This window comes from Shinella zoogloeoides (genome assembly GCF_003574625.1).
Taxonomy (GTDB): Bacteria; Pseudomonadota; Alphaproteobacteria; order Rhizobiales; family Rhizobiaceae; genus Shinella; species Shinella zoogloeoides_A.
Genome location: NZ_QNUJ01000002.1, coordinates 450,692 through 506,324 on the forward strand (window position 1 = coordinate 450,692; position 55,633 = coordinate 506,324).

Annotated in this window: 56 protein-coding genes (2 of these 56 cut by a window edge); 20 read left to right on the forward strand and 36 right to left on the reverse strand. The window is 66.4% G+C overall.

What is annotated here, in order from left to right; all coding sequences use genetic code 11:
• The 10 genes from DSD28_RS05575 to DSD28_RS05620 form a co-directional block, all read right to left on the reverse strand.
• A protein-coding gene (locus tag DSD28_RS05575; protein ID WP_119255349.1) for a BMP family lipoprotein crosses the window boundary here: on the reverse strand, positions 1-93 show its beginning. 897 nt of this gene lie to the left of the window's left edge; 93 of the gene's 990 nt are visible here — the first part of the coding sequence; the start codon lies at positions 91-93; the stop codon falls past the left edge of the window.
• Positions 94-376: 283 nt separating this feature from the next.
• Complete coding sequence (locus tag DSD28_RS05580; protein ID WP_119255350.1) at positions 377-1,372, reverse strand: LacI family DNA-binding transcriptional regulator; 996 nt, start codon at positions 1,370-1,372, stop codon at positions 377-379.
• A 160-nt stretch (positions 1,373-1,532) separates the two neighbouring features.
• The gene (locus DSD28_RS05585) at positions 1,533-3,020 is read right to left on the reverse strand and encodes a sugar ABC transporter ATP-binding protein (protein ID WP_119255351.1); all 1,488 of its coding nucleotides are present in this window, start codon (positions 3,018-3,020) and stop codon (positions 1,533-1,535) included.
• Positions 3,017-4,087: a hypothetical protein gene (locus DSD28_RS05590; protein WP_119255352.1), complete on the reverse strand. Its 1,071-nt coding sequence runs from the start codon at positions 4,085-4,087 to the stop codon at positions 3,017-3,019. Before DSD28_RS05590 ends, DSD28_RS05585 begins: the two co-directional genes overlap by 4 nt.
• Entirely contained in the window at positions 4,084-6,207 is a 2,124-nt protein-coding gene (locus DSD28_RS05595) for an ABC transporter permease (protein ID WP_119255353.1), read from the reverse strand. The genes DSD28_RS05590 and DSD28_RS05595 overlap by 4 nt, the downstream gene beginning before the upstream one ends.
• Positions 6,208-6,268: 61 nt before the next feature.
• Positions 6,269-7,297 carry a sugar ABC transporter substrate-binding protein gene (locus DSD28_RS05600; protein ID WP_119255354.1) on the reverse strand — a complete coding sequence of 343 codons (1,029 nt, stop codon included), beginning with the start codon at positions 7,295-7,297 and terminating at the stop codon, positions 6,269-6,271.
• A gap of 141 nt (positions 7,298-7,438) precedes the next feature.
• Positions 7,439-8,425, reverse strand: coding sequence for an ABC transporter permease (locus DSD28_RS05605; protein WP_348627901.1), 987 nt, complete (start codon positions 8,423-8,425; stop codon positions 7,439-7,441).
• A 136-nt stretch (positions 8,426-8,561) separates the two neighbouring features.
• The gene (locus tag DSD28_RS05610) at positions 8,562-9,560 is read right to left on the reverse strand and encodes a quinone oxidoreductase family protein (RefSeq protein WP_119255356.1); all 999 of its coding nucleotides are present in this window, start codon (positions 9,558-9,560) and stop codon (positions 8,562-8,564) included.
• Positions 9,561-9,563: 3 nt separating this feature from the next.
• Complete coding sequence (locus DSD28_RS05615; protein ID WP_119255357.1) at positions 9,564-9,974, reverse strand: carboxymuconolactone decarboxylase family protein; 411 nt, start codon at positions 9,972-9,974, stop codon at positions 9,564-9,566.
• Positions 9,975-9,994: 20 nt separating this feature from the next.
• Positions 9,995-10,849, reverse strand: a complete 855-nt coding sequence (locus tag DSD28_RS05620) for a branched-chain amino acid aminotransferase (RefSeq protein WP_119255358.1) — start codon at positions 10,847-10,849, stop codon at positions 9,995-9,997.
• A 130-nt stretch (positions 10,850-10,979) separates the two neighbouring features.
• Between DSD28_RS05620 and DSD28_RS05625 the strand changes: the two genes are divergently transcribed.
• The 8 genes from DSD28_RS05625 to DSD28_RS05660 all read left to right on the forward strand — a co-directional run bounded on the left by DSD28_RS05625 (position 10,980) and on the right by DSD28_RS05660 (position 18,790).
• Complete coding sequence (locus tag DSD28_RS05625; RefSeq protein WP_162911264.1) at positions 10,980-11,858, forward strand: LysR family transcriptional regulator; 879 nt, start codon at positions 10,980-10,982, stop codon at positions 11,856-11,858.
• 131 nt (positions 11,859-11,989) lie between these two features.
• Entirely contained in the window at positions 11,990-13,006 is a 1,017-nt protein-coding gene (locus DSD28_RS05630) for a BMP family protein (protein WP_119255360.1), read from the forward strand.
• Positions 13,007-13,092: 86 nt separating this feature from the next.
• Positions 13,093-14,622: an ABC transporter ATP-binding protein gene (locus DSD28_RS05635; RefSeq protein ID WP_119255361.1), complete on the forward strand. Its 1,530-nt coding sequence runs from the start codon at positions 13,093-13,095 to the stop codon at positions 14,620-14,622.
• Entirely contained in the window at positions 14,612-15,661 is a 1,050-nt protein-coding gene (locus DSD28_RS05640) for an ABC transporter permease (protein WP_119255362.1), read from the forward strand. Before DSD28_RS05635 ends, DSD28_RS05640 begins: the two co-directional genes overlap by 11 nt.
• A 1-nt stretch (position 15,662) precedes the next feature.
• On the forward strand, positions 15,663-16,604 hold the full coding sequence (locus DSD28_RS05645) for an ABC transporter permease (protein ID WP_119255363.1): 942 nt from the start codon (positions 15,663-15,665) through the stop codon (positions 16,602-16,604).
• Positions 16,601-17,893: an amidohydrolase family protein gene (locus DSD28_RS05650; protein ID WP_119255364.1), complete on the forward strand. Its 1,293-nt coding sequence runs from the start codon at positions 16,601-16,603 to the stop codon at positions 17,891-17,893. Before DSD28_RS05645 ends, DSD28_RS05650 begins: the two co-directional genes overlap by 4 nt.
• Positions 17,894-18,030: 137 nt before the next feature.
• Positions 18,031-18,471 carry an Rrf2 family transcriptional regulator gene (locus DSD28_RS05655; RefSeq protein WP_348627903.1) on the forward strand — a complete coding sequence of 147 codons (441 nt, stop codon included), beginning with the start codon at positions 18,031-18,033 and terminating at the stop codon, positions 18,469-18,471.
• Positions 18,472-18,502: 31 nt separating this feature from the next.
• Positions 18,503-18,790 (forward strand): DUF6522 family protein, encoded by a 288-nt coding sequence (locus DSD28_RS05660; protein WP_245424755.1) that lies wholly within the window; start codon positions 18,503-18,505, stop codon positions 18,788-18,790.
• Positions 18,791-18,830: 40 nt separating this feature from the next.
• On the opposite strand, the gene DSD28_RS25780 is transcribed toward DSD28_RS05660, so the two are convergent.
• From DSD28_RS25780 to nirK, 11 genes are all read right to left on the reverse strand, one after another.
• Positions 18,831-18,980, reverse strand: a complete 150-nt coding sequence (locus DSD28_RS25780; RefSeq protein ID WP_162911265.1) for a hypothetical protein — start codon at positions 18,978-18,980, stop codon at positions 18,831-18,833.
• Between the two features lie 314 nt (positions 18,981-19,294).
• Positions 19,295-20,239, reverse strand: a complete 945-nt coding sequence (locus DSD28_RS05665; RefSeq protein ID WP_119255479.1) for an MYG1 family protein — start codon at positions 20,237-20,239, stop codon at positions 19,295-19,297.
• A gap of 161 nt (positions 20,240-20,400) precedes the next feature.
• Complete coding sequence (locus DSD28_RS05670; protein ID WP_119255366.1) at positions 20,401-21,105, reverse strand: cytochrome c3 family protein; 705 nt, start codon at positions 21,103-21,105, stop codon at positions 20,401-20,403.
• Between the two features lie 2 nt (positions 21,106-21,107).
• Entirely contained in the window at positions 21,108-21,599 is a 492-nt protein-coding gene (locus DSD28_RS05675) for a nitrate reductase cytochrome c-type subunit (RefSeq protein WP_119255367.1), read from the reverse strand.
• Positions 21,569-24,073 carry a periplasmic nitrate reductase subunit alpha gene (napA, locus tag DSD28_RS05680; protein WP_119255368.1) on the reverse strand — a complete coding sequence of 835 codons (2,505 nt, stop codon included), beginning with the start codon at positions 24,071-24,073 and terminating at the stop codon, positions 21,569-21,571. Before napA ends, DSD28_RS05675 begins: the two co-directional genes overlap by 31 nt.
• The gene (locus DSD28_RS05685) at positions 24,048-24,332 is read right to left on the reverse strand and encodes a chaperone NapD (protein WP_119255369.1); all 285 of its coding nucleotides are present in this window, start codon (positions 24,330-24,332) and stop codon (positions 24,048-24,050) included. The genes napA and DSD28_RS05685 overlap by 26 nt, the downstream gene beginning before the upstream one ends.
• Complete coding sequence (gene napF, locus DSD28_RS05690; RefSeq protein ID WP_119255370.1) at positions 24,325-24,825, reverse strand: ferredoxin-type protein NapF; 501 nt, start codon at positions 24,823-24,825, stop codon at positions 24,325-24,327. Before napF ends, DSD28_RS05685 begins: the two co-directional genes overlap by 8 nt.
• A gap of 11 nt (positions 24,826-24,836) precedes the next feature.
• Positions 24,837-25,004 carry a periplasmic nitrate reductase, NapE protein gene (gene napE / locus DSD28_RS05695; protein WP_119255480.1) on the reverse strand — a complete coding sequence of 56 codons (168 nt, stop codon included), beginning with the start codon at positions 25,002-25,004 and terminating at the stop codon, positions 24,837-24,839.
• A gap of 257 nt (positions 25,005-25,261) precedes the next feature.
• Complete coding sequence (locus tag DSD28_RS05700) at positions 25,262-25,957, reverse strand: Crp/Fnr family transcriptional regulator (RefSeq protein WP_119255371.1); 696 nt, start codon at positions 25,955-25,957, stop codon at positions 25,262-25,264.
• A 76-nt stretch (positions 25,958-26,033) separates the two neighbouring features.
• Positions 26,034-26,942 carry an SUMF1/EgtB/PvdO family nonheme iron enzyme gene (locus DSD28_RS05705; protein WP_119255372.1) on the reverse strand — a complete coding sequence of 303 codons (909 nt, stop codon included), beginning with the start codon at positions 26,940-26,942 and terminating at the stop codon, positions 26,034-26,036.
• 124 nt (positions 26,943-27,066) lie between these two features.
• Positions 27,067-28,206 (reverse strand): copper-containing nitrite reductase, encoded by a 1,140-nt coding sequence (nirK, locus tag DSD28_RS05710; protein ID WP_119255373.1) that lies wholly within the window; start codon positions 28,204-28,206, stop codon positions 27,067-27,069.
• 213 nt (positions 28,207-28,419) lie between these two features.
• Between nirK and DSD28_RS05715 the strand changes: the two genes are divergently transcribed.
• Positions 28,420-29,634 (forward strand): NnrS family protein, encoded by a 1,215-nt coding sequence (locus DSD28_RS05715; RefSeq protein WP_119255374.1) that lies wholly within the window; start codon positions 28,420-28,422, stop codon positions 29,632-29,634.
• Positions 29,635-29,673: 39 nt separating this feature from the next.
• Here DSD28_RS05715 and DSD28_RS05720 read toward each other — a convergent pair whose 3' ends face one another.
• From DSD28_RS05720 to DSD28_RS05735, 4 genes are read right to left on the reverse strand one after another with little or no spacing between them, the layout of a single operon-like run.
• Positions 29,674-29,967 (reverse strand): metal-sulfur cluster assembly factor, encoded by a 294-nt coding sequence (locus tag DSD28_RS05720; protein WP_119255375.1) that lies wholly within the window; start codon positions 29,965-29,967, stop codon positions 29,674-29,676.
• A 5-nt stretch (positions 29,968-29,972) separates the two neighbouring features.
• Positions 29,973-30,503: a DUF2249 domain-containing protein gene (locus DSD28_RS05725; protein ID WP_119255376.1), complete on the reverse strand. Its 531-nt coding sequence runs from the start codon at positions 30,501-30,503 to the stop codon at positions 29,973-29,975.
• A gap of 3 nt (positions 30,504-30,506) precedes the next feature.
• The gene (locus DSD28_RS05730; RefSeq protein WP_119255377.1) at positions 30,507-31,859 is read right to left on the reverse strand and encodes a hypothetical protein; all 1,353 of its coding nucleotides are present in this window, start codon (positions 31,857-31,859) and stop codon (positions 30,507-30,509) included.
• 26 nt (positions 31,860-31,885) lie between these two features.
• Positions 31,886-32,164, reverse strand: coding sequence for a DUF2249 domain-containing protein (locus DSD28_RS05735; RefSeq protein WP_119255378.1), 279 nt, complete (start codon positions 32,162-32,164; stop codon positions 31,886-31,888).
• Between the two features lie 228 nt (positions 32,165-32,392).
• Here DSD28_RS05735 and hemN point away from each other — a divergent pair, with 228 nt between their 5' ends.
• The gene (hemN, locus tag DSD28_RS05740; protein WP_119255379.1) at positions 32,393-33,745 is read left to right on the forward strand and encodes an oxygen-independent coproporphyrinogen III oxidase; all 1,353 of its coding nucleotides are present in this window, start codon (positions 32,393-32,395) and stop codon (positions 33,743-33,745) included.
• A 60-nt stretch (positions 33,746-33,805) separates the two neighbouring features.
• On the opposite strand, the gene DSD28_RS05745 is transcribed toward hemN, so the two are convergent.
• The 6 genes from DSD28_RS05745 to DSD28_RS05770 form a co-directional block, all read right to left on the reverse strand.
• Complete coding sequence (locus DSD28_RS05745; RefSeq protein ID WP_119255380.1) at positions 33,806-35,704, reverse strand: nitric oxide reductase activation protein NorD; 1,899 nt, start codon at positions 35,702-35,704, stop codon at positions 33,806-33,808.
• Between the two features lie 7 nt (positions 35,705-35,711).
• Complete coding sequence (locus DSD28_RS05750) at positions 35,712-36,515, reverse strand: CbbQ/NirQ/NorQ/GpvN family protein (RefSeq protein ID WP_119255381.1); 804 nt, start codon at positions 36,513-36,515, stop codon at positions 35,712-35,714.
• A gap of 64 nt (positions 36,516-36,579) precedes the next feature.
• Positions 36,580-37,926 (reverse strand): nitric-oxide reductase large subunit, encoded by a 1,347-nt coding sequence (locus DSD28_RS05755; RefSeq protein WP_119255382.1) that lies wholly within the window; start codon positions 37,924-37,926, stop codon positions 36,580-36,582.
• A gap of 24 nt (positions 37,927-37,950) precedes the next feature.
• Positions 37,951-38,403, reverse strand: coding sequence for a c-type cytochrome (locus tag DSD28_RS05760; protein ID WP_119255383.1), 453 nt, complete (start codon positions 38,401-38,403; stop codon positions 37,951-37,953).
• Between the two features lie 155 nt (positions 38,404-38,558).
• Positions 38,559-38,834 (reverse strand): cytochrome C oxidase subunit IV family protein, encoded by a 276-nt coding sequence (locus DSD28_RS05765; RefSeq protein ID WP_119255384.1) that lies wholly within the window; start codon positions 38,832-38,834, stop codon positions 38,559-38,561.
• Between the two features lie 10 nt (positions 38,835-38,844).
• Entirely contained in the window at positions 38,845-39,405 is a 561-nt protein-coding gene (locus tag DSD28_RS05770) for a cytochrome c oxidase subunit 3 (protein WP_119255385.1), read from the reverse strand.
• 99 nt (positions 39,406-39,504) lie between these two features.
• On the opposite strand from DSD28_RS05770, the gene DSD28_RS25785 reads away from it, so the two are divergent.
• Positions 39,505-39,660, forward strand: a complete 156-nt coding sequence (locus DSD28_RS25785; RefSeq protein WP_162911266.1) for a hypothetical protein — start codon at positions 39,505-39,507, stop codon at positions 39,658-39,660.
• A gap of 34 nt (positions 39,661-39,694) precedes the next feature.
• On the opposite strand, the gene DSD28_RS05775 is transcribed toward DSD28_RS25785, so the two are convergent.
• From DSD28_RS05775 to DSD28_RS05785, 3 genes are all read right to left on the reverse strand, one after another.
• The gene (locus DSD28_RS05775) at positions 39,695-42,970 is read right to left on the reverse strand and encodes a TonB-dependent receptor domain-containing protein (protein ID WP_119255386.1); all 3,276 of its coding nucleotides are present in this window, start codon (positions 42,968-42,970) and stop codon (positions 39,695-39,697) included.
• A 107-nt stretch (positions 42,971-43,077) separates the two neighbouring features.
• A complete protein-coding gene (locus DSD28_RS05780) occupies positions 43,078-44,085 on the reverse strand; it encodes a FecR family protein (protein ID WP_119255387.1) in 1,008 nt (335 codons plus the stop codon).
• 141 nt (positions 44,086-44,226) lie between these two features.
• A complete protein-coding gene (locus DSD28_RS05785; protein ID WP_119255388.1) occupies positions 44,227-44,742 on the reverse strand; it encodes an RNA polymerase sigma factor in 516 nt (171 codons plus the stop codon).
• 221 nt (positions 44,743-44,963) lie between these two features.
• On the opposite strand from DSD28_RS05785, the gene DSD28_RS05790 reads away from it, so the two are divergent.
• From DSD28_RS05790 to DSD28_RS05805, 4 genes are read left to right on the forward strand one after another with little or no spacing between them, the layout of a single operon-like run.
• Positions 44,964-46,007: an ABC transporter substrate-binding protein gene (locus DSD28_RS05790; protein WP_119255389.1), complete on the forward strand. Its 1,044-nt coding sequence runs from the start codon at positions 44,964-44,966 to the stop codon at positions 46,005-46,007.
• 11 nt (positions 46,008-46,018) lie between these two features.
• A complete protein-coding gene (locus DSD28_RS05795; RefSeq protein WP_119255390.1) occupies positions 46,019-47,155 on the forward strand; it encodes an ABC transporter ATP-binding protein in 1,137 nt (378 codons plus the stop codon).
• Positions 47,156-47,157: 2 nt separating this feature from the next.
• Entirely contained in the window at positions 47,158-48,405 is a 1,248-nt protein-coding gene (locus DSD28_RS05800; protein ID WP_119255391.1) for an ABC transporter permease, read from the forward strand.
• Positions 48,406-48,410: 5 nt separating this feature from the next.
• Positions 48,411-49,220: an ABC transporter permease gene (locus DSD28_RS05805; protein WP_119255392.1), complete on the forward strand. Its 810-nt coding sequence runs from the start codon at positions 48,411-48,413 to the stop codon at positions 49,218-49,220.
• A gap of 18 nt (positions 49,221-49,238) precedes the next feature.
• Here the strand turns inward: DSD28_RS05805 and DSD28_RS05810 are convergent, their stop codons facing one another.
• Both DSD28_RS05810 and DSD28_RS05815 read right to left on the reverse strand, forming a co-directional pair.
• Positions 49,239-50,114 carry a LysR family transcriptional regulator gene (locus DSD28_RS05810; protein WP_119255393.1) on the reverse strand — a complete coding sequence of 292 codons (876 nt, stop codon included), beginning with the start codon at positions 50,112-50,114 and terminating at the stop codon, positions 49,239-49,241.
• Between the two features lie 68 nt (positions 50,115-50,182).
• Positions 50,183-51,397, reverse strand: coding sequence for a M24 family metallopeptidase (locus tag DSD28_RS05815; RefSeq protein WP_119255481.1), 1,215 nt, complete (start codon positions 51,395-51,397; stop codon positions 50,183-50,185).
• A gap of 294 nt (positions 51,398-51,691) precedes the next feature.
• Between DSD28_RS05815 and DSD28_RS05820 the strand changes: the two genes are divergently transcribed.
• The 5 genes in view from DSD28_RS05820 to DSD28_RS05840 are tightly spaced (at most 29 nt apart) and all read left to right on the forward strand, a layout consistent with a single transcriptional unit that may run on beyond the window.
• Positions 51,692-52,861 (forward strand): transporter substrate-binding domain-containing protein, encoded by a 1,170-nt coding sequence (locus tag DSD28_RS05820; protein WP_119255394.1) that lies wholly within the window; start codon positions 51,692-51,694, stop codon positions 52,859-52,861.
• Positions 52,858-53,481 (forward strand): ANTAR domain-containing response regulator, encoded by a 624-nt coding sequence (locus DSD28_RS05825; RefSeq protein ID WP_119255395.1) that lies wholly within the window; start codon positions 52,858-52,860, stop codon positions 53,479-53,481. Before DSD28_RS05820 ends, DSD28_RS05825 begins: the two co-directional genes overlap by 4 nt.
• Positions 53,468-54,361, forward strand: coding sequence for an ABC transporter permease (locus tag DSD28_RS05830; RefSeq protein WP_162911267.1), 894 nt, complete (start codon positions 53,468-53,470; stop codon positions 54,359-54,361). Before DSD28_RS05825 ends, DSD28_RS05830 begins: the two co-directional genes overlap by 14 nt.
• Positions 54,361-55,281, forward strand: a complete 921-nt coding sequence (locus tag DSD28_RS05835; RefSeq protein ID WP_119255396.1) for an ABC transporter permease — start codon at positions 54,361-54,363, stop codon at positions 55,279-55,281. Before DSD28_RS05830 ends, DSD28_RS05835 begins: the two co-directional genes overlap by 1 nt.
• Positions 55,282-55,310: 29 nt before the next feature.
• Positions 55,311-55,633 carry the start of an ABC transporter substrate-binding protein gene (locus tag DSD28_RS05840; protein WP_119255397.1) on the forward strand. 1,303 nt of this gene lie beyond the right edge of the window, so 323 of the gene's 1,626 nt are visible here — the first part of the coding sequence; its start codon is at positions 55,311-55,313; its stop codon lies beyond the right edge, outside the window.

Below are 55,633 nucleotides of genomic sequence, written 5' to 3' on the forward strand. Positions count from 1 at the left end.
CGTTCCGTAGACGATCGCCGGGTTGAAATCGGCCGCCGCCGCGCCCGCCGTCATCGCCGCCAAGGCGACCGTCACCATCAGATGTTTCAGCATTGTCATTCCCCTCCCTGGATGCCGGGGCATGCAGCGCCGGCGAGACCGATCCTAATGTCTATACATATGACGGTCGGGCTGTTCGCTGTCAACAGAAAACCGACCGTTTCCGCGTTAGTTAAACGTGTACCTAAGCGCAGGTAAACGTGTACTTTGGCGAAAGCCGCCCCGTCAAGGCCTCTCGTAGCGCGGGCTAAATAACGGTGCCTGAATGTGGATGTGAGACAATTTCATAGGTGCCATGACACGGGCACTTGAACGCCATCGGAAGCATCCTGTTCCGTCAGGTCGTGGTGCGGCTGACGACCGTGGGCATGATGGTGATGGCCTCGCCCTTGCGGTCCGGATCCTCGAGGAAATCGATGAGGGCGTTCGTCGCGACGCGGCCGGAATGGGCGATGCGCCGGTCCACGGTCGAGAGCGGATGCTCCAGCAGCGGGGAGAGGTAGATGTTGTCGAAGCCGATCACCGCGCAATCCTCCGGCACGCGCCGGCCGCGCTCGCGCAAGGCCACCATCGCACCGATGGCCAGCATGTCGTTCATGCAGCAGATCGCCGTGAAATCGGTGCTGTCGATAAGGTCCAGCGTCGCCTGATGGCCGAACCGGTGCTGGAACTCCTTGCAGCGCACCAGTTCGGGGTCGAAGGGAATGCCGGCTTCGGCGAGCGCGTCCCTGTATCCCGAAAGGCGGATCTGCGTATTCGAGCGGTGCGGCGCACCACTGAGGAAGGCGATGCGGGTATGGCCCTTTTCGATCAGATGGCGCGTCGCCTGGAAGGCGCCGCTGCGATAGTCGGTATCGACCGTCGCGACGAGCTGCGCCACCGGGCCGATCTCCCGGTCCATACAGACGACGGGGATGCGCAGGGCATCGAGAAGATCCGTGTCGGGAATGACGTCGCTGGCGGCGAGCAGCACGCCATCCACGCGGTGCCCCCCGAAGGAGGTGAGGTGCGCCGTCTCGATCTCCGCTATGCCCTCGGAATTGCAGACGAGGGTCGTATAGCCGCGCAGGCGCGCGGCGTCGTCGCAGGCACGCACCAGTTCCGTGAAATAGGGATTGAGGATATCGGGAACGATGATGCCGATGACATGCGACTTGCGCGTGACGAGCGAGCGCGCTAGCGAATTCGGCGTGTAGTTCAGTTCACGGGCGAGCGACAGGACCTTCTGTCGCGTCTCGTCCCCGATCACCGAATCCTTCCGGTTCAGGACCTTCGACACCGTCGCGGTCGAGACCCCGGCCTGTCTCGCAATATCCTTGATCGTAACCGCCACGAAACCCCACCATTGCCTGCCCGATGCTCCTGTTATCGGCGCATTGGTTCGTGTCGTCTAGCTTGCCGCCGACACGAATGTCCATAGCGGGCTCGCCATGCGGCCGGGCCAGCGGCGAGATGGCGGGAAGGACGCGATGCCCTGAGGCGCGTCGCGCCGTTCAGTGCACCGCGGCGTACATGATGCTCTCGCTCGACGCGTCGATGGGCGAGAACTCCTCCACCACCCGGCCCTGCCTTGCGACGAGGATACGGTCGGAGAGGGAGAGGATTTCCGGCAGGTAGGAGGAAATCACCACCACGGCCAGCCCCTCGTCGGCCAGCCGCTGGATGAGTGCGTGGATCTCGGCGACCGCGCCGACATCCACGCCCCGCGTCGGCTCGTCGAAGATGATGAGCCGCGGCTTCTGGATCAGCGCCTTGCCGATCACCACCTTCTGCTGGTTGCCGCCGGAAAGCTCGACGACGCGCGCCTCCCCGCCGATGGAGCGGATAGCGAGCCTGTCCGTCCATTCCTCCGCCAGCGCCTTCATCTCCGCCATCGAGACGAAGGGGAAGCGGTTCTGCCCGGCCGTCAGCAGCCCGGCATAGAGGTTTTCGGCGATCGACATGTTCTCGAAGAAGCCTTCGAGCTTGCGGTCCTCGGTGACATAGACGATGCCGTCGGCGACCGCCGGGCCGGGCGTCGCATAGCGCACGGGACGGCCTTCGTATTCGATGGCGCCGCCGCGCAGGAAATCGCGCTTGAAGACGCCGGCGACGATCTTGGCCGTCTCGGTGCGGCCGGAGCCGACGAGGCCGAAAAGGCCCGTCACCTGCCCGGCGAAGACCGAGAAGGACGTGTTGCGGACGAGCGCTCCCATCGAGACGTCCTCGACCGAAAGCACGCGCTGTCCGGCCGGCCGCGTGTGGGTGCGCGGCGCGAATTCGGTGGCGAGCTCGCGGCCGACCATCGCCTGCACGATGCGCGCCTGCGTCAGGTCGCCGGCCTTTTCCGTCAGCACCTTCCTGCCGTCGCGCATGACGGTGATGCGGTCGGACATCTGCAACGCCTCTTCCAGCGCGTGGGTGATGAAGATGATCGCGACGCCCCGGGCGCGCAGGCGGTCGATCAGCGAGAAGAAATGCCGGCGCTCCTCGGGCGTCAGCGTCGCCGTCGGCTCGTCGAATATAATGACCTTGGCATTCAGCCGCACCGCGCGGGCGATCTCGACCATCTGCCGCTTGGCAGCGCCGAGGCTGGAGACCAGCGCCGTCGGATCCACGGTGAAATTCAAGGATTGCAGGAACTGCTGCGCCGCGATGGTGATGCCGCGCAGGCGGTTGAACGCCTTTTCATGGCCGAGGAACAGGTTCTGCGCCACGGTCATCGAGGGCACGAGGCTGGTTTCCTGATAGACCATGGCGATGCCGCGGCGCAGTGCCTCCGCCGGCCCTTCGGCCCGCAGCGGCTCTCCCTGATAGAGAATCTCGCCGCCCTCAGGCGGATAGACGCCAGCCAGAAGCTTGCTGAAGGTGGACTTGCCCGCCCCGTTCTCGCCGAGCAGGGCATGGACCTCGCCCGCCTCGAGCGTGAAATCCACGGCATCCACCGCGACATTGCCGTGGAAGGCCTTGGTCAGCGCGCGCGCCTCGAGGATTGCTGTCATGGCTGGGCCTCCCGGCTCGGGATATCGACGATCTCGCCCGCCCCTTTCAGCGCGACCAGCCGCGCCTGCGGCAGGTCCAGCACCGAGACCGCGCCGTGGCGCTGGCCATCCGCGCGCGAATGCAGGCTGGCGAGCGGGCGGAACGCCGCGTCCAGCCGGGCGACGAGGCCATAGGACCGCGCCGGCGCCCAGGGCTTGCGCACGCCCATCGTGCGCACCCCGCCGCGCTGCAGGGGCTCCAGGAAACTCTCGCCCGAGCGCAGCGCGGGGGCGATCCAGTAATCCTGCGGCACGGTTGCGATCATGTCGGCGCGGAAGCGGTCCTCGCGCAGCACGAGCTCGATCAGCCGGTTGCGCGGGGCGAAGACCGGCAGCCACCAGCCGCCGCCCTGCGCCGGCGAAAGCCGGCCCGGATAGCCGGGGATGCGGTCGAGGACCGTACGTGGCCGCTCGCCGCCGAGGGCGACGAGGCGATGGGCGAAGGCTTCGGCTACCACCGGCGCACCAGCTTCATCGAGCGCCAGCCCGGTCGGGAAGGCGAGCCCGCCCGCGATCCGCTCCGCCTTGCCGCTGGCAAGGTCGAGCCGCCAGACGGCGCCGTCACGGCGCTTGCGCATCAGCGCCGGCACCCATTCCGTCGCGGCATGGCTGGCCGAGCCCTGCGCGACCAGCAAAGTGCCATCATCGTTCGCCAGCAGCGCCGTCGCCGAGACGGCGGCGGGAAAGGCTTGGCGCAGATCCCGGCTTGCGCCATCGCGCCGAAGGATCAGGCCGCCATCGGCCAGCGCCACGACGAGCCCGCCGCCCGGCAGGGCAGCCAGTGCGGTGATGGGCGCGGCGAAGGTCTCGGCCGGCTTGGCCTCCTTCCCCTCCAGCCGGTAGAGCACGGGGCCGCCGGTCAGCCAGATCGTCCCCTCGCTGTCCTCGGCGAGATTGTCGGCCTCCGGCAGCGCGGCCACTTGCGCCGCCGTTTCCAGTTGCGTGTTCGGTTTCCATGCGCCGTCATAGGGCGGGATGGTAACGGCCTCGCCGCGGAACGGGTCGAGCAGGCGGTCGAGGAGCGTCATGCCCTGTCTCCCCAGTAGGAGTTCCAGCTCGTCCAGTCCGGATCGGCATCCGGCAGGCGGATGCGGCCGATGCGGTTGTTGAGGATGCCGCCGATATAGAGCCAGCCCTTGTGCTCGCGCATGGAGGTGACCATCGGATGGGCCGCGCCGCCGAGATCGCCGAGGGTCGCGACGATGGCGCCCGTCTCGTCGAATTTCACCACGCCGCCGGTATTGATGTTCGGGAAGAGCCAGTCGTCCTGCGGCAGGTTGCGCGTCATGCGCTTGCGCATGGCGGGGTGGCGGAGCGCCAGGTCGAAGCTCGGCGTGCGCATGCCGAGCCATGCCATCCAGTAGGTGCCGTCCGAGGCGCGGTTGATGTTGTCGGGATAGCCGGGCATGTCGCGGATCACCGTTTCGAGCCGGCCTTCCTTCGGCCCGGCGATCCAGTAGCGATGCACCGAGCAGGCCCAGCTTTCGGCGATCAGCAGCGACTGGCCGTCATGGGAGAGGCAGACGCCGTTGGCATAGCGCAGGTTCTTCAGCACCGTGCGCGTCCTGCCGGTCTTCGGGTCGTGGACGAGGAGGCGGCCGGTCGGCCGGCTCTCGATGGAATCCAGCGCCCAGTCATGGGCATCGTAGCGCGTGGTGGAATCGGTGAACCAGATCCGCCCGTCCGGGCCAATGTCGCAGTCGTTGGGATCGCGCAGGCGCGCATCGTCAACGATGGAGAAGAGCGAGCGCCGCGTTTCGGTGGAGAGCTCGCGCACCTCGCCGTCCTTCGCCACGCCGTAAAGGCCCATGGCGCCGACGCAGGAGACGATCTGCCCGTCGCGGGCCATGGCGAGGCCGAGCGGGAAGCCGCCGATATGGGCGAACACTTCGGAACGGGTATAGTCCGGCGCGAACCAGCGCACGATCTCGCCATGGCGCGTGCCGGCATAGAGATTGTCGTCGGCGTCGAGGATCACGTCCTCCGGCCCCTCCACCGTGCCGAGCGCGATGGGCTCGGCCGAGGCCAGCGCATCGTTCAAAGCATAGGCGGTGCCGGAACCCGGCAGCGCCGACTGGGCGGGCTGCATGGCATGGTGCAGCGGGGCGACATAGACTTCCGACAGCACCTTGTGACGGTTCTTCAGCCAGCGCACATCGAGAACGATGGCGGCCGCCAGCAGCAGTCCGACGATGAGCTGGCTGGTGCCGGTGCCCGCGCCCATGCGGATGAGGCCGTTGGTGATGAGCAGCACGACGATGGCACCCATCAGCCCCTTGGCGATGGAGCCGCGCCCGCCGCCAAGGCTGTTGCCGCCGACGACGGCGGCGGTGAGGGCGGCAAGCTCCAGACCGAGCCCCGTTCCCGGGCCGACGCCCGAAAGGCGCGCGGCGAAGAGGAAGCCGGCGAGGCCGCAGGCAGCCCCCGAGATGACATAGGTGAGGAAGATCGTGCGGCGCACGTTGATGCCGACATTGAAGGCCGAACGGCGCGCGCCGCCGACGGCGGTAAAATGCCAGCCGATGCGGGACCGGCTCATCACCAGATGGGCGATCAGCGCGAAGGCGAGCGCGATCAGCGCGCTGATCGGCTGGCCCCAGACGGCGCCCATGCCGATATGGTCGAACGTATCGTTGAATACCGGCGAGCTCTGGATGCGCGCGCCCCATGTGGTGATCAGGATGTCGTAGATCGAGCGGCCGATGATGAGCGTGACCAGCGTGGTTAGGAAGGCGCGCAGGCGCAGATAGCCGACGAGAAAGCCGTTGAGCGCGCCGAACAGCGCGCCGGCCCCGAGCGCGGCGAGGAAGGCCAGCCATACCGGCCCCTCGGCGATATAGATGACGGCGAGGGTCGCGAAGGCGCCCAGCGCGAAGATGGAGCCGACGGAAAGATCGATGCCGCCGCCGATGATGACGACCGTGAGGCCGAGCACGACGATCAGGAACTCGCCGAGCTGGCGGGTGGTGTCGAGGAGGCTCGACGGCGCGAAGAAGCCCGGCAGGAGAATGCCGAAGGCGGCCACCACCACGACGAGGAAGGCAAAAGGCACGAGATTGTCGGCCCAGCTCTTCGACAGGATTTCGCCCAGGAGGTGATCGGGCACCTTGTTGTAGCGCAGGCGGGTCAGTCTTTCACGAAGCGTCATTCGGGCCGGTTCCATGGGGGTGGAGGAGGCGGGCCGCTGGCCGGCCTCCTCCCTGTCTTCATTACTTCTTGGCGGCGGCCTCGATGGCAGCCTGGCTCCAGCACGTATCCGGCGTCAGGTCCTTCTTCGAACGGGCGATCTCATGCGTATAGAGATAGTTCTTGCTGTCGCCCGGCTTGATGCCGCTCTGGAGCAGGATCTTGATGGCGGCCACGACGTCCTGCGACTGGCGCGGCAGCTCGCTCGTCACGATAGCTCCGAAGGTGCCGTCCTCGATGAGCTTGCAATCGATCGCTTCGCCCGAGCCCGTCGTGGCGAGGAAGATCTTGTCCTTGAGGCCGGCATCGCGGATCGCCGAGGCGGTGCCCTGTGCCGTCGCATCCCAGAAATCGACGATGCCGCAGACGTCCGGGTGCTGCTGCAGGATGGTGGCGGCGGCGTTGCGCGCCGTCGTCGCATCCCAGTTGGAATCCGCGGTGCCTGCGACCGTCCAGCCCGGATTGCGCTCCAGCACGGCCTGCACGCCGGCCCACTGGTCGAGGCTCGACGAATTCACCTGGTCGCCCTGGATGACGGCGATCTTCTTGGAGGAACTTTCACCGCAATGGTCGATGACGGCCTGCGTCTCCAGCTCGCCGAGGCGCTTCCAGTCCGAGCCGGCGAAGACGTCGGAGGCGTAGTTCGACGGGTTGTCGAGCTGCACGACGAAGATGCCGGCTTCCTGCGCGCGCTTGAAGAGGCGCGAATAGGAGTTGAGGTCCGGCGTCTGGACGATCAGCACGTCCGGCTTTTCGGCCGAGGAGATCAGGTCGGTGATCGCCTGCGCGCCGGCATCGACGCTCCAGTTGGGGTCACGCGTTTCCCAGATGCCGCCGAACTGCTTGACTTCCTCGCCGATGAAGTGGTTCCAGCCCTGCGCCAGGTCGAAGCCCATGGTCATGGGCACCATCACCACGCGCTTGCCTTCCAGCGCCGAACGATAGGCCTCGGGGCCGGGATTGGTTTCCTGCGCCTGTGCGCCGATGGCGGCGCCCGCAAGGCAGGCCCCCGCCAGGACGACGCGCCGGAGTGTCTTTCTCAGATTGCTCATGTCATGCCTCCGCTAGGATGCGCCCCTCTCCGGGCCGCGATTGTTGCCATTGTTCACGGGCATCGGGCCACGCGGCCCTCCGCCCAGAGTTCTTCCGCATTTCCGAACGCAAAACCGCTGCGCACTTTTGCTGGAAATGCTCTAGATGTCGCCCTGCTGACTGGTCTGCTCGTCGCGGGGGTTGAGTTGCCCATCGAGGATGATCGCGCCGAGCAGGATCAGCGCCTTGATGAGATTCTGGTGGATGTTCGGCAGGTTGAGGATGGTCATGCCGTTGAGCAGGATACCGATCAGCAGCGCGCCCACCACCACGTTGCGCATGCCGCCCTTGCCGCCGGAAAGCCCGATGCCGCCGATCACCACGACCAGCACCACGTCGTAGAGCAGGGCCGAATTGACCAGCCGCGTGTTCATGCTCTGCAGGCTGACGGCGCTCGCCATGCCGGCGAGCCAGGCGAGGAACGCGCTCGCCACGAAGGAGGCGACGATCAGCGGGCGCACCGGGATGCCCATGGTGCGCGCGGCCTGGAAATTATCGCCCATCAGGTAGAGGAAGCGGCCCGGCCGCGACCAGCGCAGCAGCACCAGCGCCACCGCCACGACGGCGAGGAAGACGACGACGTCGAGCGGCAGGCCGAAGATGCGGGCCTTGCCGAGCCAGAGCAGCGTTTCGGCCGTCTCGGGAATGTAGATGACGTCCTGCGAGAGGATCTGCGAGCGGACGAAGCCGAAGACGAAGGCGCTCGACGCCAGCGTGGCGAACAGCGCCGAGACACCGGCATAGGCCACCATGAAGCCGTTCATCGCGCCGAGCCCGATGGTGATCGCCGCGACGAGCGCGCTCGCCGACCAGAGCGACCAGCCCGCCTGCAACAGCTGAAGCTGGATGGCGACCGTCACCACCATGATCGAGACCATGGACAGATCGATGCCGCGCCCGATGACGACGATGCCCATGCCTGCGGCGAGGATGCCCAGCACGGAGACGCTGCGCACGATGTTGAGGAGGTTCGCCGGCGCGGTGAACCCGTCAAGCGCCACGGCAAAACCGACGAACAGCACCACCGCCATCAGGAGAACGATGGTTTCCTGCGTGAATATCCTGAACAGGGGTCGGCTAGCTGGCACCTGATGATTTCCGTCTAGAGCATTCGGATCGGGCACGCCCGCAGATTAAGGTGATACTGCCGGAGCTAACTACCGACAATATCTATAGATTTTCTTTTATATACTGAATCGGACAGGTTTTTGCGGGAACGGGGCGTCACGCGGAAAATCCATCCATCGTCAAGATCGTCGATCCGGTCGTCGCGCGCCCTTCGAGCGCGCGATGCGCTTCCGCCGCCGCGCGCAGCGGCAGGCTGGACGCCGCACCGGCGCGAAGGCTTCCCGAGACAAGCCGCGAGAACAACGCGGCGCTGCGCTCGCGTCGTTCCTCGGCGCTCGTCAGATAATCGAACACGACGGGCCGGATGGCCGACTTGGACCCCGCCGCCAGATCGGAGATGCGGAAGCCTTCGATCGGCCCGGATGCCTGGCCGAAGCTCACGAAACGGCCGTGCGGGCGCAGGCAGGCGAGCGAGCCGCGCCAGGTATCCTTGCCCACCGCGTCAAAAACCGTGTGGCACAGGGCGCCGCCGGTCAGCTCCGCCACCCGGGCGGCAAAATCCTCGCGGCGGTATTCGATCACGGCGTCATATCCGTGCGCCAAAGCCAGCTCGGCCTTTTCCGTCGAGCCGGCGGTGCCGATGGCGCGCGCGCCGAGGGCGGCAATCCATTGCCCGAGCAGCAGCCCGACCCCGCCGGCAGCGGCGTGCACAAGAACCGTCTGCCCCGCCTGAACGGGCGCGGCGGTGGACACCAGCACCTGCGCCGTCAGCCCCTTGAGCAGGACCGAGGCGGCCAGCGCCGCGTCGATCCCCTCCGGCAGCGGGATCAGCCTGTCGGCGGGCATGACCCGCATCTCGCGATAGGCGCCGGTGCGCTCCAGATAGGCGACGCGCTGGCCGACCGAAAGCGTCTCGACGCCGGGGCCGAGCGCGACCACCGTGCCCGCCGCCTCCGCGCCCGGCACGAGCACGTCACCCGGCCAGGGATAGAGCCCGGAGCGGTAATAGGTGTCGATGAAGTTGAGCCCCGCCGCTTCCTGGCGGATCAGCACCTCGCCGGGGCCGGGCGTTTCCACCGCAAGCTCCGTCCATTCCAGGACGTCCGGCCCACCGGGTTGGCGCGCGATGACCGCGCCTGCCTTGATCGCGGCCATGTCTCAGCTCTCGACCAGGAACTGCGGATCGATCGGCAGTTGCAGCGCGTTGAGCAGGGCATTGGTCTGCGAGGCCATGCCGATCACTGCCAGAAGCTCGGCGTGCTGGTCCCCGGTCATGCCCTTGGCCTTGGCCGCCGCGGTGTGGGAATGGACGCAATAGCTGCAGCCATTGGCGACCGACACGGCAATATAGAGCATTTCCTTGACCAGCGGATCGAGCGCGCCGGGCTTGACCATGATGTCCTTCAGGCCGGACCAGATGCGCTCCAGCGTGTCCGGCTGGTTGGCGAGCGCCCGCCACACATTGTTGACGAAATCGGACTTGCGGGTGGCGCGGATGTCGTCGAACACCGCCTTGACGCGCGGGTTCGCTTCGGCTTCGGCGTCGGTCCACAGGCGAACGGTACTCATGGCAAGTCTCCTTTCGGGCGTCAGCTATGCGCCCAATCCCAGTAAAGCTGCCGCGCCCGGCGGGCGAGCGGGCCATAATCGAAGGTGCGGTCGTCGAAACCGAGGACCGGCATGACCTTGGAAATATTGCCGGTGCTGAAGATCTCGTCGGCCGCCCGGAAATCCTCGACCGTCAGCGTCTTCTCGTGCACCGCAACGCCGTCCGCGCGCAGCAGGCCGATCACCCGCTGGCGGGTGATGCCGTCGAGGAACGTGCCGTTCGGCACCGGCGTGAACACCTCGCCGTCCTTGGCCATGAACACGTTCGAGGTCGCCAGCTCCGCCACATTGCCGAGCGTGTCGCAGACCAGCGCATTGCCGAAGCCCCTGGCGCGCGCCTCGGCCAGCATGCGGGCATTGTTGGGATAGAGGCAGGCGGCCTTGGCGTTGACCGGCATGGTCTCCAGCGTCGGACGGCGGAATCGGGTCGTCGTGATGGTGAAGCCGCCGGGCACGGCCATCGGCCGCTCCTCCAGGCAAAGGGCGAAGGCCGTCGATGCGGGATCGGGCGCGACGACGCTCGCATCGCTCTCCTCCGCCCAGTACATGGGGCGGATATAGACGGCGGCGTCGGGCGGGAAATGCGCCAGCCCCTCCTGCACGCGCTCCATGATCTGCGCGGCGGTGAGCGTCGGCCGGAGGCCGAGCGCGCGGGCGGATGCGTTGACCCGCTCCGCATGGAGGTCGAGATCGGGGATCACGCCCTCGAAGCGGCGCGCGCCGTCGAACACCAGCGAGCCGAGCCATGTCGCATGCGAGCCGGCGCCGAGAATACGCACATCGCCCGCGTGCCATTGGTTCTCGTACCACGTCCGGACGGAAGGCGCTTGCGACATCGGAAACCTCGATTTTAATGGTCCCGCACCCTACGCACAGCTTGCTTCATGCGTCCAATGCAAATATCCCTCGGCGATGCATGCAGGATCGGCATGAATTGGCGGGAGACGGACGGTGGACGAGCGGCTGTTGAAAAGTTTCGTGACGACCGCCCAGCTCGGCAGCGTCACCTCGGCGGCCGAGCGGCTGAACCTCACCCAGCCCGCCCTGTCGCGGCAGATCCAGCGGCTCGAGCAGGAGCTCGGGCTGACGCTCTTCCAGCGCAGCGGCCGCAACCTGCGCCTCTCGGTGCAGGGCGACCGGCTGCTGATCGACGCGCAGGCCGTCCTTGCCGCCAGCAAGCGCCTCCATGACGCGGTCGCCGAGATGCGCGAGGGCGAATGCGGCCTGCTGCGGGTCGGCGCCTGCTCCCAGGTGATCGAGCGCCACATGAGCGAGGTGCTGCCCGCCTGGAAGCAGGACAATCCCAATATCGACATAAGGCTGGAGGAAGGCGGCGGTGCGGAGCTTGCCCGCCGGCTCGACGACAACGAGCTGCATCTGGCGATCAACGCCCGCCATTTCGCGCGGCCCGACCGCTTCAGCCGCGTCGATATCGGCGCGATGCGCGTGCGCGCCTTCTCGCTCCCCTCGGTCTTCGCCTGCGAGACCCGGACCATCACCCTGGCGCAGCTCTGCCGCCAGCCGCTGCTGCTCCTCAATCGAAGGCATTTCACCCGCGAGCTGCTCGAAACCGCCTGCCAGGCGGAAAGCTGCCTCGCGCAGCCGACGCTGGAATCCTCCTCGCCGCATACGCTGCTGGCGATTGCCCGCAGCAGCGGCGGCGTCGCGGTCGTGCCCCATCTCGGCACCGGCCCCGTGGAGGGGCTGGTCGCCTACGACATCCTGCACCGCGGCAAGCCGCTCGACTTCGAGATGTCGGCGATCTGGCCGTCCTCGGTGCCGCTCCCCGGCTACGGCCAGCGCTTCATCGCCTATCTGCGCGACCGGCTCCTGCCTTCCGCCTGAGCGCCACGACGGCGCTGTCTCGGCTGTGAACTTCCGCTGCAACCGATTGCTGCCATTTCGAATTTCCCCTACATTGACCAAACGGTAAAAGACGCATTTCAAAAACGCGCAATCAACCAGAGGGGACGTTCATGCAAAGCAATTTCGGCATTTCCAGACGCCGGCTGATCCAGGCCGCCGGCGCATCCGCGCTCGTGGCGGCGGCGGGCTTGCCAAGCCGCCTCTTCGCGGCCGAGCCGATCAAGGTCGCGGCGGTCTTTACCGTTCCGGTCGAGCAGCAATGGGTGAGCCGCATCCACAAGGCCGCAAATGCCGCCAAGGACCGCGGCGAGATCGAATATGTCTATTCGGAAAACACCGCCAACAACGATTATGAACGCGTCATGCGCGAATATTGCGAGGCCGGGCACAAACTCATCCTCGGCGAGGTCTTCGGCGTCGAGGATGCCGCGCGCGCCGTCGCCCGGGACTATCCCGACGTCGCCTTCCTGATGGGTTCGAGCTTCAAGCCCGATCCGGACCTGCCGAACTTTTCAGTCTTCGACAACTATATCCAGGACGCCTCCTATCTTTCCGGCCTCGTCGCCGGCGCGCTGACCAAGTCGAAGAACATCGGCATGGTCGGCGGCTACCCGATCCCCGAGGTCAACCGCCTGATGAACGCCTTCATGGCGGGCGTGAAGGAAGTGGCGCCCGACACCAAGTTCCAGGTCGCCTTCATCGGCTCGTGGTTCGATCCGCCCAAGGCCAAGGAAACCGCCTTCGCGCAGATCGACGGCGGCGCCGACCTGCTCTATGCCGAGCGCTTCGGCGTGTCCGACGCGGCCAAGGAGAAGAAGGTGCTTGCCATCGGCAACGTCATCGACACGCAGGCCGACTATCCCGATACCGTCGCCGCCTCGGCGCTGTGGCACTTCGAGCCGACCCTCGACAAGGCGATCGCCGAAGTGAAGGCCGGCACCTTCAAGGCCGACGACTACGGCGTCTATTCCTTCATGAAGAACGGCGGCTGTTCGCTCGCGCCGCTCGGCACCTTCGAAGGCAAGGTTCCGGGCGAGATCAAGGCGAAGATCGCGGAGAAGGAAAAGGCGATCAAGGATGGTTCCTTCACCGTCGCGGTCGACGACAGCGAGCCGAAATCCAGCTAAGTCCCTTCGCCCGGGGGCGGCCGCGCCGCGGCCCTTCCCGGGCGGACAAGACCTCCTTCCCACCGTTTCCTCCGGTCCGTATCGCCGTGTCCAGTACCCCTGTCCTCCGCCTTTCCGGCATCAGCAAGCGTTTCGGTCCGCTGAGGGCCAACGATGCGATCTCCTTCGAGCTGAAGCGCGGCGAAGTGATTGCCCTTCTCGGCGAGAACGGCGCCGGCAAGACGACGCTGATGAACATCCTCTTCGGCCACTATGTCGCCGACGAGGGAACCGTCGAAGCCTTCGGCACGCCCCTGCCGCCGGGCGATCCGCGCGCGGCGCTTAATGCCGGCATCGGCATGGTGCACCAGCACTTCACGCTCGCCGACAACATGACGGTGCAGGAGAACATCGCGCTCGGCACGCAAAGCCTGTGGAGCCCACGGCTCGACAGGTCCGCCGCGCGCCGGCGCATCGAGGAACTGTCCGCCGACTTCGGCCTTGCCATCGATCCCGCCGCCACCGTCGCCACCCTTTCGGTCGGCGAGCGCCAGCGGGTGGAGATTCTGAAGGCGCTTTACCGCGACGCGCGGATCCTGATCCTCGACGAACCGACGGCGGTGCTGACGCCCGCCGAGACGGAGGCCCTGTTCCGCACGCTGAAGCTGCTCGTGGCCAAGGGCCTGTCGATCATCTTCATCTCGCACAAGCTGCAGGAGGTCATGGCGGTGAGCGACCGCGTGCTGGTTCTGCGCGCCGGCAAGCTGGTCGGCGAGCGCGAGACGGCCTCGACCGACCGCAGGGAACTCGCCGCCCTGATGGTCGGCCAGGAGGTGAAACCGGCGGAGGTCAGCCCGGTGAGACTCGGCGCGCCGTTGCTCACGCTCGACCGTGTCTCCACCGCCCCGCACAACGGGGCCGGGCTTGCCGGCGTGTCGCTCACCCTCACAGCCGGCGAGATCACCGGCCTTGCCGGCGTATCGGGCAATGGCCAGGCGGCGCTTGCCGCCCTGCTCTCCGGCATCCGGCGCCCGACCGGCGGCCGCATCTCCATCGCCGACCGGGAGGTCACCGACTGGTCGCCGCGCGCCGCACTTGCCCACGGCGTCGCCCGCATTCCCGAGGATCGCCACGCCGTCGGCACCATCGGCGACATGAGCGTCACGGAGAACGTGATCGCCGAGCACTATGGCAGCCCGCGTTTCAGCCGCATGGGCTTCCTCGACTGGAAAGCCGCCCGCCGCTTCGCCGAGAAGATCATCGCCGACTACGACGTCAAATGCCCGTCGCCGGAGGCGCGCATCCGCCTGCTCTCGGGCGGCAACATGCAGAAGCTCATTCTCGGCAGGGCGCTCGATCCCGATCCCGCGGTCATCCTTGCCAGCCAGCCCACCCGCGGTCTCGATGTCGGCGCCGTCGCCTATGTCCATCGCCTGCTGCTGGCGGCGCGCGACCGGGGCGCGGCGATCCTGCTGATCTCGGAGGACCTGGAGGAAATTCTGGCGCTGTCCGACCGGATCACCGTCATGTCGGCAGGGCGCCTTTCGGCGCCGTCCGCGCGCGGCGAGCGCAGCATCCGGGAACTGGGGGAACTGATGGCGGGCCATAGCGGGGAGCACAGCGATCATGCGGCTTGAGCCGAAACCCGCGCCGTCCTTGGCGGTCACCCTGTCGTTCCCGCTGGCGGCGATCGTCACGACGCTGGTGCTGACGTCGATTCTCGTCCTCATCGCCGGCGCGTCGCCGCTGTCGGTCTTCTATCTCGTCGCCAAGGGCGCCGCCGGTTCGCAATTCGCGCTGATGGAGACCCTGACGCGCGCGACGCCGCTGATCTTCACCGGCCTTGCCATCGCCGTCGCCTTTCGCGCGCGGCTGTGGAACATCGGCGCCGAGGCCCAGCTCTATATGGGCGGCATCGTCACCGTGGCGCTTGGAACCGGGGCGCTGCCGCTGCCCTCCTTCATCCTGATCCCCGTGCTGATGATCGCCGCCATGGCGGCCGGCGCCCTCATCCTGCTCGGGCCGGCCGTGTTGAAGACGCGGTTCGGCGTCGACGAGGTGGTCACGACGCTGCTGCTCAATTTCATCGTGCTCCTTTTCGTCTCGATGCTGCTCGACGGCGTGCTGAAGGATCCGATGGGGCTCGGCTGGCCGCAATCGCAGAAGGTCATCGCCGAGGCGCAGTTGCCGCGCCTCATTCAGGGCAAGCGCCTGCACTACGGCTTCGTCATCGCCATCGCGGCCGCGGCCGTCGTCTGGGTGATCACGAAGAAGACCCTGCTCGGCTACGAGATGCGCGCCGTCGGGCACAATGCCGAGGGCGCGCGCTTCGTCGGCATCCCGGTCAACCGCGTGCTGATGAAGACGGCGCTGCTTTCGGGCGGCCTTGCGGCCCTTGCCGGCTTTTCGGAAGTGTCGGGGCTCAAGGGCAACCTGACGCTCGACCTCTCGCCCGGCTACGGCTACACCGGCATCGTCGTGGCGATGCTCGCCATGCTCAATCCCCTGGGTGTCGTCGCCTCCGCCATCTTCGTCGCCGGCATCTTCGTCGGTGCGGATGCCATGAGCCGCGCGGCCAAGGTGCCGAGCTACATCGCCGACGTGATGGTCGCCACATCGCTGCTGACCATGGTGGTCGCGATCCTTCTGACCCGCTTCAAGATCAGGTGGAGGTGACATGGGCGCGCTGGACATCCTCTTTTCCGCCTCCTTCTGGGTCGCCGCCATCCGCATCGCCTCGCCGCTGATCTTCGCCACCATGGGCGAATTGATCTGCGAGCGCGCGGGCGTCCTCAATCTCGGCATCGAGGGCATCATGACGGCGGGCGCCTTCGCCGGCTGGTTCACCGTCTATGCCGGCGGCGATCTCTGGACGGGGCTTGTGGTCGCCGCCCTGGTCGGCGCGCTGTTCGGCCTGCTGCATGCCACGCTCACCGTGCCGCTCGGCCTGTCGCAGCATGTCGTCGGCATCGGCGTGACGCTGCTGGCCACCAGCCTTACCTATTTCACCTACCGCCTCCTCCTGCCGGAGGTGACGTCGCCGCCGAAGATCGAGCCGTTCCAGCCGTGGCCCATCCCGGGCCTGTCGAAGATCCCCGTGATCGGCGAGGCGCTGTTCACGCAGACGCCGCTGACCTATCTCGCCTTCCTCTCGGTGGCGGTCGTCGCCTGGACCCTCTACCGGACGCCGGTCGGCCTTGCCGTCAGGGCAGCCGGCGAAAATCCCTCGGCCGTCGAGGCACAGGGCATTTCGGTGACCGGCATCCGCATGGGCGCGGTCGTCGCCGGCAGCGCGCTGATGGCGCTCGGCGGCGCCTTCCTCACCACCTCGGCCTTCAATTCCTTCTTCTTCCAGATGATCAACGGCCGGGGCTGGATCTGCATTGCGCTCGTCGTCTTCGGCTCCTGGCGGCCGGGCAAGGCGCTGATCGGCGCCATCCTGTTCGCCGCCTTCGATGCCTATCAGGTCCGTCTTCAGCAGATATCCGGCGGCATTGTGCCCTATCAGGTCTTCCTGATGATGCCCTATGCGCTGTCGATCCTGGCGCTGATCCTGGTCGCGCGCCGCGCCACCTATCCCAAAGCTTTGATGATCCCCTACCAGAAAGGCGAAAGATGAGTTTCGACCTGATCGTGAAGGGCGGTACGCTGCCCGATGGAACCCTCGCCGATATCGGCATCAAGGGCGAGAAGATCGCCGCCATAGAGCCGCGCCTCGAAGCGGCGGCCGGCCGCGTGGTCGATGCCACCGGCAACCTCGTCAGCCAGCCCTTCATCGATCCGCATTTCCACATGGATGCGACGCTGTCCTACGGCCTGCCGCGCATCAATGCCTCCGGCACGCTGCTCGAAGGCATCGCGCTCTGGGGCGAGCTGAAGCCGCTCCTCACCCATGAAGCCGTCAAGGAGCGGGCGCTCGCCTATTGCGACTGGGCCGTCTCGATGGGCCTGCTCGCCATCCGCACCCATGTCGATACCTGCGACGACCGGCTTCTCGCGGTCGAGGCGCTGCTCGAGGTGAAGAAGGAGATCGCACCCTATATCGACCTCCAGCTTGTCGCCTTCCCGCAGGACGGCCTCTACCGCTCTCCCAACGCGCGCGAAAACACGATCCGCGCGCTCGACCTCGGCGTCGACATCGTCGGCGGCATTCCGCATTTCGAGCGCACCATGGACGATGGCAGGCGTTCCGTCACCGAGCTTTGCGAGATCGCCGCCGAGCGCGGCCTGATGGTCGACCTGCATTGCGACGAGACCGACGACCCGCTGTCCCGCCATATCGAGCAGCTCGCCTACGAGACCCAGCGGCTCGGCCTGCAGGGCCGCGTGGCCGGCTCCCACCTGACGTCCATGCATTCGATGGACAACTACTACGTCTCCAAGCTGCTGCCGCTGATCGCCGAGGCGGGGGTTTCGGCCATCCCCAACCCGCTGATCAACATCATGCTGCAGGGCCGGCACGATAGCTATCCCAAGCGTCGCGGCATGACTCGCGTGCCGGAAATGCTGAAACACGGCATCCGCGTCGGCTGGGGCCAGGACTGCGTGCTCGATCCCTGGTATTCGCTCGGCACCGCGGACATGCTCGACGTCGCCTTCATGGGCCTGCACGTCGCGCAGATGTCCTCGCCAGCCGACATGCGCACCTGCTTCGACATGGTCACGAAGGTCAATGCCGCGATCATGGGGCTCGATCATCTCGGGCTGGAGGTCGGCAAGACGGCGAGCCTCGTGGTGCTCGACGCGGGCAACCCCATCGAGGCGGTGCGCCTGCGGGCCGAGCGCCTGTGTGTCGTCGCGAAAGGCAAGGTCGTGGCCGAACGCGAAAAGCGCGACACCGCCCTTTCCATCAAGGGACGCCCGTCGAGCATCAATCGCCGCCATGTCGTGCCGCCGCAGGCGCAGTAAAGAGGTCGGGAGCGCGCCGGACCCGGACCGGTCCGGTGCTGCGACCCTATTGCTCTTTCAACGGAGCAGCCGTTGCGTTAAAAGTGGCGTGACAGATACTTCAATGCCGGCCGCGGCTTCGGACGATACCGATGCGGATGACGCTTCATACCGACTATGCCCTGCGCATGCTGATCTATCTCGCCAGCCGGCGGGACGGTGTCTGCACCGTCAACGACGTGGCGGAGGCCTACGGGTTGTCGCGCAACCACCTCCTCAAAGTGGCGCAGACGCTGCGCGATCTCGACCTTGTCGAAACCGTGCGTGGCCGTAGCGGCGGCATTCGTCTCGGCAAGAAGCCGGAAGACATCGGCATCGGGGCATTGGTGCGGGCGACGGAGGAGGAATTCTCGCTCGCCGAATGCATGCAGACCGGAGGCGGTCGCTGTGTCATCTCGCCGGCCTGCCGGCTGAAGGGCATGCTGCACGAAGCGCTCGGCGCCTTCCTGGCCGTTCTCGACAAATACACGCTGGCGGACATCGTGCTGGACCGGGCCCTGCTTCGCCCCCTGCTCGGCATCGATATCCAGGCGGCATGAGGGGAACGACGATGCCAGTGGAGATGCGCCCATGACCGCGCCGTTCGTTCTCAATCGGGATGTAGATGGACAGTTCCTGCTGCCGGCGGACATGCTGGCCGAACGGTTCGGCTGGCCGACGCAGACTTTTCGCGACTACATGCGCCGGGGTCTCGTCGTATCGCGCGTCGAGCGCGGCGAGGGAGAGGATGCCGGCCGGTGGCGGCTTTCGGTGCGCTGCGGAAACCGGCGCTGGCAGGCCGTGGTGGAAGCCGACGGCACGATCGGCGCACAGCACCTCGACGTCCTGTCAACTTCAGGCCCCGCGCCCCAGCGGTAGCCGGCTCTGCGTGGAGCCGAGCACCACGCATGCTGACGACCTAGACGAAGATCATCACGGCCGCATAGCCGATCGCGATCAGGATCAGGCCGACGACAAGCATCGGCACAAGGCTGCTTCCCTCGACATCTCTGCCGCTGACATTCTCGCCGGAGAACACCAGAGGCTTGCGGATTTCGTTCTGATCCATGACCGCTCCTATTAATGAGGTAAATAATATACCGCTTTAACATAGCCAGCGACGCGACAAAATAGCGCCGTTCGCCGCCACGATGCGCGCTGGGAACGATGAATGGGGAATAGAGGTGAACGGTGGTTAGCGGAGCGTGCGGAAGGCCGGTCACGCTTGCCTCATCTGGCTCCGTGACCGGCAAGCCATGGCTTCAGCGGCGTCCGTGCGGCATTCCATCCGCAAACGCTTCAAGCCTTGTAGAAATACCCGGATGCACGTCCCACACGGCCACCGCTCGATACGATGGGCGGCAAACGTCACGGGCGCCGCCCTTACGTCGCGGCGAGAACCCCATCTTCCTGCACCGCGGCTGCGACCGCGATCCTCGCCATTTCAAGTGCAGCCTCCCGGGTCTTCGCCGCGGCGATGAAACGGCCGTTGTGGCAGAAGGTTGCGCCGGCAACGCCGCAAGCCGCGGCAAGGGCCTCGCCGGTCAGGCCGGCCCAGGCCGCGGGAAGATCGGCCCGCAGCTCGAAGCCGTCGCTCGACCGCCGGATGCCCGTCAGGCACCAATCGGTATCGCGCGGATGGACGACGAAGAGGAGATGCTCGGCGCCCGCCTTCACGATGGCAGGCCGGAAGGGCATTCCCATCGGCAGTTCGAGCACGCGCCCATCGCCGGCCGCGGCGATTGCCCCGAACACGATGGCCTCGGCACGCAGTTTCGCGGCCGCCTGCCCTATGGTCGCCTCGACGAAGCTGCGCGCGATCGCAAGCGCGGCGTGAAAAGCCCGGTCGTCCGCATCCGGCGCCCGGTCGTCGAAGACCGGCTTGAGCGTTTCCAGAAGGACCGGCAGGGTCAACTTGCTCAGGGCACCGGCCGCCGCGGGGCTGAGCGCACCGTTATCCATCAGGTCGACCGGCAGCACGAAATCGAGGTCGAAGCCCGCATGGAGGGCGTCGATATCGGAAGCGGGAATGCCGAGGTCCTTCAGGTAGTCCCGGCCGAACCGGCGCCAGATCAGCCCGAACGAGCTGAACGGCTGGCCATCGTCGCGCAGCGGCGCGCCGCGCTGGTGATGATCGAAAATCCCGGCATCCGGATCACAGGCGCCGCCGACATCATAGACGATCCTGTCCGGACCCGGCGTAATCCATTCGGGCGCCCGGCTGCGAACGAGGCGGGCAGCGGGGAACAGACGCGTCAGGATCACGCTCGACAGCAGCTCGTCCGCATGGAAGCCGCCGGAATGGGTTACGAGAAAGTCGGGGGCCATGCCGGTCAACCTGTCGATGGTTCTGCGTTTCGGATCAAGGGGTCGGATACCCGTTGGCCATCGCGGTTTCAAGAGGGCGAGCCGTCCACATCACGGTCTTATGGAACACGCCGACGCCTTCGCCCTGCCGAGCGCAGGTTCCGCCATCTCCGAGGCGACCTTCAATACGTCATCATGCCATGCGCGCTGGCGACGGCGCGGCGCAGGTCGCCAATGGCATCGTTCGAGGCGGCCGGCAGTTCCCGGCCCTCGAGGTCCTTCGGCATCTTCCAGCCGGGATCGACCCCTTCCATGTTGGGAAGCTCGTGCGCGATCCCCTTGTGGCAGTCGATACAGGTCGCCTTGCCGGTCAGCAGATATTTCGCGTGGATGTCGGCGGCGCGCTGGGTCTGCTTGGTGAAATCCATCGCGACGGCGGAATGGCAGTTGCGGCATTCAAGGCTGTCATTCGCCTTGAGGCGCGCCCATTCGTGCTTGGCAAGCTCCAGGCGCTTGTCGAGGAATTTCTCGCGCGTGTTGATCGTTCCGAAGATCTTGCCCCAGACCTCCTTGGACGCCTGCATCTTGCGGGCGATCTTGTCGGTCCACTGGTGTGGCACATGACAATCCGGACAGGAAGCGCGCACCCCGGAGCGGTTGGTGAAGTGCACCGTGTTGGTCAGCTCCTGATAGACATTGTCCCGCATCTCGTGACAGGAGGTGCAGAACTTTTCCGTGTTGGTCAGTTCCAGCGCCGTGTTGAATGCGCCCCAGAACATGACGCCGCCGACGAAACCGCCGAGTGTCAGGAAGGCGAGGCTGAGCGTTGCCGCCGGCGTCGTCAAGAGGGTCCATACCCAGAGCAGGATTGCCTTGATGCGCGCCATCGTCATTCACTTCCCGCCTGCGTGACACCCAGCTCGCTCATGTCCTTGAACGTGTTGCCGACGAGCGGCTTGCGGTCGGCCTGCGGCACGTGGCAGGCGGTGCAGAAATAGCGGCGCGGCGAGACGTCGGCGAGCATCTGGCCCTCGCGGGTCATGTAATGCGTGATGCTGATCATCGGCGCACCGGCATCCTGCGAGAACTCGCGCTTGTGGCAGGAGAGACAGCGGTTGGCATTGACCGAGAGCTGGTAGCCGTCGATCGAATGGGGGATGATCGGCGGCTGCTCGGGATAGGCGCGCATGCGCCGGACATCGTCGATGACCCATTTCGGCAGCGGATCGGCCGGCAGGGTCTGCATCTTGTCGCCATCCGGGCCGGACAGCTGCGGCACCATCTGCGCCATGGCGCTCGTGGCGATGACGGCTGCGCCGATGGCAGCGAAAACCCACCCTGGAGAAGGGGTCAGGCGACGGGTTCGATCTTGACTGCGCATTTCTTGAAATCCGTCTGTTTCGAGATGGGATCGGTGGCGTCGAGCGTGACCTTGTTGATGAGCTGGCTGGCATCGAACCACGGCACGAAGATCACGCCGGGCGGCATGCGGTTGCGCCCGCGCGTCTCGACGCGCGAGCGGATCTCGCCGCGCCGCGAGACGATGCGTATCTCGGAGCCCTGGTTGAGGCCGCGCTTGCGGGCATCGTCCGCATTCATGAAGCAGCGTGCGCCGGGGAAGGCCTTGAAGAGCTCCGGCACACGCATGGTCATCGAGCCGGAATGCCAATGCTCCAGCACGCGGCCGGTGACGAGCCAGGTGTCGTATTCGTCATCCGGGGATTCGGCCGGCGGCTCGTAGGGCACGGCGATAATCGCCGCCTTGCCGTCCTTGTTGCCGTAGAACTTCACCCCTTCGCCAGGTTTCACATAAGGGTCGTAACCCTCGCGGTAGCGCCACAGCGTTTCCTTGCCGTCCACGACGGGCCAGCGCAGGCCGCGGACCTCGTGATAGGTGTCGTAGGGCGCAAGGTCATGGCCATGGCCGCGGCCGAAAGTGGCATATTCCTCGAAGAGGCCCTTCTGAATGTAGAAGCCGAAATGCTGCGCCTCGTTGTTGTCGTGGTCGGGCTTCACCTCATCGATGGGGAATTTCGCGACATCGCTTTCGGCATAAAGCACCTGATAGAGCGTCTTGCCCTTGTATTGGGGATTGGCGGCGAGAATCTCCGCCGGCCAGACCTCGTCCGTGGTGAAGCGCTTGGAGAACTCGACGAGCTGCCAGAGATCGGAGCGCGCCTCGCCGGGCGCCTGCACGAGCTGGTGCCAGACATGGGTGCGCCGCTCGGCATTGCCATAGGCTCCTTCCTTCTCCACCCACATGGCCGCCGGCAGCACGAGGTCGGCGCTCATCGCCGTGATCGTCGGATAGGCATCCGAGACGACGATGAAATTCTCCGGATTGCGATAACCCTGATAGGTCTCGTTCGCGGTGTTGGGCCCGGCCTGGACGTTGTTGTTGACCTGCACCCAGTAGAAATTGAGCTTGCCGTCCTTCAGCATCCGGTCCTGCTCAACCGCGTGGTAGCCCGGTTTTTCCGGAATGATGCCATGCGGGATGCGCCAGATCTCCTCCGCATGCTTGCGATGCTCCGGGTTCGTCACGGTCATGTCGGCCGGCAGGCGATGGGCGAAGGTGCCGACCTCGCGCGCCGTGCCGCAGGCGGACGGCTGACCGGTCAGCGAGAACGGGCTGTTTCCGGGCTCGGAAATCTTGCCCGTCAGAAGATGCAGGTTATAGACCATCTGGTTCGCCCAGACGCCGCGCACATGCTGGTTGAAGCCCATGGTCCAGAGCGACATGACCTTGCGGTCCGGGTCGGCATAGAGCTCGGCGAGCTGCTTGAGGAAGCCGGCTTCGACGCCGGTCATCTCCACGGCCTTTTCCAGCGTGTATTCGGCGACATGCGCCTTGAAGGCCTCGAAGTCGATCGCTTCGGTCCTGGTGGGATCGGCGGCATTCGCCGCCTTCGTTTCCTTCGGATCGTCGGGCCTGAGGCCGTAGCCGATATCGGTGACGCCGCGCACGAATTTCGTGTGGTTCTTGACGAAATCCTCGTTCACCCGGCCGGACTGGATGATGTGATTGGCGATGTAGTTGAGGATGACGAGGTCGGTACCCGGCTTGAAGACCATGGGGATATCCGCAAGGTCCATGCTGCGATGGGTGAAGGTGGAGAGCACCGCCACGCGCACATGCTCGTTGCCGAGCCGCCGGTCGGCGATGCGTGTCCAGAGGATGGGGTGCATCTCCGCCATGTTCGAGCCCCAGAGCACGAAGGCGTCGGCATGCTCGAAATCGTCATAGCAACCCATCGGCTCGTCCATGCCGAAGGTGCGCATGAAGGCGTAGGCGGCCGAGGCCATGCAATGGCGGGCGTTCGGATCGAGATTGTTCGAGCGGAAGCCGGCGCGCATCAGCTTGGTCGCAGCATAGCCCTCGAAGATCGTCCACTGGCCGGAGCCGAACATGCCGAGCGCGGTCGGACCCTTCTCCTTCAGCACCTTCTTGGCCTGCTCGGCCATCACGTCGAAAGCCTCTTCCCAGGTGATGGGCTCGAACTCGCCGTCCTTGGCATAGGCGCCGTTCCGCTTGCGCAGGAGCGGCGTCGTCAGGCGGTCGGCGCCATACATGATCTTGGAGAGGAAGTACCCCTTGATGCAATTGAGGCCACGGTTGACCTCGGCCTGCATGTCGCCATGCGTGGCGACGACCTTGCCTTCCTTGACGCCCACCATGACGCCGCAGCCCGTGCCGCAGAAGCGGCAGGGCGCCTTGTCCCACTTGATCTCCAGCGCACTCACGCCGCCCGGCACGGGCTGGGCGGCGGCGGGCAGCGCGATGCCGGCTGCTGCTGCCGCGACACCCGCCGCCTGCGCCTTCAGGATGTCACGCCGCGTCAGTTCGCTGCCCATCGGCCTCGTCCTCTTCCGTATAGATCTGTTCGAAAACCATGTTGGCGGCGATCACGCCGTCGATGAGGGAGATGCGCATGAGCGTATCGCCGAGTACACCGGTGCTCGGCCCTTCGATCACCACGACGATCTTGCCCTTGTCCGCGCCGTGCATCTCGACATTCTCGAAGCCCGCAAGGGCCGCAAGGATGCTGTCGAGGCAGCCGGGCTTGGCGGCGATCACCGCGCTCGAAATGTGATGGCGCCGCGCCTCAGGCATGGACGGCCTCCGCGTTCAGCGGCACGGCTGCGACCGCACCGACGGGACAGACGGAAATGCAGGCGCCGCAGCCGGTGCAGGCGCTCGCGAGAAGGTCCGGCACGAAGGGCCCGCCCCGCACCGGGCGGAAGCGGATCGCCGCCGTCGGACAGACGTCGCGACAGGCCTGACAGTCGACCCGCTGGAACGACAGGCAGGTGGCGGCAAAGGAAACGGTGTGGTCGAAACGGTGAATATGGCCGGTCGTGAAGACCGGCTCGGGACAGTGCTCCGCGCAGGCGCCGCAGAAGGTGCATTCGCCGAGGGTGAAATCGAGCGCCGGCAGGCCATCGGCCAGGCTGATAATGCTGGCCGGACAATGCTCGACGCATTGGCCGCAGCCGGTGCAGGCAGCAAACGCGTCTTCCACGATGCCGGGCGGCCGGATGCAGGCGGCTTCGCTCCGCTTCCCGCCGCTCAGGAAATCGCGTCTCGACAAGGCCTCCCGCTTCATCGCGACGCTCCTCAGTGCCCGGGCGGGCCGGGCGGCCCGTAGACGATCTGGAACATCCAGACGAGGAAGCCGTAGCCGCCGACCACCCCCACCGCGACGATGGGCCAGATGCCGAAGGCAAGAATGAAGAAGGTGATCAATTCACGGCGCCGGCTCGGCTTTCCAGCCTCCGGCGGCAGATGTTCTGTCGTGACTTCGGACAAGCCTCGTTCCTCCGCGACAAGAGCACTGAGTAAAGTATAGCACTCGCAGGCGGAAAAGGAAGTATAATCAATTATACGGCATCGTCTTGCTATAATTGATAAATATCAACTGTCGATATATTTGCGAAAATACAACGATTGATGTTTACAGATTTACTAAATTGCCATGCAAGAGCATCACAACCGGATGTGCTTCGATAATTTTAAGCTTGATACACCCGCATCGGGGCAATTCAGTCGCGCGCGCCGTCGGCGAGCGATGAAAGGCCGGGCAGATCGCGAATGAGCAGCTTCTGCCGGCCGCCCTCGACGAGGCCGCGGGACTCCCAGGCGCTCAGGATGCGCGAAACGGTGTGCAGCGTCGTGCCGGTCATCTCGGCGATGTCCTGCCGCGAGATCGGGAAGTCGATGCGCACGCCATCCGCTTCCTTCCTTCCGGCCTGCTGCGAGAGCCGCAGCACGGCATGGGCGACGCGGCGCTCCACCTCCTGCGTCGACATTTCGCGGATGCGGGTATGGGCCTCTTCCAGCCGCTGACCGATCGTCTGCATGGCCGTGACGGCAAGGCGGGGATTCTGCTCGACGAAATGCGGCCAGAGGTCCGTCGGCCAGCCGAGGATCACGCTTTCCGTCGCCGCCCGCGCGGTGCCGGGATAATCCGCCCGCTGCAGGGCCTTGGCGAAGCCGAAGAGATCGCCGGGATGGACGACGCGCACGATGATCTGCTGGCCGTCCTCCGTCACCTGCGTCACCTTGAGCCGGCCATGCAGGAGGAGGAAGAAGCTCGCCGCCTGCTGGCCCTGCTCGAAGACGGCGTCGCCCTGCGCCACGCGGCGCGCGGTCGCATGGGCGAGAAGCCTGTCGAGGTCCTCGTCGCTCATCCTCTCGAACAGGGCGAGCGAGCGGACGACGGTCCGGTCGATTTTCAAGGTCGCGTTCCTCTCGCGTGCCGTCATCGGCGTGAAGGTTACCGGCTTCTACCACGCCTTGCCGCCCGCCGGAAGTTCAGAGCGGGATGCCGCGCGCCCGGAATGCGGCGAGGAGCGGCGCGTACCAGCGGGTATCCTTGACGAGCCGGAACCCAACATTGTCCGGCGGCACGCCGACGGCGCAGCCGCCGCCCTTGGGATTGCGCACGAAGGAACTCATCGCCGCGCGGTGCTTGCCGCTGGCGACATAGATGCCGCAGGAGGAGGTGTCGTTCAGCACCTCGCCCGCTTTGTCGAGATTGACGCGGCGGTTGCAGGTCGTCGTCCATTCCCAGACATTGCCGGCGAAATCGGCAAGGCCGTATTCGTTCTCGCCGAAGCGGCCGAGCGGCTGAGGAACGGGATCGCGCGAGGCCTTGCGCGCCGTCTCGCGGCGATAGTCCGCCAGCCAGCGGTCCGCCGGATTGGTGCTGTCGACATCGACGCCGAGCGCATCGTCGGGGAAGCGTTCCCCGGCGGCGAAGGCGAGGTCCCGGTCGCTGGGCAGCGTCCAGATCTCGCCGGTGCGCGCGCTGAGCCAGGCGGCATAGGCGGCCGCGTCGTCATAGCTGACGCCGGTCGCGGGCGTGTCGGCGGCGTCCTTCGGGGCGAAGCCGGGCTCGGCCGCCGCGCAGGCGCCATCCGCCACGCAGCGCCCGTAATCGGCGGCCGTGACCTGGTATTTCATGATGGTGAGCGCACGGCTTGCCGTGACGGTCTTCTGCGGCCCGTCGACGGCATAGCCGGCGCGGTAGAATTCGCCGCTCTCGCGATAGGTGAAGCTGCGCGGGGCGATCTCCACCGTCAGCGGCTCGTCCAGCACATGGCCCGCCGGCGCGCCGCCGATGAGGTCGGTCTTGACCGCGAGCGCCCCGGCGAGGGCGGCGAGCAAGAGGGCGGGAAGGGTGAGCGACGTCCAGGATGTGCCCGATGTCAATGCAGCCATGATGGCCTCCTTGCACCGCGCCCGGACGATCGTTCGGCGTCCGGGACGGCGCCGATGGGGAACCGGACCGCCGGCGGCGGCCCGGAAGGATGCGCCCGCCGAAGGACGGGCGCACCGGGGAGCGTCAGACGCCGTTCGGCGGCGTGACCGAGGTCATCAGGTCGTCGTTCCACTCGCCCGTGACCGTGAAATGCGCGGCCGCGCCGAGCTCGAAGGCCTCGATCAGGTTGTGGTTGACATAGGCGTAGATGCCCGGCTGCTCGAAGGTGTAGAAGGCCGCGCCCGCCGTGCCGCCCGGAATGAACCAGGTCTCCTGGTCGACATCCGGCACGTTGCGGAACTTGCCCGTCGACCAGACATAGTCGCCATGGCCGCCGATGAGGTGCGGACGGGTGTCACGGTTGGCCTGCGAATGCACGATCAGCACCTTCTCGCCCACCTCGGCCTTCAGGGCGTTCTCGCCGGTGAGAGCCCCGACCGCGCCGTTGAAGACGATATGGCTCGGGGTCAGCGTGCGCATGACCTTCAGCGTGTCGTCATAGGCCTCGCCGACGCTGTCGTACTTCTTGTAGTTCCCCGCTTCGTCGCGGGGGACGTAGAAGTCCTGCTCGCCGACATAGTAGACGCGGTCGTAGGTCAGCTCCTTGCCGTGCCCGTCCGTCAGGCCCTCGCGCGGCAGCACCATGATGGCGCCGTTCATGCCCGAGGTGACGTGCCAGGGCACCATTCCGGGAGGTGCGCAATGGTAGACGAAGACGCCGGCCTTGGTGGCCTTGAAGCGCAGCACCGTCCGCTCGCCCGGGTTGACCACGGTCAGCGCGCCGCCGCCGAGGGCGCCGGTGGCCGAATGGAAGTCGATATTGTGCTGCAGCTCGTTCGTCTCTGGGTTGATGAGCGTCAGCTCGATATAGTCGCCCTGGTGCACCACCATCAGCGGGCCGGGGACCGAGCCGTTGAAGGTCATGGCATGGACTTCCGTGCCCTTGTCGTCGAGGATCATCTTCTTTTCCTCGATCGTCATGGTGAATTCGTAGATCTTGGGTCCGCCTTCGGCCTTCTGGCTATGGGCGTGGACGAAGGGCGGCTTTACCAGCTCGACCTTCACCCGCTCCAGCCTGGCGATGTCGGCCGGTGCGGCCTTGCCGGCTTCCGCCGCGCCGCCCTCGGCATGCGCCATCGAGGCCGCAATGATCGGCGTCAGGACGCCCGCAAAGGCGGCTCCGCCCAGGATCGTGCGGCGAGTCATCTGAAGCTGCTCAGTCATTGCCTTATCTCCTTTTCAAAGGACGAGGCGGTGTATCGCCCTGTCCCTTCTGTTCTAGGAGCATTCGCGCCGCCCTCTTTGTGTTGGCTCAAATTACCCCTTCAGGTTGCTGCGGCATTTTGGCAGGCGCCGATTTGCTCTTTGCCATCTCGCAAAGAAGCGGCACCGCGCCTGCCCTAGAAGGGACCGGTCATTTGCAAAGGAGCAGCGATCATGACTGCAAGCCAACCCGCCGCGCGCGTCAGCCGCGCCGTCCCGCGCGGCCTTTCCCGCACGGGGCCGGTGCTGTTTTCCTACGGTTTCCGGCCCTTCTTCCTCGGCGGCGGCCTCTGGGCCATCGTGGCGATGACCTTGTGGATCGCGGCGATCTCCGGGCGGATCGACCTTGCCGGCGACTATGGCGCGGCCAACTGGCATGCGCACGAAATGCTCTTCGGCTTCGCCTCCGCCGTGCTCGCCGGCTTCCTGCTGACGGCCGTGCCGAACTGGACGGGACGCCTGCCGGTGTCGGGCTGGCCGCTCGGTGGCCTCTTCGCCCTCTGGTGCGCCGGGCGCCTCGCGCTGCTTGCCACGGACGGGATCGGCGTCGTAGCCGCCGCCGTGATCGACGGGCTGTTCCTTCCCGTGCTGCTCGCCATCTGCACGCGCGAAGTGGTGGCCGGCCGCAAGTGGAAGGACCTGAAGGTGCTGGGCGGCCTGCTGGCGCTGTCGCTCGCCAACGGCATCTTCCATGTCGCGGTGATCGCGGGCGGCCATGACCACATGGCGCTGCGCCTTGCCGTTTCGGCCTATATCGTGCTGGTGATGATCGTCGGCGGTCGCATCGTGCCGAGCTTCACGCGCAACTGGCTGAACAAGTTCGGCCGCACGGATTTTCCCGTGCCGTATAACCGCTACGACACCGTCGCCATTCTCGCCGGCGTGGCGGCGCTCGTCGCCTGGGCGGCCGCGCCGGACCATCCCGTCACGGCGGTGCTCGGCCCTGCCGCCGCCCTCCTGCATGCCGTCCGCCTCTACCGCTGGCGCGGATGGACGGTGGCGCCGGAAAAGCTGCTGCTCGTGCTGCACGCCGCCTATGCCTTCATCCCGCTCGGCCTTGCCGCCATCGGCGTCAGCGCGCTCGGCCTCCTGGAGGAGCGGTCGGTGCTGCATCTTCTTTCGGTCGGCGGGGTCGCCTGCATGATGCTGGCGGTGATGACGCGGGCAAGCCTCGGCCATACCGGCCACGCGCTGACGGCCTCGCGCCTGACGATCGCCGCCTATGCGGCCCTGATCCTCTGCGCGCTGGTGCGCCCGCTCGGCGAGATCCTGCCCGATGCGAGCGCCACGATCTATGCCGTCGCCGGCCTGCTCTGGATCGTCGCCTTCGGCCTCTTCTCGTTCGAATATGCGCCGATCCTCGCGCGCAAGCGGCGCACGCCGCTCTGAAGGCGAAAACGGCCCGGATATCTCCGGGCCGTCTCTCGTTCATGCGTCCATCATGTCCGGCGTCCAGGGCGGCTCGTAGGTCATATGCACCTCGGCATATTCCACGCCCGGCACATGCCAGACGCAATTGCCCACCGCTTCCTTCAGATAACCGCTCGCCGGGCAGCCACGCGTCGTCGTGGTCATGGTGATACGGACCACGCCGCCCTCCTCCACCGCGACATCGTAGATCAGGCCGAGATCGACGATGTTTCGGCCGATCTCCGGGTCGATGATCATGCGCAGCGCATTGCGGATATCGTCCGCGAGCGCGGCCTTTTCCTCGTCTTCCATCGCGCTCACCCCTTCGGCCGGCCGGCCCGCACGAGGATGCGGTAGGCGGTGCCGGCCTCGTCGAAATTGCCGGCCCACTGATGGCCGCGCTTGACGAGCTCCGGAAACAGGAACACCGGCTCGCGCGAGAGCAGCGCGAAAAGCACTTCGCCCGCCTCCAGCTTTTCCGCGGCAGCGAGGAGGCGGACCATCGGTTCCGGCGGATCGAGGTCCGAGAGGTCGAGATGGAGGGAGGGATCGGGCCAGGTCTCCGGATTGCCGGCATCGGCCGAGGTCTCGACCGATGCGGCAGGCTGCGGCGTGAACAGCACTTCCCAATGACCGTCCGCGATCTCGCGGGCCTCATGATCGAAGCCGCGGCCCTCCATGACGCGGAAGAGCGGCTGCGGGCGGAAGGGGGCGACGAGCTTCAGCCCCTGCCCCGGGGCGAGCTCCCGCACCGCCTGCATGATCTCCTGGAACGGCTCGCCGCCGTTCTGGAGGATCGGCCGCACGTCGAGGACTTTCGGTGCGATCTCGGTTGAAACATCGGGCATCGTTCATCTCCTTGAGAGGGAAAGGGGCAGGAAGAGGTGCGGCCGCACCGCGCCGTCCGGCGCGCGCAGCGCCGCCGGCACGATGGCGAGGCGGCGCGTGCGGATGAACTCGCGCATCAGGGCCAGCGTCGCGAGAAGCTGCACGCACACGATGGTGCGGAACGCGCCCGCCGCACCCATAAGAAGCGCCAGCGCGGCGGCCGCCACCGCACCGTAGTATATCAGGAAGAGAATACGCGCGCGGCCCTCCTCGACAAGATCCTGCACCCGTGGCACCGGCGCGCGGCCGAGGACCGGCCCATAGGCTTCCAGCCAGGTGAGGAAGGCGACGATCTTGTAGAGCTGGGCAAGCCCGAGCCCCGTCAGCCAGCCGAAGACGAAGAGATAGACGAGCGCCGCGACGCCGTCCCCTTCCCGCACGGCGGGGATATTGACGAGGAGGACGCAGACGGCGAGCGCGGCGAAGGCCGGAAAGGTCGCACGGATGTTCAGCTCCGCCTGCTTGCGCCTGCGCGCGCGGTAGAGATGCAGGACATCGCCGCCATAGAGCAGCGCCGCTACCAGCGACAGGAATAGCGCCGCGGCGAAGAGCAGGCCCGCGCCGGAGACGGCGAGAAGCACGAGCGGAATGCAGGCCGCGATGAGGCCGATCGCCAGCGCCGTCGCCCACCAGGCCGCATGGCTCGTCCGCCGCTCGGTTTCCGGCGCGAGCAGGAACATGGCAAGAAGGCGATAGCTGACGCCGACGGCGGTGATGCTGAGCCAGCCGCCGAGCCCGAGCGCCGCATGCAGCCCCAGGCCGTCGGCGACCAGCCGGGCGAAGGGCTCGGCATCGACGATGCCGGAAAGGGCGAGGGTGAAGGTCGCGCCGACGAGGACCGTCGCCGTGAGCGCGGCGAGCCCCAGGGCGACGAAGCGGGCGGGCAGCGGCAGGGGCCGCGCCGCATGGAGCGTCGCCGCGAGGATGGCGACGACGAGGCCGAAACCGAGCAGCAGCAGCCCGCCGCCGGCCGGCAGGAGAAGGAGCGGCAGGTCGACGAGGCAGGAAAGCGCGACGAAGCCGGCGACCAGCAGGCCGAGGCCGCCGACGACGAGCGCCAGCGCCGGGGCCGCGAACCGGCCGCCGACCAGCGGCCGGGCGATGAGCACCGGCACGAATTGCAGGAGCGCACCCGCCATCAGCAGGCTCAGCCAGCCGATGGCGAAGACATGGACGAGGACCAGCGTCTCCGGCGCGCCGATGGCGGCGGCCGGATAGCCGTAGCCGGCGACCATCAGCCCCTGCCCCGCAAGGAGCATCAGGCAGGCGACGGCGAAGTAGGACATGGTCCAGCGGGAAAGCGTGGCGCCCGGCATCTTGATTCCTCCTCGCCGCGGAAGGCTCAGTGATCGGAGCCGCAGCAGCAATCGCAGCCGCCGTCTTCCAGCCGGTCGATCTCGACGCGCCAGACCTCCGGCCCCTGTTCCAGATAGTCCCAGCCGAACTGTCCGGGGAAATTCGTCTCGAGCTGGTAGTGCAGCGGACGCGGATCGTGGTCGCTGGTGATCAGCATCGACTTGCCGGGAAGCAGCGCGCCGAGCATGCCGAAGATGCGCGGATGGCGTTCGCGCGGCGGGACCGTGCGGACGTCGATGAGGGGCTTTTCCTGAAGGTCTGACATGTTCGGGTGTTCCGTCCCGGCCGCTCCGGTTTGCGTTCCGCAAGGGCACGGCCCGACCCGAACGGAACCGGCCAAGGCTAGCGCCGCACCCTTTCCGCCACTTTGATCATGCGCAAACAATTCCCGGTTTGCCGGGGCGATGGCGTCTTGCTTGGCTTTTCGCAAAGAAGCCCCGCGCGCCGGCTCCTAGGCTTTCGTCAATCGGCCGAACGAAAGAAGGAGCGCGCCATGCAACAGGCATTGATCGAGAAATACGGCGAGACGCGGCTGCCGCGCTACACGAGCTACCCGACCGCACCCGCCTTCTCGCCTTCCGTCGGCGCGGGCACCTATGGCGACTGGCTCTCCGGCATCGCGCCGGGCACCGAAGCCTCGCTCTACCTGCACATTCCCTTCTGCCGGTCGATGTGCTGGTACTGCGGCTGTCACACCACCATCACCCAGCGCGACGAGCCGATCCTCGACTATATCGACATGCTGCGAAAGGAGATCGGCCTCGTCTCCGACAGGGTCGGCAACCGGCCGAGGATCCGCCACGTCCATTTCGGCGGCGGCACGCCGACGATCATGCAACCGGAGGAATTCCGCGACCTGATCGGCCTGATGCGTGCCCGCTTCGCCTTCACGGCGGGCATGGAGATCGCCGTGGAGATCGATCCGCGCACGCTGACGCCCGACATGGCCGATGCGCTCGGCGAGGCCGGCGTCACCCGCGCCAGCCTCGGCGTGCAGAGCTTCGATCCCGTCGTGCAGAAGGCGATCAACCGCATCCAGAGCGAGGCACAGACGCTGGACGCCGTTCAGCGGCTGCGCAAAGCCGGCATCGGCGGCATCAATTTCGACCTCATCTACGGCCTGCCGCACCAGACGGTGACCTCCTGCATCGAGACGGCGCGAGCGGCGGTCGCCATGCGGCCGGAGCGCTTCGCCGTCTTCGGCTACGCGCATATCCCCTCCTTCAAGAAGCACCAGCGGCTGATCGACGAGCGCGCCCTGCCGGATGCGGCGATGCGCGCCGTGCAGGCCGAGGCCATCGCCAAGACGCTTGCCGCGGCCGGCTATATCCGCATCGGCCTCGACCATTACGCCCTGCCGGCCGACAGCCTCGCGCTCGCCGCAAGGCGCGGCCGGTTGCACCGCAATTTCCAGGGCTACACGACGGATGCCTGCACGACGCTGATCGGCTTCGGCGCCTCGTCCATCGGGCGCACGCCGGCAGGCTACGTCCAGAACGAGGTGCCGCCCGGGCTCTACGCCCAGCGCATCGCCTCCGGCCGGCTCGCGACCGTCAAGGGCTACCGCATCACGCCGGAGGACCGGCTGCGTGCCGAGATCATCGAGCGGCTGATGTGCGATTTCCGCGCCGATGTCGGCACCATCGCCGGCCGGCACGGCTTCGATGCGGCGGCGCTTATCGAGGGTAATGCCCGGCTGGCGGCGCTGGAACAGGACGGGGCGGTCGACATCCGCGGCGGCACGGTCACCGTGCGGCAGGACCATCGCTTCATCATCCGCGCCGTCGCGGCGGCCTTCGACGCCTATATCGACCAGTCCGCCCGCACCCACAGCAAGGCCGCCTGAAACGAGAAAGGCCCGGCATGGTGCGGCATGCCGGGCCTTTCCGCGCTGGTCCTGCGTCCTCTATCCCACAAGACCGCGATAGATCGCCGGAAGCGCCGCGGGCAGCCTGGCGATATTGCTAACGATGGCATAGCCATTGCGGCCGAACATGGCCGGCACATAGGCCTGCGCCTCCCGGTCGACCGTCACCCCGAACACGCTGACGCCCGTGCGGCGCGCCTCCGTCACGGCGCGGCGGCTGTCTTCCAGCGCGAAGCGGCCCTCGTAGTGATCCACGTCGTTCGGCTTGCCGTCGGTGAGCACGAGGAGGAGCTTGCGGCGGTTCGGCTGCTCGCGGAGCCTTGCCGCCGCATGGCGGATCGCCGGGCCGATGCGGGTGTAGAAGCCCGGCTTCAGCGCCGCGATGCGCGCCTCCACGCCATGGCCCATCGGCTCGCCGAAATCCTTCACCGTCTCGACGCGTACCCAGGAGCGGCGGCGCGAGGTGAAGGTGAGGATCGAGTGACGGTCGCCGCAGGCGGCAAGGCCGTGGGCGAGCACCGTCAACGCCTCCTTCTCGACATCCAGCACCCGCCGGTTGTCGAACCAGGCGTCGGTGGAGAGCGACACGTCGACGAGGATGGTGACGGCGAGGTCGTGCGCCTGCGGCCGGCTCATCAGGTGGATGCGGTCGCTGCCCTGCCCGCCGGCGGCAAGGTCGCTGCGCGCCCTGACCACGGCGTCGAGGTCGAGCTCGGCCCCGTCCAGCTGTGCGCGCAGCATCTCGTGCCTTGGCCGCAGCACCTCGAACTGCCGGCGCACGCGGCGGATGAGGCTCCTGGTGTCGGCATCGGCCTCCGGCACGGCGGCCGTGTCAGGCGCCGGTGAAGCGAGCACGCGGCAATGGTCCGGCAGGTAGGTCGCGGTGCGGTAGTCCCATTCGGGATAGGTGTATTCGCCGGTCAGCCGGGTGCGATCGAGCGCCTCCGGCGGCAGGTCGAGGTCGAAGTGGAAGCGGGCGGCGGGCCTTCCCTTGCGCTCGCCGAGCGTCATGTCGTCCAGCTCGTCGGCGGCGGAGGCGTCATGGTCGTCGCTGTCGTCGCCGGGGCGGTCGACATTGACCATCTCGGCCATGGCGAGGATCTTCTCGAAGCGATTGAGGATGAAGGGGCTGCGCTCACTCTTGCGGTTCTCCGCCTTCTCGCGCTCCGCCACATGCCGGCCGGTCTCGGCGGCCTGGGGATCGCCGCCGGCCGTCGGCTGGTCGTCCTCTCCCCTTCCCTCGCCGTCCTCGCGGGCAAGCGCATCCGGCCAGAGCGGCACCGGCAGCATGGGCAGATAGCCGGGCGGCGCGCGATGGGAGAAGATGACCGGCAGCGTGTCGTCGGCAAGCCGAGCGCCCTTCTTCAGCAGGCCGAGGATGCGGTTCTCGACATGGCGTTCGATGGACGGCAGCGGCCGACTGCGCCGCGCATCGAGCGTCGCGGCGCAAAGCCGGTGATAGCGCCGGGCAAGGCCCGGAAAGGCGGCAAGCACCGCCTTCGCCGTCGCCTCTGCCCGCGCCAGGATCGCAAGGTCGCGCTGGAGCGGGTCGGCATGCGTCACCTGGTCCAGCGGCATGACCGCCATGGCGGCGGCGAGCCAGACATAGAGGTCGCGGTTGAGGCCGCGGTCGGCGAAGAGGGCGATCTCGCCGGGCAGCATCAGCGTCGCGTGGTCGCGGCCGGGCTGCACCAGCTTCTCCTCGCCGAGCCCCATGCGCTGGCGCAGCCGCAGGCGGTGCGTCGAGGTGCGCCCGCGCGCCGGCGCGATCTGCACCGCGCCCTCCCCGCCGAAGCCACGGAAGCAGACGGCGAGCACGGGCCGGACGTCCTCCAGCCGGACGGCATGGTCCGGGTGGCGTTGCCAGGTGGCGGTGTTGCCGACGAGCCTGTGCCAGGCCCGGCCGACGGTTTCCTCCAGCTCCAGGAAATCCAGCATGGCGGCCTCAGCGGATCATCGCATCGGCGATTTCGAGGAGCGCGGTCCTGACATCCGGCTCGTCGGTGAGCGGTTCGATCATGGCGGCGCGCACCGCCTCGCGCATCGTCATGCCGCTATCGATGAGGCAGGCGCAATAGACGAGAAGGCGCGTGGAGACGCCCTCTTCGAGGTCGTGGCCCTTGAGGGCGCGCAGCCGGTGGGCGAGCGCGACGAGCGGGGCGACGCGCGCCTCGTCCAGCCCGCTTTCGGTGGCGACGACGGCGATCTCGGCCGCCTTCGGCAGGAAGTCGAACTCGATGGCGACGAAGCGCTGGCGCGTCGATGGCTTCAGCGCCTTCAGGAGGTTCTGGTAGCCGGGATTGTAGGAAACGACGAGCATGAAGCCGGCGGGCGCCTCCAGCACCTCGCCGGTGCGCTCCAGCGGCAGGATACGGCGGTCGTCGGTGAGGGGATGAAGCACGACGGCGACGTCCTTGCGGGCCTCGACGATCTCGTCGAGATAACAGACGCCTCCCTCGCGCACGGCGCGCGTCAGCGGGCCGTCGACCCAGACGGTATCGCCGCCCTTGAGCAGATAGCGACCGGTGAGGTCGGCGGCCGACAGGTCGTCATGGCAGGAGACGGTGGAGAGCGGCAGGCCGAGCCTTGCGGCCATATGGCTGACGAAGCGGGTCTTGCCGCAGCCCGTCGGGCCTTTCAGGAGCAGCGGAAGCTGCCGCGTCCAGGCTGTCTCGAACAGGGCGCATTCGTTGCCGGAGGGGCTGTAGGCGGGGATGTCGGCGCGCGCGGCCTTGAGCATCACGTTCATGTCGGTCTCCAGTTTCATAGAGGGGAAAGTGCCGGCCCCGCGGGATGACGGGGCCGGCCAGCGCTCACTCGGCCGGCTGGACCATCCGGGTGAGGCTGTCAGCACGCTCGCGGCCGGGCACCAGCACCGCCCAGATGAACATCAGCGCCGAGACGAGGACGACGGCGCCCGAGCCGAGGCGGACCCAGTAGAACAGCGAGAGCTGGTCCTGCACGTCCATGAAGCTTTCGCCGAGCACGCGCTGCAGGTGGATCTGCACGACGCCCGCGAAGGTGAGCGCGAAGGTCATGACAGACATGGCCGTGCACATGATCCAGAAGCTGGCGATCGAGAGCCACTGGTTGTAGGGCTGGCGGCCGCGGATCTCGGGGATCGCATAGGCCATCATGGCGAGATTCAGCATCACATAGGCGCCGAAGAAGGCGAGGTGCCCGTGCGCGGCGGTGACCTGCGTGCCGTGGCTGTAATAGTTCACCGACGACAGCGTGTGCAGGAAGCCCCAGACGCCCGCGCCGAAGAAGGCCATGACCGAGCAGCCGATCGACCAGAGCAGCGCCGCCTTGTTCGGATGGTTGCGGCCGGCCTTCCAGGTCATCACGAAGGTGAAGATGACCATGGTGAAGAAGGGGGCCACTTCCAGCGTCGAGAACAGCGAGCCGATCCACTGCCAGTAGCCCGGCGCGCCGATCCAGTAATAATGGTGGCCGGTGCCGAGGATGCCCGAGAAGAGGGCGAGGCCGACGATGACGTAGAGCCACTTTTCCACGACCTCACGGTCGATGCCGTTGATCTTGATCATCAGGAAGGCGAGCACGGAGGCCATGATCAGCTCCCAGACGCCCTCGACCCACAGATGGATCACGTACCACCAGTACATCTTGTCGAGCGCGAGGTTCGCCGGGTTGTAGAAGGCGAAGAGGAAGAAGAGGGCAAGGCCCCACAGGCCGAAGAGCAGGATGTTGATGACCGTGGTCTTGCGGCCCTTCAGCGCGGTCATGGTGATGTTGAAGAGGAACATCAGTACGACGACGACGATGCCGATCTTGGCGATGAAGGTCTGCTCGAGGAATTCGCGGCCCTCATGGATGCGGAACATGTAGCCGACGACCGTCAGCCCCGCCGCCACGAAGAACAGCCAGAACTGGAGGACGGCGAGCTTCGGGCTGAACAGCTCGGTCTCGGTCTCCTCCGGGATCATGTAGTAGGTCGCGCCCATGAAGCCCATGAGCAGCCACACGACGAGCGCATTGGTGTGAATCATGCGCACGATGTTGAAGGGCAGGAGCTCGGAGAGTGTGTTCGGCAGCACGTAGATCGTGCCGGCGAGGACCCCGAAGGCCACCTGGGCGAGGAACAGGCCGAGCGCGCCGTAGAAATACAGCATCGCGACCTTCTGTGTCTGATATTTCATGTCTTTTCTCCTCAGGCCTGTCGCTCAGCCGGCATCGTTCGGCGGCCAGTTCTGGGTCTTGATCCTGCTCGTCCATTCGAGGAAGTCGGCAAGATCGTTGAGTTCCTGTTCGGTGAGGTTGAACTGCGGCATCTGCCGCCGGCCCTCCGCCCCGCTCGGCTGGGCGGCCATCCAGGCCTTGAAGGCCTCGCGCGCACCCTCCGGGTCCTCCGCGCCACCGTAGCGCTTCCACACATTGCCGAGCTCGGGCGCGAAATAGGCGCCTTCGCCCAGCAATGTGTGGCAGTTGATACAGGCGTTCTTTTCCCAGACGTGCTTGCCGCGGGTGACGCTGTCGGAGAGCGTCGCCTCGTCCGTCGAGGTGGTGCGCATGTAATAGTGCGAGTGGGCCGTAAGCCCCACGAAGATCGTGAAGAAGAAGATGGACCCGCCATAGAAGACGTTGCGGGCCCCGGTCTTGGTTAGGCGCTCTGCCATCCCCTGGTCCTTTCCCTTGCCGAACCCGAGAGGCCCGGCGCCAAAACCCCGCCGATCGGTTGCCGGCGATCCCCTCGCCGGCCTGCGGGACGTCTCCGGTTCTAGCCGCGGGAGAAAAGCCTTCTTTGCGAATAGGCAAAGACCGGGGCGGTTCGTCAGCCGATCAGGTTGATGGCGAGCGCGCGCACGAGCGCGAGGGAAAGCAGCGTCGCCGGCCAGGCGAGCAGCGCCGAGCGCATGAAGCCGCGGTTCGTGCGCAGTTCCATGAAGTCGAGGATGACGAGGCGGCCCTTCGCATAGGCCATGACGAGCACGGCGGCGACCGGCACCAGCAGCCCGCCCGAAAGCCCGCCGACGAAGGCGCCGCCGGCGGCGAGCGTCAGCAGCATGGCAAGGGTGGCGAGGAACTGTTCGCGGGCCTGTCGGGTCATCGGAAAATCCTCAGGTCAGATAGATGATGGGGAACATGACCAGCCAGACGAGATCGATCGCGTGCCAGAGCGTCGCGATCATCACGACATTGCCGCGCGACGGCCGCCGGGCGACGAGAAGCAGGACCGCCGCGCCGAAGACGACATGCAGCAGATGGAAGCCGGTGACGAGGAAATAGAGTTCGGCAAGCGTGCCGAGAGCGCCGACGCCCGCCTTCACTTCGAGCGTATATTCGAAGGCCTTCACCACGGCGAAGGCGAAGCCGAGCAGCGCCGCCAGGACGAGGGGACGGCGGGCCGCCCTTTCCCCGGCGCTGAGCCGCACCGCCAGCGCCGCCTGCCAGCCGCTCAGCACGAGTATGATGGTATTGGCGGCCGCAAGCCCGGGATGGAGATGGGCGCGAAACAGCGCCGCCCCTTGCGGATCGAGCACCGTCAACACCATGAAGGCGACGAGCAGCGCCCCGAAGACGGCCAGTTCGCTCCAGACCAGAATCCATAAAAGCAGGGAATCCGCTTCCCCGCTCTCCACCTTCGTTGCCGCCGTGCCGAGATCATTCGCTGCCGTCATGGCCTTTCCCTAGCAAGCCGGGCCTCGGCCTTCTTTGCGCAGGCACAAAGATGGACCCGGCGGAACGCGGCATGGTGGCGGCAGGAAAAGGATGGTTTCATGAGCGACGCGCAGTTCGGCCTGATGGTCGCGGCCCCGGTGATTATCGGCTTTGCCCTCATGCTCTACCGCATGGGCGTGCTTCAGGGAGCAGGAACGCTTTCGGCCGTCGGCGCCTCGGTGGTCATCGCGGCCGTGCTGTTCTTCGGCCAGTAGGGGCCGCAGCTTCCAGGCTGCGGCCTCACTGCGCCTAGAACCGGTAGTTCACGCCCAGCTTGATCTGGTCCATGCGGGGCTTACCCTTCCATCGATAGGCGACGCCGTTGAGCTCCGGCGTCTCGAAGCTGCCATGCGTCAGGTTGGCGAAACTGTATTCGCCCGTGACGGTCACCTTGTCGGAAAGGGCATATTCGATGCCGCCGCCCGCCGTCCAGCCGGAGAAGCGGCTGCTGTCGGAGGCCTCGGACCAGACGAGCTCGCCGGCGATGCGCCGGGCGCGCTTATATTTGCCGTCCATGTCCGCCACGGCATAGCCCGCCTTGCCGAAGATCAGGATGTCGCCGATGGCATAGCCGATGCGCCCGTGCACGCCGGCGAACCAGTTGGCGTCGACCTCCCCGCCCTGTATCCCGGTGATGACCATGTCCTTGTGGGTGTTCGACCAGGAGAATTCCCCGCCGACGCCGAGGACGACATTGTTGGCGAGCTGGTAGTCGTAGCCCATCTGGAAACCGGCGGCGTAGCCGGACGTGTCCCCGAAGCTGTAGTTCTGCGGGTTCATGCCGTTCTGGGAGAAATCGGCCATCTGGAAACTGGTCAGCCCCGTGCCGGCATGAAGGCCGGCATGGAGACCGGTCCAGTCATAGGTGTCGGCATCGTCGAGGCCGAGCGCGCCTTCGAGGGAGGATGCGGAAAGATCGGTCGTCAGGCTGACGCGGATCGTCCGTCCCGGCGAGGGAACCCGCGTCAGGCTCAGCGGCTCGACATAATAGACGTCCGTGAGGTTCTCGACGGCAAGGCTGAGCGTCGCATAGTCGGTCAGCTTGTAGGACGCCCATACGTCGACGATGGTATAGGGCTTCCACGGAATCTGCGCGATGAGGCTGGCGCCGCCCTGCCCCGGAGCCTGGGCGCTGGCGGCGCGCGGCCCGATATGGGAAAACCGGCTGCTCAGCGAAAGCCGCTCGTCCAGCATGGTCTGCGTCAGCGTCAGGTTCACCTGATATTCCGGCGGAACGTAGTTCGTGGCATAGTCGCTCGCTAGCGAGGAATTCGCGCATGTCGCGACGGTCACGCAATATTCGACATTGGTGTAGTAGGAGCCGCCCAGCTCGGCGGTGAAGCCGCCGCGCTCGTAGCGCGCGGAAAGATCGACGCCCGAGAACTTCGCCTGCTCGATATTGCGGATCCGCATGGTCGTGCTGTTGACCCGCGTCCGGTTGATATAGTCGTCGATCGTGCTGTCGAAATAGCCGACCTTCAGCCGCAGGCTGTCATCATCGTCGAAGACGCCTTCCCTGGTGAGGTTCGTGCCGAATTCCCAGGTTTTCGAGGTTTCGGGCCGCAGGTTCGGATCGACGACCGTGGCGAAGCCGCCGGCCGATTCGAACAGGGACGGCAGGCGCGCGGCGTTCTTGTAGCTGCCATAGACGTTCCAGCCTTCGAGCGGCGTCACGGTCAGGGTGCTCGAATAATCGAGCGCATCGTCCGTCTGGACCGGGTCGGTATTGCCCGGAGCATTGTTGCGGGATTCGAAGCGATGGTAGCGCAGGCCGCCGTCGAGCTTGAGCCAGTCGAGCGCCTGCCAGCCCGCATTGGTGAAGGCCGAGGCCTCCCAACGCTCGCCGTTCCGCGGCGCGACATTTCCCCCGACATTCAGCGGCCGCGTCTCCTCGTGGAGATAGGACAGGCCGTATTGCAGGGAGATGTCGCCGAAGGACGTCTGGAAGCGCGAGGTGTTCGACAGGTCCGTGCCCCGCATCTGCGATTCCTTGGTGATCGTGCCGTCGACCGCCTGCGTCTCCTCGTCGAGCCAGCTTCCCCACAGGTTCCACTTGAGATCGACGAGGTCGCTTTCGGGGTCCCAATGATAGCGGCTGGTCAGGGTATCGACGCGGATATGGGAGGGGTTGCGCTGGTAGGTCGAGTCGCTGTCGGTCGCCAGTTCCGTGGCATATTGTTCGCCGAAGGTGCTGTCATAGAGCGAATAGCCGAGTTCCAGCGTGTGGTCGTCGCCCAAGCGCAGCGTTCCCTTCAGCAGGCCGGAATAGATGTCCTGCGAGGTGTTCAGGACCTCCTCGCCCGGAAGATAGATCGACAGGCCCTTCTCGTACCAGTCGAGCGCGCAATCGCGGCCGGCGGCGTCGTCGCATGCCGCCGGGCTCGGCGCGCCGCTGCCGTTCCTGCCCGCGTGGTAATTGCCGGAAACACGGCGCGAAAAGCCGCCGAGGATATCGACATTCTCGCTCCGTCCGGCGAGAACGAGGCTCGCCGAGCCCGAATTGATGCCGAAGAGGCCCGGACGGTCCACCTTGCTTCCCGGCAGCGTCCAGAGATAGCCGGCCGTGTCCCGTTCACCGGAGAGCGCCAGATGGCGCTTCGACAGGGACGTCCAGGGCGAGGTCGTGTTGCTGCTGCCCTCGATCTTCATGCGCGCGCCGAAATTCTCGCCTTCCGGGATGATGTCGTCGGCGTTCAGCGTGCGCATGCTGACCATGCCGCCGATCGCGCCGGCGCCGGTCGCGCTGGTGCTCGGTCCCTTCTCGACGGCGACGCCGCCGATGAAATCGGGATCGATGAAGGTCGAATTGGCAATGCCCTGATAGCCCCGGTACATCGCGGTCGAATTCTGCGCGCCATCGACCGTGACGGGAACGCGGCCCTGGCCCTGCAGGCCGCGGATGTTCGCGTCGATGCCGCCGCTGGCGCGGCTCTGGCCCGAATAGACGCCCGGCGCGCCCTTCAGGATATCGGCGGGGCTCGCCCCGCGATAGCGCTCGATCTGGTCGCCGGTGATATAGGCGCTCGAATCCGATGCGACATAGGGATCGTCGGCACCGTTGCCGGTGCGGGCGCCGTCGACCGTGATGGCCTCGAGCACCGTCGATCCGTCCGCATCGGCCGCCGCGCCGTCGATGGTGCCCGTCGCCTGGAGATCGACCAGCGCCGCGGTCGTCGGGCCGGTCATGCGCACCGAGAGGCCGCTGCCGGCGATCAGCCGCCGCAGCGCCGCGGCGGGCGGCATCTGCCCGGAAACCGCCTGCGAGCGCTTGCCGGCAAGCGCGCTTGCGGAATAGCCGACCTGCCAGCCGGTCGCGCGAATGAAGGCATCGAGCGCATCGGGCAAGGGCTGGGCCGGGATGGAGAAGGCAACGCCCCTGGTCTCCATGGAGACGCGGCTCGTCTTCTGCTGGGCGACCGCCTCGGCGGGCGTCATCGCAACGCTCGCCAATACCGTCGACGCCAGAAGCGCCCAACGGGTCGTCCTGCTGCCATGCCTCTTGTCGATACCGCCGGCTTTCGCCATTTCCCTGCCCCTTCAAACATCGTCGGATGCGGCGGCGGCATCCCCTGCCGCCGCCAATACCCATTCGACGTAAGCCGCCGGGCGATCTCACAAAAAAACTTGAGAATTTATCGAAGGATTATGACGCCACCCGGAAGGCGGGTCCATTTCGCCCCGACGACTTCCGCCAGGCTGCGGATCGCGTTCTCGGCTTCGTCCAGGCGATAGTTGCCGCTGACCAGCACGTTCGCGGCGCGATCGTTCAGCGTGATGACCCGCCCGCCGTAATAGCGGGAGAGGTCGCGGATCACCGCGCCGAACGGCCTGGAATAGAAGATTACCCGTCCCTCGCGCCATGCAAGGTCACGCGCGGGATCGGCCGGACGGATGGGGGAGAGCGCATCCTCCTCCACCTCGATCATCTCGCCGGGCCGGAGTTCCACGCCCTGCCCGCGGTCCGGCAGGCGGGCGACATCGACCCGTCCGCGCTCCAGAACGACGCGGTCGCCTTCATCGCCGGAGCGGACGGCGAAGGACGTTCCCTTCACCTCGGCCTCGCCATAGCGCCCGGCGACCCTGAAAGGATGGGCCGGATCGTGCCTGACGTCGAACCACGCCTCGCCGTCCAGCACGCGCACGTCGCGCCGGCCGTCGGCGAAGTCGAGCGCGACCGCGCTTGCCGTGTTCAGCAGCATCCGCGAGCCGTCCGGCAGAGTGACATCCTTCTGCTCGCCGGCGGCCGTGAGGTAATCCGCCTGCCAGCGGATCAGGAGCGCGGGATATTCCAGCACGCCGACGACGAGAGCGATGCACGCGGCTATGGCCGCCACGGTCCTTATCCACGAACGGCGGCTTGCGGGAACGGGCCGGCGGCCCTGCGTGCCCTGCGCCCGCGCGAGGTTCTGCGAGGCGGCGGCGACCTCCGGCAGGTTCCAGATCCGCAGAAGTTCGGCATAGGCCCGCTCGTTCTGCGCGCTCTCGCCGCGCCAGCGGCCGAATGCCGCCAGCTCGGCCGGATCCTCGGCCCCCTGCAGGCGGACGAACCAGTCCAGCGCCTGGTCCGCGACGGACCCCGCATCTGCCGGCTCGATGCCCGGAACGTTCCGGTCGGGTTTCTCCAGGCTCAAAGCGCCCATCCCTTCTTCTTCGTTTGGCACGCCCTTCCACAGGATGACGTTTCAGCCCGCGCGATCTCACAACCAACCCTCGGACAGAGACGGTGTCCAGGGCGCATCGCGGGCAGGCTTGCCGTGCCGGGGCTTTGCTTCAACACGATTTCATCCTCGATCAAGGCGGCTGAAAAGGTCCCGCAGACTGCCCATGACGAGCTTGACGTCGTTGAAGACGGTGTTCGGGGAGACGCCGAGATGCTCCGCGATCCGGGGATAGGACCATCCCTCCACCCTGCTCAGGAGCCAGACGCGCCGCGCCCGGTCCGGCAGTTGCGTGAGCAGGTCCTCGACATGCCGGAGCCTGTCGGCCTGGATCATCCGCTCCTCGGCCGAAGGCGTGGCGTCCGCCACGTCCAGCGCCGAAGGGTCCGCGGCATCCATGGTTTCGACATGGCCGCGCGTCCTGTTCTTGCGCAGGTAATCGAGAGCGAGGTTGTGGGCGGTGCGATGGAGGAACGCCTCCACATGCTCGACCGGCCCCTTTTCCATGGCACGCCGCACACGCAGGTAGCTTTCCTGGGCAAGGTCCTCGGCGATCTGCGGATCGCGGACGACCCTGAGGGCCGTCGCCATCAGCGACCGGCGCATGCCGAGATAGATGCTTTCAAGATCAGCGGCCACGCTCTGCCTGCTACCAGTCCGGAAGTGGGCGACTACTAGACAGCAAAAACATGACTTTCAAGTTCATATTTATGCGCGCGCCCCGATAAGCGGCACTCATGTCCCCATGACAGCAACTTATTTGCGCCGCGGCATGTCGCAACATAGGCTTTCCCCATAGCCCGCAAACAAGACGGGCGCTGTGACGGGTACATCAGATCTGTCTCCAGAGAGGAATTTCCATGTTCAGAACACGCATGTTCCTGGCAGCGACGACGCTTGCCTATGGCCTCGCGCTCGGCACGACGATGGCCGCCGAGCCGCTTTCCGTCATGAGTTTCGGCGGCGCCTATCAGGAAGCCCAGAGAAAGGCGGTGTTCACCGCCTATGCCGAGGAGACCGGAAGGCCCGTCTCCGAGCAGGAATACGGCGGCGAGATCGCCAAGATCAAGGCGATGATCGACAGCGGCAACACGACCATCGACGTCGTCGACGTCGACGCCCCGACGCTGCTCCAGGGCTGCGACGAGGGCATTTTCGAAACGATCGACTGGGAGAAGATCGGGCCGAAATCGGACTGGCTCGCCGGCACGACATCGGACTGCGGCGTCGGCACGATCGTCTATGCGACGATCCTTTCCTATGACGAGGACAAGCTCGCCAAGCCGCCGACGAAGCTGGCCGATCTCTTCGACCTTGCGAATTTCCCCGGCAAGCGCGGCCTGTGGAAGAACCCAGCGACCAATCTGGAATTCGCGCTGCTGGCCGACGGCGTCGCCCCGCAGGACGTCTATGCGACGCTCGCCACGCCAGAAGGCCTCGACCGCGCCTTCGCCAAGCTCGACACGATCAAGAAGGAGATCGTCTGGTGGGAGGCGGGCGCGCAGGCCCCGCAGCTCCTCGCCTCGGGCGAGGTGACCATGACGACGGCGTGGAACGGGCGCATCTTCAACGCCAACAAGGAAGGCCGCCATTTCGGCATCGTCTGGGACAACCAGATCCTCGATTCCAACTACTGGGTCATCCCGAAGGGCGCGAAGGACATGGAGGGCTCGCTCGCCTTCATCCATTTCGCCGTCGAGCCGAAGGTGCTGGCCGGCATCGCGAAATACATTCCCTACGGCCCCGTGCGCACGACGGCCGCCGCGGAGGTGGCCTCCGACGATGCCAGGAACCTGCCGACCAGCCCGCAGAACCTGACGACCTCCCTGACGCTCGACAACGCCTTCTGGGCGGACCATGGCGACGAGATCCGCAAGCGCTTCACCACCTGGCTTTCCAACTGAGGAGCGCGCGGATGAACACGATGACGATGGAAAGGGGGCGCCTCGACGAGGCGCCGCCGATCACGACAGCCAGCGAGACCATGGTCGCTTTCGAGCGCGTGCAGAAGACCTATGACGGGCGCACGCTCGTCGTAGAGGACCTGAACCTTGCGGTGCGGCGCGGCGAATTCCTCACCATGCTCGGTCCTTCCGGCTCCGGCAAGACGACGACGCTGATGATGCTCGGCGGCTTCGAGCAGCCGACGAGCGGGCGCATCCTGCTCGAAGGGCAGGCCGTGGAGCGCTTGCCGCCGGAGCGCCGCGACATCGGCTTCGTCTTCCAGAACTATGCGCTCTTCCCGCATATGACGGTGGCCGAGAATGTCGGCTTCCCGCTGCGCTATCGCGGCATCAGGGGAGCGGAGGCAAAGCGCCGGGTCGAGGAAGCGCTTTCCATGGTCAAGCTCACCGGCCTTGGCGAACGCCGCCCGGCGCAGCTTTCCGGCGGGCAGCAGCAGCGCGTCGCGCTCGCCCGCGCCATGGTGTTCAAGCCGAAGCTCATCCTGATGGACGAGCCGCTCGGCGCGCTCGACAAGCAATTGCGCGAGCACATGCAGGTCGAGATCAGGCGGATCCAGCAGCAGCTCGGCATAACCATGGTCTATGTGACGCACGACCAGTCGGAAGCGCTCACCATGTCGGACCGCATCGCGGTCTTCCACGAGGGCCGCATCCAGCAACTCTCCGACCCGATGACGCTCTACGACCGGCCGGAAAACCGCTTCGTCGCCGGCTTCATCGGCGACAACAACACGCTCGCCTGCGAATTCGCCGGGACGGAGAACGGTTTCGGCGTCGTGCGGATGCCGGACGGAACGCGGCTCCTCACGACCGGGCCGTCCGGCCAGGCGCGCGCGGACCTCACGGTCTCGCTCCGCCCCGAGCGGCTGGGCCTCGACGGTCCTGACCGAAAAACCGCCGAAAACCGTATCCCCGCCCGCGTCCTCGACAGGACCTTCCTCGGAGACCGGGTGCGGCTGACGCTGGAGGCCTTCGGCAGCGAGCGCATCGTTGCTTCCGTGCCGGCCGCCGAGGGCGCAGCGATCCTGCCGGGAAGTCGCATCGGCATGGCCTGTTTCGCCGCCGATTGCCGAACGCTGACGAGGTAGCCATGACCGAGACCATGTCCCTTGCCATTCCGCCCACGTCGGGCAGCCTCGGCGCGGCCCTGCGCCGGGCCGAGCGGCCGAACCGCCTTCGCGCCTTCGCGCTCGCGCTGCCGGCGCTCCTCTTCCTCGTCGTCACCTTCGCCGCCCCGATCGGCCTCTTCCTCACCACCGCCGTGCGCAACCCGGAGGTCCGCAGCGTCCTGCCGCAGACCGTCGCCGCGCTCGACGGCTGGGACGGGAGCGCCACGCCGGGCGAAGAGGCCTTCGCCGCGCTTGCCGCCGACCTTGCCCGCGCGAAGGAGGACAACACCGCCGCATCGCTCGGCAAGCGGCTGAACTACGAAAGCGCCGGCATGCGCAGCCGCATCATGTCCGTGGTCCGCCATCTCGGCAATCTCAAGGATGGCGCCCTCGCCCCGCAATTTACGGCGCTCGATCCGGTCTGGGCCAGTCCCGACCTCTGGGCGATCATCAAGCGCAACGGCAGCGCCGTCACGCCCTATTACCTGCTGACATCCGTCGACCTCGCGCAGGACGCCTCCGGCGGCATCGAGCGGGTGGAGGAAAGCCAGGCGGTGTTCCTCGACATTCTCGGGCGCACGCTCTGGATCGCGGCCCTCGTGACCGCCGCGACGCTCGTCCTCGGCTTTCCCACGGCCTATGTCATCTCGCTGGCGCCGTCGCGCATCGCCGGATTCCTGCTGCTCCTCGTGCTGCTGCCGCTCTGGACGTCGCTTCTGGTGCGCACCACCGCCTGGGTCGTGCTGCTGCAGACGGACGGGGTGATCAACCAGATCCTTCTGGCGCTCGGCCTCACCACGGAAAAGCTCCAGCTCATGCTGACCCGCTTCGGCACCGTCACGGCGATGACGCATATCCAGCTTCCCTTCACGATCCTGCCGATCCTCAGCGTCATGAAGTCCATTCCGGAAGGGCAGATGCGGGCCGCGCGCTCGCTCGGCGCACCGCCCTTCTTCGCCTTCTGGCGGGTCTATGCGCCCCAGACGCTGCCGGGCGTTGCCGCCGGTTGCCTGATGACCTTCATCCTGTCGCTCGGCTACTACATCACGCCGGCCCTCGTCGGCGGCCCGCGCGACCAGATGATGTCCAACTTCATCGCCACCTACATCAACCGCGACTTGAACTGGGGCATGGCCGCCGCGCTCGCCTGCCTGCTCCTCGTCATGACGCTTTCCATCTACCTCCTGTTCCTGCGCCTCGTCGGCGCGGAGCGCATCAAGCTCGGATGAGAACAATGTGGCTTCCCGCTTACGCAACTCGCGGCGAACGGCTCTGCCGCATCGCCGTCGTCGCCTTCGCCTTCGCCGTGCTCGTCTTACTGATCGGGCCGCTCTTCGTCGTCTTCCCGCTTTCCGTCTCGAAGGATCCGTTCTTCACCTTCCCGATCCAGGACTATTCCTGGCGCTGGTATGCGGATTTCTTCGAGAACGCGCGCTGGACGCAGAGCCTCTTCAACAGCCTCGTCGCGGCCGCCTGCAGCACGGCGCTCGCCACGCTGCTCGGCACACTCGCCGCCCTCGGCATCAGCCGGCCCGGTTTCCCGGCGCGAAAGGCGGTCATGGCGCTGATGATCTCGCCGATGATCATGCCCGTCGTCATCGTCGCCGTCGGGGCCTACATGTTCTTCGGTTCATTGGGGCTTACCAATACGCGCACCGGGCTGGTGCTCGCCCATGCGGCGCTCTCCATCCCCTTCGTCGTCGTCACGGTGCTGTCGGCCCTTTCCACCTATGACGCCAACCTCTCGCGGGCCGGCGCGAGCCTCGGCGCGGGGCCCGTCAGCGTCTTCTTCGCCGTCACGCTGCCGCTGATCCTGCCCGGCATCGTCTCCGGCGCGCTGCTCGCCTTCGCCGTCTCCTTCGATGAGGTGATCGTGGCCCTCTTCCTGACGGGCGCCGAACAGCGCACCCTGCCGGTGCAGATGTTCTCGGGCATCCGCGACCAGATCAACCCGACGATCATGGCGGCGGCGAGCCTGCTCACCACCGTCTCCATCGCGCTGTTCTTGGCCTTGAGCCTCATCCGCCGGGTACGACGGGCCTGATCGCGGCGGGTTTTTCCGTCAGCCGTCCCGCGTCTCGGCGAGAAACGCATCGGCGAAATGCGCCGCAAAACTCTCCGCCACCGCGGAGCGCTTGCGGTCCGAGCTCAGATAGATGCCGACGACGACGTCCGTAAGCCTTGGCAGGCCAAGGGCGTCGTCGAGCGTTGCAAGCTTCGACGGCAGGATGCGGCGGGCGAGGACCGTGTTGCCGAAGCCGGAGCCGACCGCCGCCTCGAGGCCGGAAAGGCTGGGGCTGGTATAGACGAGATCGTAGCCGCGCCCGTCGCGCTGCAACGCCGTCAGCATCGCCCGCCGGTAGAGACAGCCTTCCGGATAGCAGACGATGCGCAGGTTGCCGCCGCCGTCGGTGACGAGCGAGGTCGGGCTGTCGCCGACCCAGGCGAGCGGCTCCTTCCAGGTCATGAACGCGCCTTCCGCCGGCCCGTCCGGCGTCATCGCGACGACAAGGTCGTAGAGACCGTTGCGCAGGCCCTGCAGGAGGACATGGGAGAGGTCGCAGACCACCTCGAAGCGGAAGTCGTGGCCGCTGCGGGCAAGGCGCGGCATCAGCTTCGGCAGGAAATGATCGGCATAGTCGTTGGGAATGCCGAGGCGGATCTTGCCGTGCTGGTCGCGCCGCGACAGGCGCAGCACCATCTCGTCGTTCAGCGCCAGCATCTGCCGGGCATAGCTCGCCACCAGCTCGCCCGCCTCGGTCGGCTGGGCGCTGGCATCCTTGGCGAAGAGGGAAACGTTGAGCAGTTCCTGCAGCTTCTTCATCTGAAGGCTGATGGCCGGCTGGGTGCGGCCGAGCTGTTCGGCGGCGCGCGTGTGGCTGCGCAGGTCGATGACCGCCAGGAAGGTGCGAAGAAGGTCGGTCGGGATATTTCTCACGGGGCGGCACCGCTTCCAAAAGGAAACGGGCCGATCGGACGGCCCGTTCCAAGTTGCCCGCGGACGGGTCAGGCGGGGAGGATATTATGCTCCGGACCGAAGGGGAAGCCCGTGATGTTCTCGCTGCCGGTTTCGGTCATGACCAGGATGTCGTGCTCGCGGTAGCCGCCGGCTCCCGGCATGCCGTCCGGAATGGTCAGCATCGGCTCCATGGAGACCACCATGCCCGGCTGGAGCACCGTGTTGATGTCCTCGCGCAGCTCCACGCCCGCCTCGCGGCCGTAATAGTGCGAGAGCACGCCGAAGGAATGGCCGTAGCCGAAGGAGCGGTAGCCCAGCAGGCCGTGATCGCGATAGATCTCGTTGAGCTCCGCCGCCACGTCGCCGCAGCGCGCGCCGGGCTTGAGCAGTTCGAGGCCGCGACGGTGCACCGCGCAGTTGATCTCCCAGATGCGCAGGTGCTCGTCGCTGGCATGGTCGAGGAACAGCGTGCGCTCCAGCGCCGTATAGTAGCCGGCGATCATCGGGAAGCAGTTGAGCGAAAGGATGTCGCCCTTCTCGACGCGGCGCGAGGTCACCGGATTGTGCGCCCCGTCGGTGTTGATGCCCGACTGGAACCAGACCCAGGTGTCCATCAGCTCGGCATGGGGGAAGCGGCTCGCGATATGGCGGACCATGGCCTGCGTGCCGGCGAGCGCCACCTCGTATTCCGGCACGCCCTCGCGCACCGCCTTCGCGACGGCGGCCCCGCCGATGTCGGCGGTCCTTGCGCCTTCCTTGATGAGGGCGATCTCCTCGTCCGACTTGATCGTGCGCAGCCACATGGTCGGCGAACCGATGTCGACGAATTCGACATTCGGGAAGGCCTCTTCCAGCAGGCGGCGCAGCTCGAGATCGACCTGGTCGAACTCGATGCCGATACGCGAAGCCTTCGGCAGGAGCGTCTGCAGGGCATGGAAGAAGTTGTCGCGCTGCCAGTCCGTATAGGTGACGTTGTCGCCGAAGGTGCGGCGCCAGGGCTGGCCGGCATCGATGCCGGCGGAAACGGAGGTGGCCTTTTCCGGCGTGATGACGAAGGCGTAGCGCCGGCCGAAGGAGCAATAGAGGAAATCGGAGAAGTAGCAGATGTTATGATACGAGGTCAGGATCGCCGCATCGAGCTTCAGTTCCTCCAGAATGCGGCGCATCGCATTCTGCCGCCGCTCCATCTCGCCCGCCGAGAAGGTCGGCTGTACCTTCTTGCCATTGTGCATCTCCTGCAGCCGCAGAAGCTGGTTGGGCATCCCCCGCGCAAACATGTTCATGTGAAGCTCCTTCTCCGCGCCAACGCGCTGTTTGACGGGGATCAGGGTAGGAACCTTCACGGGTTCTGGAAAATTAGAAGTTCCAATGCCCTCATAAGGAAAGCGCCGCGGCGCCTGCGACACGCACGCAAGGAAATTCCCCAAAGCAGCGGCCGGCGGAAACAAGTTGACAAATCCGCCCCGAACTCGGTAATTTCCGGAAAATTCTAATTGGCACTTGGGCCCCTCCGGAACCGATCGTTCCGGCGGGGCTTTTTTGTTTGGTTTCCAGGCATGGTCGCGAGCGGCAAGAAGATCATCTCCGTGGGAGTGCTGTTCTCCCAGTCCGGTCCCTACGGGCGGCTGGGATACGAGGGCTATCGCGGCGCGATCGCCGCGATAGAGGCCGTCAATGCGCAGGACCTGCCGTTCGCGCTGAAGCCCGTCTCCGCCGATCCGGGCGGCAATATCGACCGCTATGCGGCGCTGTGCGACGATCTCGTCACCGGCCATGGCGTGCGCCATGTCGTCGGATGCACGACGTCGTGGAGCCGCAAGGAGGTCATTCCGATCGTCGAGAAGCGCGATGCGGTGCTGTGGTACCCTTGCGTCTACGAAGGCTTCGAGGCGAGCGATCGCGTCGTCTATATCGCGGCCTGCGCCAACCAGCATCTGGTCCCGCTGATCGACTTCATCATGCCGCGTTTCGGCAAGCGGGCGATCCTGCTCGGTTCGAATTATATCTGGGGCTGGGAAACCAACCGGCTCGCGCGCGAGATGCTGCATGCGGCCGACGGCGAAGTGCTCAGCGAACGCGCCGTCGCCATCGGCGACACGGATATCGGCCATCTCATCCGCGAGATCGAGGCCAGGAGGCCGGATTTCATCCTCAACAACCTGATCGGCGAATCCTCCTATGCCTTCCTGAAGGCCTATGCCGACCTCGGCCGGCGGGACCCCGATTTCCGCGCCACCGCGCGGCCGGTGCTCAGCTGCAATTTCTACGAAAGCGAACTGGAAAGAGTGGGCGGGGACGCGGAAGGAAACTTCACCGTGAGCTGCTATTTCCGGTCGCTTCCCGGGGAGGCGAACCGGGCCTTTCTCGAAAAGGCGCAAGGGGACGCCTCCGGCAGCGGAATCTCGGCCTTCTTCGCCCAGAGCTATTCGAGCATCCTGCTGATCGCGGACGGGATCGCCCGCGCCGGCACGGACGCCATCGAGCCGGTGCTTGCCTCCTGCAAGACGCATGCGACAAGCACGCCGCTCGGCGATATCATCGTCGACGCCCGCACCAACCACATCGCCCTGCCCGCCCATATCGGGCGGGCGCGCCATGACGGCGGGTTCGATATCGTGCATCTGGCGGAAAGCGCCATCCAGCCGGACCCCTTCATGGCCCGGACCCATCTGAAGTCCAGCATGAACGAGGGCCAGCAGCCCGGCTTCCTGAGGCTCGTCAAATGACCAAGACCGACCGATCCCTCGCCTTCCCCTCCTGGGGCGCCTTCGAAAACTGGACGGCGCTGATCGTCCACCGCCGCCACGCCAATGTTGACGCCATCACGCAGCAATTGCAGCGCATCGGCGTCGAGGCCGTGGAGTGCTGGCCGGACGTGCCGGAGAATGCCGACATCTCCCCCTTCAACATCGTCTTCTTCGATGTGGACATGGGCTATGACGGCCAGTTCCCCTGGCAGCCGCAGCAGGCGCCGGTGCCGACCGTGGCGCTGATCGGTTCCGAAGCGCCCGGGCGCATCGACTGGGCGCTGCGGCAGGGCGCGGATGCGCAGCTCATCAAGCCGATCGGCAGCGCCGGCGTCTACAGCGCGCTGGTCATCGCCATGCACAATTTCCATCGGCGGCATGCATTGGCGACGGAGATCGGCGCGCTGCGCGACAGCCTCGACCAGCGCGAGGCGGTGGCGCAGGCGACCGCGATCCTGATGCTGGCGGAAAACATGTCCCCCAGGCAGGCCTACCAGAAGCTGCGCCTTGCCGCGATGACCGAGCGCGTCAGCGTCGAGGCCATGGCGCGGCGCTTCCTGAACGAACAGCAGGCAGGACCCGACCGTGAGCGCGCTTGATACCCTTCCCGGCAACCGGAAAAAGGCCGAGCGCGGCGTGTTCGCCCGCATCCTGCGCCGGCGGCTGGCAGCATTCGGCCTCTTCGTCATCGTGCTGACCATCGTTGCGGCGCTCTTTGCGCCGTGGATCGTGCCCTTCGATCCGAACGAGCAGTTCTTCGACGGGCTGACGCTCGAGGGCGCGCCGCTGCCGCCCGACGGCAAGTTCTGGTTCGGCACCGACCTCGTCGGCCGCGACCTGTTCTCGCGCCTGATCTACGGCGCGCAGACCTCGCTGATCATCGGCGTGGTGGCGAACGGCATCGCCGTCCTGATCGGCTCGGCGGTCGGCATCTGCGCCGGCTATTTCCGCGGCTGGGTCGAGACCGTGCTGATGCGCTTCACCGACCTGATGATGGCTTTTCCGGCCCTCCTGCTCGCCATCGTGCTGGCCGCCATCTTCAAGCCGAGCCTGTGGATCGTCGCCATGGTGATCGCCATGGTCAACTGGGTGCAGATCGCCCGCGTGCTCTATACCGAGACCCGCTCGCTCTCCGAGCGCGACTTCATCGAGGCGGAACGGGCGATGGGCGCGGGCGCGCCGCGCATCATCCTCAAGCATATCCTGCCGCATCTCTTCTCCACCATGATCGTCTGGGCGACGCTCGGCATCGCCACCACGGTGCTCTTGGAGGCGACGCTGTCCTTCCTCGGCATCGGCGTGCAGCCGCCGACCCCTTCCTGGGGCAACATCATCTTCGAGAACCAGACCTATTTCACCAGCGCGCCCTGGCTGGTCTTCATTCCCGGCGCGGCGATCCTGCTGCTGGCGCTGGCCTTCAACCTGGTCGGCGATGCCCTGCGCGACGTGCTCGACCCGACCCAGCAGGGACACCACTGATGCCCGCCTATATTGCCCGCCGGCTGCTCCAGACGCTGATGATCCTGATCGGCATCAGCTTCGTGACCTTCATCCTGCTCTATCTGGTGCCGGCCGATCCGGCGCGCCAGATCGCCGGCCGCAGCGCCACGGCCCAGACCGTGGAGAACATCCGCGAGCAGCTCGGGCTGAACCTGCCCTTCTACGAGCAGTATCTGCGTTATCTGAAGGGCCTCGTGCAGGGCGATCTCGGGCGCTCCTATCTCCAGAAGACGGAGGTCGCCTCGCTCATCTGGTCGCGCCTTCCGGCAAGCCTCCTGCTCATGGCCGGGGCGATCGTCAGCGAGCTCGTCATCGGCCTCACCATGGGCGTCGTCGCCGCCACAAGGCGCGGCAGCCGCACGGACAACGCGCTGATGATCTTCTCCTTCGTCGGCGTCTCCGCGCCGCAATTCGTCATCGGCATCCTGATGCTCTACGTCTTCGCGGTGAAGCTCGGCTGGTTCCCGATCGGCGGATACGGCACGTTCCAGCACATGGTCCTGCCGTCGCTGACGCTCGGCCTGCTCGGCGCGGGCTGGTATTCGCGCATGATGCGCTCGTCGCTCCTCGACGTGCTGCGCCAGGACTATATCCGCACCGCCCGCGCCAAGGGCCTCGCCCGCTGGACGATCCTCTTCCGCCACGCCATGCCCAATGCCATCCTGCCGATCATCGCCATGATCGGCATCGATATCGGCCTGTTCATGTCGGGCATCGTGGTGGTGGAAAGCGTGTTCGGCTGGCCGGGCATCGGCCAGCTCGCCTGGCAGGCCATCCAGCGCGTCGACATTCCCATCATCATGGGCGTCACCATCGTTTCCGCCTTCGCCATCGTTCTCGGCAACCTTCTTGCGGACCTCATCACTCCGCTGATCGACCCGCGCATCAAGCTGCGGTGAAAAAACACTCCAGAGAGAAAGGGACAGACATGAAAAAAACACTTCTCGCAGCCGCATCCGTGCTGGCGCTTGGTCTTGCCGCCCCGCTCGGCGCAATGGCCGAAACCGTCAAGCAGGGCGGCTCTATGATCGTCACCTACAAGGACGACGTCTCCACGCTCGACCCGGCCATCGGCTACGACTGGCAGAACTGGTCGATGATCAAGTCGCTGTTCGACGGCCTCATGGACTACGAGCCGGGCACCACCAACCTGCGCAAGGAAATCGCCGAGGACTACACGATCTCCGAGGACGGCAAGACCTTCGTCTTCACCCTGCGCAAGGGCGTGAAGTTCCACAACGGCCGCGAACT

What these genes read in the sequence shown, in the direction of transcription:
- DSD28_RS05595 (WP_119255353.1), bottom strand. Translation starts at nt 6,207, where the DNA reads ATGACGCTTCGTGAAAGACTGACCCGCCTGCGCTACAACAAGGTGCCC.
- DSD28_RS05815 (WP_119255481.1), bottom strand. Translation starts at nt 51,397, where the DNA reads ATGCCCAACCAGCTTCTGCGGCTGCAGGAGATGCACAATGGCAAGAAG.
- DSD28_RS05615 (WP_119255357.1), bottom strand. Translation starts at nt 9,974, where the DNA reads ATGAGTACCGTTCGCCTGTGGACCGACGCCGAAGCCGAAGCGAACCCG.
- DSD28_RS05685 (WP_119255369.1), bottom strand. Translation starts at nt 24,332, where the DNA reads ATGCCTGAGGCGCGGCGCCATCACATTTCGAGCGCGGTGATCGCCGCC.
- DSD28_RS05800 (WP_119255391.1), top strand. Translation starts at nt 47,158, where the DNA reads ATGACCGAGACCATGTCCCTTGCCATTCCGCCCACGTCGGGCAGCCTC.
- DSD28_RS05745 (WP_119255380.1), bottom strand. Translation starts at nt 35,704, where the DNA reads ATGCTGGATTTCCTGGAGCTGGAGGAAACCGTCGGCCGGGCCTGGCAC.
- DSD28_RS05735 (WP_119255378.1), bottom strand. Translation starts at nt 32,164, where the DNA reads ATGTCAGACCTTCAGGAAAAGCCCCTCATCGACGTCCGCACGGTCCCG.
- DSD28_RS05640 (WP_119255362.1), top strand. Translation starts at nt 14,612, where the DNA reads ATGCGGCTTGAGCCGAAACCCGCGCCGTCCTTGGCGGTCACCCTGTCG.
- DSD28_RS05585 (WP_119255351.1), bottom strand. Translation starts at nt 3,020, where the DNA reads ATGACAGCAATCCTCGAGGCGCGCGCGCTGACCAAGGCCTTCCACGGC.
- DSD28_RS05755 (WP_119255382.1), bottom strand. Translation starts at nt 37,926, where the DNA reads ATGAAATATCAGACACAGAAGGTCGCGATGCTGTATTTCTACGGCGCG.
- hemN (WP_119255379.1), top strand. Translation starts at nt 32,393, where the DNA reads ATGCAACAGGCATTGATCGAGAAATACGGCGAGACGCGGCTGCCGCGC.
- DSD28_RS25785 (WP_162911266.1), top strand. Translation starts at nt 39,505, where the DNA reads ATGAGCGACGCGCAGTTCGGCCTGATGGTCGCGGCCCCGGTGATTATC.
- DSD28_RS05725 (WP_119255376.1), bottom strand. Translation starts at nt 30,503, where the DNA reads ATGCCCGATGTTTCAACCGAGATCGCACCGAAAGTCCTCGACGTGCGG.
- DSD28_RS05820 (WP_119255394.1), top strand. Translation starts at nt 51,692, where the DNA reads ATGGTCGCGAGCGGCAAGAAGATCATCTCCGTGGGAGTGCTGTTCTCC.
- DSD28_RS05590 (WP_119255352.1), bottom strand. Translation starts at nt 4,087, where the DNA reads ATGACGCTCCTCGACCGCCTGCTCGACCCGTTCCGCGGCGAGGCCGTT.
- DSD28_RS05660 (WP_245424755.1), top strand. Translation starts at nt 18,503, where the DNA reads ATGACCGCGCCGTTCGTTCTCAATCGGGATGTAGATGGACAGTTCCTG.
- DSD28_RS05720 (WP_119255375.1), bottom strand. Translation starts at nt 29,967, where the DNA reads ATGGAAGACGAGGAAAAGGCCGCGCTCGCGGACGATATCCGCAATGCG.
- DSD28_RS05655 (WP_348627903.1), top strand. Translation starts at nt 18,031, where the DNA reads ATGACGCTTCATACCGACTATGCCCTGCGCATGCTGATCTATCTCGCC.
- DSD28_RS05675 (WP_119255367.1), bottom strand. Translation starts at nt 21,599, where the DNA reads ATGCGCAGTCAAGATCGAACCCGTCGCCTGACCCCTTCTCCAGGGTGG.
- DSD28_RS05610 (WP_119255356.1), bottom strand. Translation starts at nt 9,560, where the DNA reads ATGGCCGCGATCAAGGCAGGCGCGGTCATCGCGCGCCAACCCGGTGGG.
- napA (WP_119255368.1), bottom strand. Translation starts at nt 24,073, where the DNA reads ATGGGCAGCGAACTGACGCGGCGTGACATCCTGAAGGCGCAGGCGGCG.
- DSD28_RS05775 (WP_119255386.1), bottom strand. Translation starts at nt 42,970, where the DNA reads ATGGCGAAAGCCGGCGGTATCGACAAGAGGCATGGCAGCAGGACGACC.
- DSD28_RS05765 (WP_119255384.1), bottom strand. Translation starts at nt 38,834, where the DNA reads ATGACCCGACAGGCCCGCGAACAGTTCCTCGCCACCCTTGCCATGCTG.
- DSD28_RS05790 (WP_119255389.1), top strand. Translation starts at nt 44,964, where the DNA reads ATGTTCAGAACACGCATGTTCCTGGCAGCGACGACGCTTGCCTATGGC.
- DSD28_RS05620 (WP_119255358.1), bottom strand. Translation starts at nt 10,849, where the DNA reads ATGTCGCAAGCGCCTTCCGTCCGGACGTGGTACGAGAACCAATGGCAC.
- DSD28_RS05780 (WP_119255387.1), bottom strand. Translation starts at nt 44,085, where the DNA reads ATGGGCGCTTTGAGCCTGGAGAAACCCGACCGGAACGTTCCGGGCATC.
- DSD28_RS05670 (WP_119255366.1), bottom strand. Translation starts at nt 21,105, where the DNA reads ATGGCGCGCATCAAGGCAATCCTGCTCTGGGTATGGACCCTCTTGACG.
- DSD28_RS05795 (WP_119255390.1), top strand. Translation starts at nt 46,019, where the DNA reads ATGAACACGATGACGATGGAAAGGGGGCGCCTCGACGAGGCGCCGCCG.
- napF (WP_119255370.1), bottom strand. Translation starts at nt 24,825, where the DNA reads ATGAAGCGGGAGGCCTTGTCGAGACGCGATTTCCTGAGCGGCGGGAAG.
- DSD28_RS05805 (WP_119255392.1), top strand. Translation starts at nt 48,411, where the DNA reads ATGTGGCTTCCCGCTTACGCAACTCGCGGCGAACGGCTCTGCCGCATC.
- DSD28_RS05630 (WP_119255360.1), top strand. Translation starts at nt 11,990, where the DNA reads ATGCAAAGCAATTTCGGCATTTCCAGACGCCGGCTGATCCAGGCCGCC.
- nirK (WP_119255373.1), bottom strand. Translation starts at nt 28,206, where the DNA reads ATGACTGAGCAGCTTCAGATGACTCGCCGCACGATCCTGGGCGGAGCC.
- DSD28_RS05730 (WP_119255377.1), bottom strand. Translation starts at nt 31,859, where the DNA reads ATGCCGGGCGCCACGCTTTCCCGCTGGACCATGTCCTACTTCGCCGTC.
- DSD28_RS05760 (WP_119255383.1), bottom strand. Translation starts at nt 38,403, where the DNA reads ATGGCAGAGCGCCTAACCAAGACCGGGGCCCGCAACGTCTTCTATGGC.
- DSD28_RS25780 (WP_162911265.1), bottom strand. Translation starts at nt 18,980, where the DNA reads ATGGATCAGAACGAAATCCGCAAGCCTCTGGTGTTCTCCGGCGAGAAT.
- DSD28_RS05715 (WP_119255374.1), top strand. Translation starts at nt 28,420, where the DNA reads ATGACTGCAAGCCAACCCGCCGCGCGCGTCAGCCGCGCCGTCCCGCGC.
- DSD28_RS05665 (WP_119255479.1), bottom strand. Translation starts at nt 20,239, where the DNA reads ATGGCCCCCGACTTTCTCGTAACCCATTCCGGCGGCTTCCATGCGGAC.
- DSD28_RS05600 (WP_119255354.1), bottom strand. Translation starts at nt 7,297, where the DNA reads ATGAGCAATCTGAGAAAGACACTCCGGCGCGTCGTCCTGGCGGGGGCC.
- DSD28_RS05645 (WP_119255363.1), top strand. Translation starts at nt 15,663, where the DNA reads ATGGGCGCGCTGGACATCCTCTTTTCCGCCTCCTTCTGGGTCGCCGCC.
- DSD28_RS05835 (WP_119255396.1), top strand. Translation starts at nt 54,361, where the DNA reads ATGCCCGCCTATATTGCCCGCCGGCTGCTCCAGACGCTGATGATCCTG.
- DSD28_RS05770 (WP_119255385.1), bottom strand. Translation starts at nt 39,405, where the DNA reads ATGACGGCAGCGAATGATCTCGGCACGGCGGCAACGAAGGTGGAGAGC.
- DSD28_RS05750 (WP_119255381.1), bottom strand. Translation starts at nt 36,515, where the DNA reads ATGAACGTGATGCTCAAGGCCGCGCGCGCCGACATCCCCGCCTACAGC.
- DSD28_RS05705 (WP_119255372.1), bottom strand. Translation starts at nt 26,942, where the DNA reads ATGGCTGCATTGACATCGGGCACATCCTGGACGTCGCTCACCCTTCCC.
- DSD28_RS05825 (WP_119255395.1), top strand. Translation starts at nt 52,858, where the DNA reads ATGACCAAGACCGACCGATCCCTCGCCTTCCCCTCCTGGGGCGCCTTC.
- DSD28_RS05650 (WP_119255364.1), top strand. Translation starts at nt 16,601, where the DNA reads ATGAGTTTCGACCTGATCGTGAAGGGCGGTACGCTGCCCGATGGAACC.